The 57,671-nt window shown below is 53.3% G+C and carries 42 protein-coding genes and 3 pseudogenes (2 of these 45 cut by a window edge); 37 read left to right on the top strand and 8 right to left on the bottom strand.

The annotated features are described in order from the left end of the window. Together P3339_RS21900 and P3339_RS21895 are read left to right on the top strand one after the other, a co-directional pair. Window positions 1–5,968, top strand: the 3' portion of a protein-coding gene (locus P3339_RS21900) for a hybrid sensor histidine kinase/response regulator (protein WP_502867341.1). Its footprint begins 413 nt before the window's first position; the window shows 5,968 of its 6,381 coding nt (coding positions 414–6,381); the start codon falls outside the window, past its left edge; the stop codon is at window positions 5,966–5,968. A 34-nt stretch (window positions 5,969–6,002) separates the two neighbouring features. Next, complete coding sequence (locus tag P3339_RS21895) at window positions 6,003–6,485, top strand: chemotaxis protein CheW (RefSeq protein WP_020413646.1); 483 nt, start codon at window positions 6,003–6,005, stop codon at window positions 6,483–6,485. A gap of 104 nt (window positions 6,486–6,589) precedes the next feature. Here P3339_RS21895 and P3339_RS21890 read toward each other — a convergent pair whose 3' ends face one another. Further along, window positions 6,590–9,250, bottom strand: coding sequence for a penicillin-binding protein 1A (locus tag P3339_RS21890; RefSeq protein ID WP_282951892.1), 2,661 nt, complete (start codon window positions 9,248–9,250; stop codon window positions 6,590–6,592). Window positions 9,251–9,397: 147 nt separating this feature from the next. Between P3339_RS21890 and P3339_RS21885 the strand changes: the two genes are divergently transcribed. The 12 genes from P3339_RS21885 to P3339_RS21830 all read left to right on the top strand — a co-directional run bounded on the left by P3339_RS21885 (window position 9,398) and on the right by P3339_RS21830 (window position 25,101). Continuing rightward, the gene (locus P3339_RS21885; RefSeq protein ID WP_282951891.1) at window positions 9,398–10,474 is read left to right on the top strand and encodes a pilus assembly protein PilM; all 1,077 of its coding nucleotides are present in this window, start codon (window positions 9,398–9,400) and stop codon (window positions 10,472–10,474) included. Between the two features lies 1 nt (window position 10,475). After that, window positions 10,476–11,060: a PilN domain-containing protein gene (locus P3339_RS21880; protein WP_282951890.1), complete on the top strand. Its 585-nt coding sequence runs from the start codon at window positions 10,476–10,478 to the stop codon at window positions 11,058–11,060. A 2-nt stretch (window positions 11,061–11,062) separates the two neighbouring features. Continuing rightward, complete coding sequence (locus P3339_RS21875) at window positions 11,063–11,683, top strand: type IV pilus inner membrane component PilO (RefSeq protein WP_020413642.1); 621 nt, start codon at window positions 11,063–11,065, stop codon at window positions 11,681–11,683. Further along, window positions 11,680–12,210, top strand: coding sequence for a pilus assembly protein PilP (locus tag P3339_RS21870; protein WP_282951889.1), 531 nt, complete (start codon window positions 11,680–11,682; stop codon window positions 12,208–12,210). The genes P3339_RS21875 and P3339_RS21870 overlap by 4 nt, the downstream gene beginning before the upstream one ends. Next, window positions 12,210–14,417, top strand: coding sequence for a type IV pilus secretin PilQ (locus tag P3339_RS21865; RefSeq protein ID WP_282951888.1), 2,208 nt, complete (start codon window positions 12,210–12,212; stop codon window positions 14,415–14,417). The genes P3339_RS21870 and P3339_RS21865 overlap by 1 nt, the downstream gene beginning before the upstream one ends. Beyond that, window positions 14,414–14,938, top strand: coding sequence for a shikimate kinase AroK (gene aroK / locus P3339_RS21860; RefSeq protein ID WP_020413639.1), 525 nt, complete (start codon window positions 14,414–14,416; stop codon window positions 14,936–14,938). The genes P3339_RS21865 and aroK overlap by 4 nt, the downstream gene beginning before the upstream one ends. A 78-nt stretch (window positions 14,939–15,016) precedes the next feature. Beyond that, entirely contained in the window at window positions 15,017–16,102 is a 1,086-nt protein-coding gene (gene aroB / locus P3339_RS21855; protein ID WP_020413638.1) for a 3-dehydroquinate synthase, read from the top strand. Window positions 16,103–16,447: 345 nt separating this feature from the next. Further along, window positions 16,448–20,896, top strand: coding sequence for a glutamate synthase large subunit (gltB, locus tag P3339_RS21850; RefSeq protein WP_282951887.1), 4,449 nt, complete (start codon window positions 16,448–16,450; stop codon window positions 20,894–20,896). Window positions 20,897–20,916: 20 nt separating this feature from the next. After that, on the top strand, window positions 20,917–22,335 hold the full coding sequence (locus tag P3339_RS21845; RefSeq protein WP_282951886.1) for a glutamate synthase small subunit GltD family protein: 1,419 nt from the start codon (window positions 20,917–20,919) through the stop codon (window positions 22,333–22,335). 162 nt (window positions 22,336–22,497) lie between these two features. Next, window positions 22,498–23,577: a uroporphyrinogen decarboxylase gene (hemE, locus tag P3339_RS21840; protein WP_282951885.1), complete on the top strand. Its 1,080-nt coding sequence runs from the start codon at window positions 22,498–22,500 to the stop codon at window positions 23,575–23,577. Between the two features lie 221 nt (window positions 23,578–23,798). Continuing rightward, on the top strand, window positions 23,799–23,918 hold the full coding sequence (locus P3339_RS23685; RefSeq protein ID WP_353056946.1) for a hypothetical protein: 120 nt from the start codon (window positions 23,799–23,801) through the stop codon (window positions 23,916–23,918). A 115-nt stretch (window positions 23,919–24,033) separates the two neighbouring features. Continuing rightward, the gene (locus P3339_RS21830) at window positions 24,034–25,101 is read left to right on the top strand and encodes an HD-GYP domain-containing protein (protein ID WP_282951883.1); all 1,068 of its coding nucleotides are present in this window, start codon (window positions 24,034–24,036) and stop codon (window positions 25,099–25,101) included. A 60-nt stretch (window positions 25,102–25,161) separates the two neighbouring features. Here the strand turns inward: P3339_RS21830 and asd are convergent, their stop codons facing one another. The 3 genes from asd to rsgA are packed head-to-tail and all read right to left on the bottom strand — an operon-like array spanning window position 25,162 to window position 27,883. Further along, window positions 25,162–26,025: an archaetidylserine decarboxylase gene (gene asd, locus P3339_RS21825; RefSeq protein WP_020413633.1), complete on the bottom strand. Its 864-nt coding sequence runs from the start codon at window positions 26,023–26,025 to the stop codon at window positions 25,162–25,164. 26 nt (window positions 26,026–26,051) lie between these two features. Further along, window positions 26,052–26,846: a sulfurtransferase gene (locus P3339_RS21820; protein ID WP_020413632.1), complete on the bottom strand. Its 795-nt coding sequence runs from the start codon at window positions 26,844–26,846 to the stop codon at window positions 26,052–26,054. Beyond that, the gene (rsgA, locus tag P3339_RS21815) at window positions 26,843–27,883 is read right to left on the bottom strand and encodes a small ribosomal subunit biogenesis GTPase RsgA (RefSeq protein WP_282951882.1); all 1,041 of its coding nucleotides are present in this window, start codon (window positions 27,881–27,883) and stop codon (window positions 26,843–26,845) included. The genes P3339_RS21820 and rsgA overlap by 4 nt, the downstream gene beginning before the upstream one ends. Before the next feature lie 85 nt (window positions 27,884–27,968). Here rsgA and orn point away from each other — a divergent pair, with 85 nt between their 5' ends. Beyond that, the gene (gene orn / locus P3339_RS21810) at window positions 27,969–28,508 is read left to right on the top strand and encodes an oligoribonuclease (RefSeq protein ID WP_020413630.1); all 540 of its coding nucleotides are present in this window, start codon (window positions 27,969–27,971) and stop codon (window positions 28,506–28,508) included. Between the two features lie 35 nt (window positions 28,509–28,543). Here orn and queG read toward each other — a convergent pair whose 3' ends face one another. After that, complete coding sequence (gene queG / locus P3339_RS21805; protein ID WP_282951881.1) at window positions 28,544–29,650, bottom strand: tRNA epoxyqueuosine(34) reductase QueG; 1,107 nt, start codon at window positions 29,648–29,650, stop codon at window positions 28,544–28,546. A 135-nt stretch (window positions 29,651–29,785) separates the two neighbouring features. Between queG and P3339_RS21800 the strand changes: the two genes are divergently transcribed. The 15 genes and pseudogenes from P3339_RS21800 (at window position 29,786) to P3339_RS21735 (ending at window position 45,205) form a co-directional block, all read left to right on the top strand. Then, complete coding sequence (locus P3339_RS21800) at window positions 29,786–31,267, top strand: NAD(P)H-hydrate dehydratase (protein WP_282951880.1); 1,482 nt, start codon at window positions 29,786–29,788, stop codon at window positions 31,265–31,267. A 2-nt stretch (window positions 31,268–31,269) separates the two neighbouring features. Beyond that, window positions 31,270–31,755 carry a tRNA (adenosine(37)-N6)-threonylcarbamoyltransferase complex ATPase subunit type 1 TsaE gene (tsaE, locus tag P3339_RS21795; protein ID WP_282951879.1) on the top strand — a complete coding sequence of 162 codons (486 nt, stop codon included), beginning with the start codon at window positions 31,270–31,272 and terminating at the stop codon, window positions 31,753–31,755. Between the two features lie 84 nt (window positions 31,756–31,839). Further along, window positions 31,840–32,241 (top strand): AMIN domain-containing protein, encoded by a 402-nt coding sequence (locus P3339_RS23680; RefSeq protein WP_353056857.1) that lies wholly within the window; start codon window positions 31,840–31,842, stop codon window positions 32,239–32,241. A gap of 14 nt (window positions 32,242–32,255) precedes the next feature. Continuing rightward, on the top strand, window positions 32,256–33,125 hold the full coding sequence (locus P3339_RS21790; protein ID WP_353056945.1) for an N-acetylmuramoyl-L-alanine amidase: 870 nt from the start codon (window positions 32,256–32,258) through the stop codon (window positions 33,123–33,125). 55 nt (window positions 33,126–33,180) lie between these two features. Then, window positions 33,181–35,062, top strand: a pseudogene (gene mutL / locus P3339_RS21785) (DNA mismatch repair endonuclease MutL). A 70-nt stretch (window positions 35,063–35,132) separates the two neighbouring features. Beyond that, window positions 35,133–36,056: a tRNA (adenosine(37)-N6)-dimethylallyltransferase MiaA gene (gene miaA / locus P3339_RS21780; protein WP_040628948.1), complete on the top strand. Its 924-nt coding sequence runs from the start codon at window positions 35,133–35,135 to the stop codon at window positions 36,054–36,056. Window positions 36,057–36,245: 189 nt separating this feature from the next. Then, window positions 36,246–36,530: an RNA chaperone Hfq gene (gene hfq / locus P3339_RS21775; protein WP_020413623.1), complete on the top strand. Its 285-nt coding sequence runs from the start codon at window positions 36,246–36,248 to the stop codon at window positions 36,528–36,530. A gap of 131 nt (window positions 36,531–36,661) precedes the next feature. Beyond that, complete coding sequence (gene hflX, locus P3339_RS21770; RefSeq protein ID WP_020413622.1) at window positions 36,662–37,993, top strand: ribosome rescue GTPase HflX; 1,332 nt, start codon at window positions 36,662–36,664, stop codon at window positions 37,991–37,993. A 164-nt stretch (window positions 37,994–38,157) separates the two neighbouring features. Then, the gene (hflK, locus tag P3339_RS21765; protein ID WP_020413621.1) at window positions 38,158–39,300 is read left to right on the top strand and encodes an FtsH protease activity modulator HflK; all 1,143 of its coding nucleotides are present in this window, start codon (window positions 38,158–38,160) and stop codon (window positions 39,298–39,300) included. A gap of 11 nt (window positions 39,301–39,311) precedes the next feature. After that, window positions 39,312–40,184, top strand: a complete 873-nt coding sequence (gene hflC / locus P3339_RS21760) for a protease modulator HflC (protein WP_020413620.1) — start codon at window positions 39,312–39,314, stop codon at window positions 40,182–40,184. Between the two features lie 201 nt (window positions 40,185–40,385). Then, window positions 40,386–41,293, top strand: a pseudogene (locus P3339_RS21755) (ATP phosphoribosyltransferase regulatory subunit); the annotation flags it as partial. Between the two features lie 6 nt (window positions 41,294–41,299). Beyond that, window positions 41,300–41,584, top strand: coding sequence for a hypothetical protein (locus tag P3339_RS23845; RefSeq protein ID WP_502867340.1), 285 nt, complete (start codon window positions 41,300–41,302; stop codon window positions 41,582–41,584). A gap of 111 nt (window positions 41,585–41,695) precedes the next feature. Beyond that, a complete protein-coding gene (locus P3339_RS21745) occupies window positions 41,696–43,018 on the top strand; it encodes an adenylosuccinate synthase (protein WP_282951876.1) in 1,323 nt (440 codons plus the stop codon). A 114-nt stretch (window positions 43,019–43,132) separates the two neighbouring features. Next, window positions 43,133–43,813, top strand: coding sequence for a PAQR family membrane homeostasis protein TrhA (gene trhA / locus P3339_RS21740; protein WP_020413617.1), 681 nt, complete (start codon window positions 43,133–43,135; stop codon window positions 43,811–43,813). Window positions 43,814–43,984: 171 nt separating this feature from the next. After that, window positions 43,985–45,205, top strand: a complete 1,221-nt coding sequence (locus P3339_RS21735) for a lytic murein transglycosylase (RefSeq protein ID WP_282951875.1) — start codon at window positions 43,985–43,987, stop codon at window positions 45,203–45,205. 4 nt (window positions 45,206–45,209) lie between these two features. Here P3339_RS21735 and P3339_RS21730 read toward each other — a convergent pair. The 3 genes and pseudogenes from P3339_RS21730 to P3339_RS21720 all read right to left on the bottom strand — a co-directional run bounded on the left by P3339_RS21730 (window position 45,210) and on the right by P3339_RS21720 (window position 50,292). After that, window positions 45,210–46,231: pseudogene (locus tag P3339_RS21730) on the bottom strand (succinylglutamate desuccinylase/aspartoacylase family protein). A gap of 93 nt (window positions 46,232–46,324) precedes the next feature. Then, complete coding sequence (locus P3339_RS21725) at window positions 46,325–49,405, bottom strand: DUF6531 domain-containing protein (RefSeq protein ID WP_282951873.1); 3,081 nt, start codon at window positions 49,403–49,405, stop codon at window positions 46,325–46,327. Window positions 49,406–49,428: 23 nt separating this feature from the next. After that, the gene (locus P3339_RS21720; RefSeq protein ID WP_020413613.1) at window positions 49,429–50,292 is read right to left on the bottom strand and encodes a Stp1/IreP family PP2C-type Ser/Thr phosphatase; all 864 of its coding nucleotides are present in this window, start codon (window positions 50,290–50,292) and stop codon (window positions 49,429–49,431) included. 191 nt (window positions 50,293–50,483) lie between these two features. On the opposite strand from P3339_RS21720, the gene P3339_RS21715 reads away from it, so the two are divergent. The 7 genes from P3339_RS21715 to tssM all read left to right on the top strand — a co-directional run. Then, window positions 50,484–51,191 carry a transposase gene (locus tag P3339_RS21715; RefSeq protein ID WP_282951872.1) on the top strand — a complete coding sequence of 236 codons (708 nt, stop codon included), beginning with the start codon at window positions 50,484–50,486 and terminating at the stop codon, window positions 51,189–51,191. A 149-nt stretch (window positions 51,192–51,340) separates the two neighbouring features. Beyond that, window positions 51,341–52,774 carry a type VI secretion system contractile sheath domain-containing protein gene (locus tag P3339_RS21710; RefSeq protein WP_282951871.1) on the top strand — a complete coding sequence of 478 codons (1,434 nt, stop codon included), beginning with the start codon at window positions 51,341–51,343 and terminating at the stop codon, window positions 52,772–52,774. Between the two features lie 163 nt (window positions 52,775–52,937). After that, the gene (gene tagH, locus P3339_RS21705; RefSeq protein ID WP_282953637.1) at window positions 52,938–54,665 is read left to right on the top strand and encodes a type VI secretion system-associated FHA domain protein TagH; all 1,728 of its coding nucleotides are present in this window, start codon (window positions 52,938–52,940) and stop codon (window positions 54,663–54,665) included. Window positions 54,666–54,693: 28 nt separating this feature from the next. Further along, window positions 54,694–55,311, top strand: coding sequence for a type VI secretion system lipoprotein TssJ (tssJ, locus tag P3339_RS21700; protein WP_245556697.1), 618 nt, complete (start codon window positions 54,694–54,696; stop codon window positions 55,309–55,311). Between the two features lie 74 nt (window positions 55,312–55,385). Next, the gene (gene tssK, locus P3339_RS21695; protein ID WP_282951870.1) at window positions 55,386–56,723 is read left to right on the top strand and encodes a type VI secretion system baseplate subunit TssK; all 1,338 of its coding nucleotides are present in this window, start codon (window positions 55,386–55,388) and stop codon (window positions 56,721–56,723) included. Window position 56,724: 1 nt separating this feature from the next. Then, entirely contained in the window at window positions 56,725–57,594 is an 870-nt protein-coding gene (gene icmH / locus P3339_RS21690; RefSeq protein WP_282951869.1) for a type IVB secretion system protein IcmH/DotU, read from the top strand. Window positions 57,595–57,648: 54 nt separating this feature from the next. Further along, window positions 57,649–57,671, top strand: the start of a protein-coding gene (gene tssM, locus P3339_RS21685) for a type VI secretion system membrane subunit TssM (protein ID WP_282951868.1). It continues 3,517 nt past the right edge of the window; the window shows 23 of its 3,540 coding nt (coding positions 1–23); its start codon is at window positions 57,649–57,651; its stop codon lies beyond the right edge, outside the window.

The following is a 57,671-nucleotide window of genomic DNA, read 5'->3' as shown; positions in this document are numbered from 1 at the left end:
CTCCCTGGATCGTATAAGTGGCAAGCGCCAACCACTGACTGCTGATAGTGCACGTTTGCAGGAGCTTGTAACGAAGCTGCGCAAAATGTATCACGTAGCAGCTGCCGGCCTGATTCGGGATGTGAACAGTGGTGAGAGTCTGGCGTACCTGAATAAAATCATTGAGAAAATGCAGCTGCTTTATAGCGGCAGTCGGCGCCAATCTCAGTGGGAGATTTTACTGGGGCTCCTGGAGGCGCTCGGCGAGCACCGCATCAATGTCCAGCCGGCCCTTCGTCATCTGTTGCGTCGTGTAGATGTGGAATTCCGTTTATTGCAGGGGCGCGGTGCCAAGGTGTTGGATGCCCGCCTTGATGCGGATTTCCTGCGAAACCTTCTTTTTTATGTATACCTGGCGGGCCCAAATGGCCCGCGCTGTCAGGATTTATACCAGCGTTTTGCCTTGGATAAAGCGGTTCCGGGGACACCACGACCGGATACAGAGGACGTGCTGGCCATGGGCCCTGAGGCTCTGGGTACTGCGATCGCTGCACTGCGGGAAGAGTTGCAATTGGTTCGCGAGGCGCTGGAACCGAGCGGCGCCAGTGAGCAACCACCGTTAAGTGATACCGCTGCAGTTGCCAAGCGGATCGCAGATACCCTTGGCGTACTTGGCTTGGAGGCGCAGCGCGGCCGCGCCCGCGGCATCTATGAATATCTGCGTGATGCCTCCCGCGGCACCGATGTCGAGGAATACCTACTGCGTGCTGCCGGTGAGCTGGTACAGCTTGATTCGGCCCTTGCTGCCACTGTTGACCGCAATAAGCAGGTCGATGATGAACAGCCGATAATGGGAGATGCCACCGACTCAGTTTTGCGCGAGGCGCGCCTGGGCCTTGAGGCCGTGAAAGAGGCGGTAATGGAGTATGTCGCCAGCCATTGGGATATCAGCTATTTAAGCCGGGTACCGCAACGTCTGCAGGAAGTTTGTGGTGGTCTGGAAATGGTAGGCTACCAGCGTGCTGGTGAAATTATTGCCTGTTGTAACCATTACATTAATAAATCCCTAATCGAGCAAGCTGAACAGCCTGAATGGCGCATGCTCGATACCCTGGCTGATGCGATAACCAGTGTCGAGTACTATCTGGAGCGCCGCTCAGAGGGGCTGGAAGATACTGAAATGCTGTTGGCGCTGGCTGAGGATAGCGTGGCCAACTTGGGCTTTGCCCTCGAAAGTCCTCAGATTGAGGCTTCGGAAGTAATTGCTCCCCAGGACGAAGCACCGCAGGCCACTGTGGAGAGTCAGGAGGGGGATGATGGCTTTAATCTGCTTGACCCCGAATTTGCCATATCCGGGGAAACTGGAAGTGAGTTAACCGATCAGCATACTTTTGTGCCTGAATCGGTAGAATCGGAAGCAGTTAATGAGCTGCCGGGTGGCAGCGACACTGATGAAGAAGCAACATTACCATTAGAGAGTGTTGCCGGTGGAGACGATGTTACCAAAGCGGAATCCATTTCCGTTTCTGCTCCACGCGTTGCCAAAGAAGAGCTTTCCACTACGGCTGATCAGGACGATGACTGGCTCTCAAATAATGGGGTAAATGCACAGGCTGAAATAGCTACACAAGCGGTAGAGAATTCCGCTGTTGAGACTTCGGAAGTTGAGGTGCCCGTACCGGCAGGGGAGCAATCTAATGTTCAGCCCGTTGAGGGGCCGGCCCAAGAGTCTGCAGAACCCCAGGTATTTGTGGACGACAGCGAAAGCTTGATCGACGATGAGATCATTGAAATCTTCCTCGAAGAGGCCAGTGAAGTCCTTACCCATATAGGCAACTACTTCCCTGAGTGGGCGGCAAATTTTGCCAATACTGATGCTCTGGTGGAATTCCGACGTGGTTTCCACACCCTCAAAGGGTCCGGCCGTATGGTTGAGGCGCTGGACATCGGTGAGCTCGCCTGGTCAGTGGAGAATATGCTGAATCGGGTGATTGATGACAGCGTCACGCCTCAGCGGGCCCATGTACTCCTGATTGAGCAGGTCTTCCAAAAACTGCCCTCAATGGTTGAGGCTTTCCGCCTTGGCAAAGGGGACCCAGATCAGCCTCTTACCCTGCAATTGCAGGCTTGGGCTGAGCAGCTTAGTCAGGGGCAGATCCCTGAGGAGCTGTTGGCGTTAGATGTTGGTGAAGCCTCAACGAGCGATACTGTTGAAGATGATAACAGCGACGATCGCGCGCAGCTTTGGGAGATTTTCGCCCAGGAAGCTGAGACGCACCTCGCTGTTGTTGATGATTTCCTCATGGAAATGCGCGCAGTTGCCCCGGTATATGGAGTACCAAGCGATCCGCTCCATCGCGCGTTGCACACCCTCAAAGGCTCTGCCCACATGGCGGAAGTTAAGGTGGTTGCCGAGATGATGGCGCCGCTGGAGCGCTTTGCGAAAGAACTGCGCATTTATCAGGTGCCCATTGATGCGGATATCTTCGAGCTGATCGGTGATGGTGCCAGCTATGTTCGTCAGGTATTGGGGCAGATTCGCGCGGCCGAGCTCATTCAGGTAGAAAAGTCTGAGCAGTTTGTTGCTCGCGTAGCGGAATTGCAGGAGCGCTCTGTAGGCCATCTGATACGTGAGCGCGAGGCCAACGAACCGAAAGCGGTAGACCCACAGTTGCTTGCGGTGCTGATGGCCGATGGCATGCGGGTCCTGTTGGATGCCGACCAGATGCTCAACCAATGGCGAGCGAATCCCACGGATAAAACTCAAGTCAACGAAGTTGCTGAAGAGCTGGACGTCCTGCAAGAGGCTGCCAGTCGTGCGCAGTTGCCCATTCTGGCCGAACTAGCACAATTGCTATTAGCTGTTTATCGCAAGGTGCTGGCCGGCAAGCTTGAGGAGGAGCCTGCACTTTGGGCTTCTCTGGAACAAGGACACAATGAGCTGCTCGACCTTGTTGATGCCGTGGCTGCAGCCCAGGATCTGCCAGAAGTGAGTGAAGCCGTTGAAGAGGCGCTGCGCTATCTGGCGGAGGACGAGGCAACTGTCGAGGCTGCGGAGGAAGACTACGATCTGAGTGAATTGGGGATAGAGCCCCAAGAGCTGGACTCTGTCGCATCCGCAGAAGAGGAGTCAGAGCAGGTAGCTATCGCTGTAGAGATTGAAGCGGAGCAACCAGTACTCGAGCCGGATGATTATGAGTCGCGGCCAACAGCTGAAGTCATTGAGCCGGACAGTAATATTGAAGTGGCTGAGACCCAAGCAGAAGAGGCCCAGGAACCCACACTGGATGACCTGTATCAGGCACTCTCCGAGACTCCAGCTGATAGTCGTGCCGATAGAGCTATCACTGAGCACCCTGATCCGGAGCTTATCGATATCCCTCAGGAACTTACAATCGCGGAGGAACCTGTAACGGCGACCTCTTTGGTTGCTGAGCCAGCTGCTATCCACAGCGAAGACCGGGTTGCGGAACAACAGCGTCTGCTGGCTGACATTGATCCCGATGTGGTTGATGTCTTTATGGAGGAGGCCGGTGATCTTACCGACGAGCTGGAAGAGTTGATCCAGAGCTGGGAGGATGTGCCAGAAAGTCACGAACAAGCGGAAGCCTTGAAGCGGGTGTTGCATACCTTTAAAGGTGGTGCGCGTATGGCTGGCTTGATGGGGCTTGGTGAAGTTGCCCACCGTTTTGAAACTGTCATTGAGGGTATGCGTGATAATACGCGCCCCACGCCAGAATTTTTTGCCGATGCTCACCGTATCCATGATCGAATAGCTGACGGGGTTGAAACCATACGCGCCTGGATGGTGGGTGAGCAGCTGGAAGCTTTCGTTCAATTGCTCAGTACCGATTGGGCAGATCGACATGTTGCGTCAGCAGCTGCAGTGCAGGTTTCTGGCAGCGAAGCGCCTCTGCAGGAAATGCCCGTTGAAGCACCTCCAATCGAGGGAGAGGTAAACAACGCTGCCGAAGAGCCTATGCCGACAGTAGAGTTGCCGGGTCAGACCCCGGTCGACTCATCCGACATACCTTCCCTGCTGCCGGAGCCAGTGGAAAACCCGGAAGGCGGGAACGTATTGCCGTTTATTCGCAAGTCCAGCACTACCAATACAGAGGTTGCGACTCCTACTCGTAACCAACCCCAGGAAATGGTACGTGTTGCCGCTGAGCTTCTGGAAGAGCTGGTTAACCTTGCCGGTGAGACTGCTATTTCACGTGGTCGCCTCGAAGAGCAGATGAGTGAGTTCGGCCTGGCCTTGGACGAGATGGATGCAACTCTGTTGCGCCTCAATGAACAGCTGCGCCGTCTGGACCGGGAAACCGAAGCACAAATTCTCTTCCGCCAGGAGCAGTTGGCGGAACAAGATGGTGACTTTGACCCACTGGAAATGGACCGCTACTCATCTATTCAACAGCTGTCCCGCTCTCTATTGGAGTCTACCTCTGACTTGATGGAACTGCGCTCAACGCTTGATAACAAAGCGCGTGATACAGAGACTTTGTTGTTGCAACAGTCACGGGTGAATACCGAGCTGCAGGAAGGCCTGATGCGCAGCCGCATGGTGCCTTTCTCCCGTCTGGTACCGCGTTTGCGTCGTATTGTGCGTCAGGTGAGCGCCGAGCTTGGCAAGCAGGTTGAGCTCGTTTTCTCCAACGTGGAGGGTGAGCTGGATAGATCCATGCTCGAGCGTATGGTTGCGCCACTTGAACATATGTTACGCAACGCCGTGGACCACGGTATCGAGATGCCGGGAGAACGTCTTGCAGCTGGTAAAGCAGAGCGCGGTCGTATCGATGTAGCCCTGGCGCGAGAAGGTAGCGAAGTGGTTTTGACCATTCGCGATGATGGCGCCGGAGTTAACTTAATCAGGGTGCGGGAGAAGGCCGTCGAGAATGGCTTGATGCGCCCGGATGCTGAGCTGTCCAATAACGAGATACTGCAGTTTATCTTGCAGGCGGGGTTTACTACTGCAGAAAAGGTAACCCAGATTTCCGGTCGAGGTGTGGGTATGGACGTAGTTTCCGCCGAACTCAAGCAGATCGGTGGCAGTGTACATATCAACTCCGAAGCAGGTGCCGGAACTGAGTTTGTCGTGCGGTTGCCGTTTACGGTATCTGTTAACCGCGCCTTGATGGTAAAAATCGGTGAGGACTTATTCGCCCTACCGCTGAATACTATCGAGGGTATTGTGCGTCTCAGTCCTTTTGAGCTGGAGCATTACTACCGTTCCGAGGATGCGCGCTTTGAGTACGCCGGTGAACTTTATGAAGTGAACTACTTCGGTACCCTACTGAAGTCCGGTGCCCAACCCAAACTCAGTGTTGACGATATGCAGCTGCCAGTTTTGCTGGTGCGTTCAGAAGGGCACGCCATGGCTTTGCAGGTTGACGCTATCCGCGGCAGCCGGGAGATTGTGGTGAAGAGCCTGGGGCCACAATTTGCGGGGGTTCAGGGAGTTTCTGGAGCTACAGTAACCGGTGATGGCACCGTGGTTGTGATTCTCGATGCACATGCCCTGCTGCGCCGCCAGGCAACTCAGCTCGCCCGCCCGGAAATGCCACAGTTGCAGCTGCAGGCTGAGCCTAAGCCCGAACCGGAAGATCGCCAGCAAACAGTGATGGTGGTGGACGACTCCGTGACGGTACGTAAGGTAACCTCGCGTTTCCTTGAGCGCGAGGGTTATTTGGTAAGTACCGCCAAAGATGGCCAGGATGCGGTGATCCAGCTTCAAGACAAGATTCCCGATTTGATTCTGCTGGATATAGAAATGCCACGTATGGATGGTTTTGAGGTTGCGCGCCATATCCGCTCCAGCAGTCGCTTAAGGGATATCCCTATCGTGATGATTACCTCGCGTACCGGTAGCAAGCACCGGGATCATGCCATGTCGCTAGGGGTAAACCATTACCTGGGCAAACCATACCAGGAAGATGTTTTACTTGAGGCAATCCGTGAATACGCAGGTGCTTCAGCTGTTGGCAGCTGAAGCGGCCTCGAAGACTATAGACAAGAGATAGGCAATGAGTGAAGTTGAAGCACTGTCAGTAGATGTTCCGCAGGAAGTGAGCAGTTTGTTGTTGCCCCTGCAACAGGGACAGATGCTGGTGCCCGTAGAAAGCCTCTCTGAGGTCATTGCGATACAGACCCCTGTGGCTGTGTACGATGCCCCCGAGTGGTATCTCGGAGACTTAATCTGGCGTGAGCAGAGGTTGCCACTGCTGTCTTTTGATGTGATGCGCGGTGAATCTCTCAGTAGCACTTCTGAAAATGGACGTATTGCGGTGCTAAGCAGTGGTAACCCTGATGGCGACCTGCCGTATTTTGCGCTCATTCTGCAGGGTACTCCTCGACTGGTACGGGTGACTCCAGAAGAGCTGGCTCTGCGTGAGCATACATTGAATCCTGGTGAGTTGATGCACGTGGCACTTTCCGGTGAAGAAGCTGTGATCCCCGATCTACAGGGATTGGAGCGGGCCTGTCTTAAGTACTGTGAGATGGACTGAGGCTACTCCCAAATAGTGCGATATTTTTTAAAAAAGGGGCCATTAGGCCCCTTTTTATTTTTGTAATTGGCAAATGCCCCTTCATATTTGCCGAAGCAAATCTACTAGAATAGTTCCTCCGGCAGGGATTCTCTCGGTTGTTCCCGTCCGGGCATATCCCGATCTTCATCCGTATAGCGGTTGCGATAGGGGTTGTAGACCTCGCGACTGGGCACCCGATTGGTGCGGAAAATTTCGAACATGCCGCCATAGGAAGTACGCAGGCCGTTCTCCGGGTTGATGCGTACGGTCTCAATGTCGTCGGGCTGGGCCAAATGACGCTCCGGCAACCCCTCCAGCGCGGCCGTCATAAAGTCTATCCAGATAGGTAGAGCTGCAGAGCCACCGTATTCATTTTTGCCCAGTTCGCCATAGGAGTCGAAGCCGACCCAAGCGCTGGTGGCCAGGTAGGGGCTGTAGCCCGAGAACCAGGCATCGCGGGGTCCGTTGGTAGTTCCAGTTTTACCAGCGATATCCCCGCGTTTCATGGCGAGTGCACGGCGGCCGGTGCCTTTCTTGATCACATCCTTGAGGATGGAATCCATGATGTACGCTGTCTCTGGTGACATGGCACGCGGCGCCAGTGGCCTTGCCTGGGATTTTGTCGGGTCCATAGGGCCGACAGGAAGAACCTCTAGTTCTGGGGGCGTCTCGCCTTGATCTGGCCCTTCCCCTTCCTGTTGCAACACTGCCAGATCCACGGGTTCCCGATTAAAACCCTGGGGTTCGTTGCCGGGCTCTGGACAGTCGTTACAAACGGTGAGCGGTAAAGCTTGGTAGAGCATTTTGCCATTAACATCCAGCACTCGGTCCACCAGGTAGGGTTCCACCCGGTAACCGCCGTTGGCGAAGGCGGCATAGCCACGAACCATTTCCAATGGAGTCAGAGCCGAGCTGCCGAGCGCGATAGTCAGGTTGCGTGCCAGCTTGCTGCGCTCAAAGCCGAAGCCCTCCACAAAGCCCAAGGCATAGTCCAGTCCCAGAGCCTGCAGCAGGCGAATGGAGACCATATTGCGTGACTTGTAGAGTGCCATACGCAATCTGGTTGGGCCTAAGAATGTGCCGCCATCATTTTCGGGGCGCCATACATCTTGAAGGTTGGTTTCCTCAAAAATAATCGGGGCATCATTGATCATGCTGGCGGCAGTGTAGCCCCGCTCGATAGCCGATGCGTAGATAAAGGGTTTAAAGCTCGAACCCGGCTGACGTGCCGCCTGGGTTACCCGGTTGAAGTGACTTTGGCGGAAGTCATAACCGCCCACCAATGCGCGTATTGCGCCATCCTCAGGGGCGATGGAAACCAAGGCTCCCTGAGCGGCGGGTACCTGGGTCAGCTCCCACTCTTCGGTGACCTGGGGCTCCTGGGGATCGGGACCCTCTTCTTCAGGACTGGCGAAAGGATCGGGTTGAGGCACTTCTTCCGCCACGCTCACAGTTTGAACTGCAGCTTGGTCCTCATCAGTTTTATCAATTTCAATGCGGCGTAACCGAACGACGTCACCGGGGGCAAACATTTTGTCTGCGGACTGCAAAAGTGGTCCGCGAGCACTTTCGGAGATATAGGGGCGAATGGATTTAAGTCCATTCTCCCAGGGAACCTCTACAACCCGGCGATCCCGTAACTGAACCTGTAGGAGCTTGGGCTTTACTGCCGTTACTACCCCTGGCTCAAGCCCTCCCAGGACTGGTATTTCATTGAGAAGATCGATCAACTGGTCGCTATCGTGCAGCAGCTCAGGTGGTAGGCGTTGCTCGGGGCCACGATAGCCATGGCGTGAGTCATAGGTTTCCAGGCCATGCTGAAGGGCTTTGCGCGCTTCGTCCTGAAGGCGGCTATCGACAGTAGTGATGACTTGGTAGCCATCTGTATATGCGCTGTCACCAAATAGCTCCACAGCTTCCTTGCGTGCCATCTCGGCAATATAGGGGGCATCCAGGTCCAGGTCGCGGCTGTGGTAGCTGGCGGTCACAGGAGCGGTAATGGAGTGTTTGTATTCATCCTGGTCGATATAGTCGAGATCGAGCATGCGTTTCAAAATCCAATTACGCCGCACCAGGGCACGGGTCGGATTGGCAATTGGATTGAATGTGGAGGGCGCCTTGGGAAGGCCCGCCATCATGGCCCACTGGGCCAGGTTCAGGTCTTTGATATCGCGGCCGTAGTACACATGAGCGGCGGCCTGGAAGCCGTAGGCGCGGTTACCCAGGAAAATTTTGTTGATATATAAGGCGAGAATTTCATCTTTGCTGAGTTCGCGCTCAATCTGTAAAGATAGCAGAATCTCATTAAACTTACGTACGAAGCGCTGTTCCCGGCTCAGGAAGAAGTTGCGCGCCACCTGCATGGTCAGGGTACTACCGCCCGATTGAATTGAGCCGGTTCGAATTAGTTGTGAAGCCGCGCGGATCAAGCCTTTGATTGAAACACCATTGTGAGAGTAAAAACTCGCATCCTCGGCAGCTAAAACCGCTTTGATAAAAGGCTCTGGCGTCTGCTCAATGGTAATCGGGTTACGTCGTTTCTCCCCGAACTCCCCAATAAGCTTCATATCCTGTGAATAGACTCGCAGGGGAGTCTGCAGGCGAATGTCGCGCAGACTCTCAACGGAGGGCAGCCCGGGCTTTAAGTAAAGATAAATGCTGGCGAGAGTCATGGCTGCGCCGGCCGTCCCGGCGAGACAGAGCCAGAGCAGTGCTAGTAGACGATTTCGGGCTTTTACGGTCATGAAACTGCTTCTGTGTACTTCATTTGTAAGATTCGGTGAATAATTATACGAATATTGTGCGCTATTACCTATGCAAATGCTGGTTGAAGCGGTAATTTAAAGTGCTATAACATCAAACTTTCATAACCCACGGAAAAGATAAGAAAAATGGGGATTTTCCCTTTTCTGGATAAAGGCCCGAAGGCCATGCTGGGACTCGATATTAGCTCGACTGCAGTGAAGTTGCTGGAGCTAAGTCGCAATGGTGATAAATATCGTGTCGAAAGTTACGCCGTGGAACCTCTTCCACCCAATGCGGTGGTAGATAAGAACATCAATGATGTTGGAGCCACAGCCGAAGCTATTCGCAAGGTGGTGCGCCGGTCCAAGACTCGTCTGCGTCGTGCCGCAGTAGCCGTTTCCGGCTCGGCAGTAATCACAAAGACTCTCGAAATGCCCGCAGATCTCTCCGATGAAGATCTGGAGGCGCGTATAGCTCTCGAAGCTGATCAGTACATCCCCTACCCACTTGAAGAGGTGAGTCTGGATTTTGAGGTGCAGGGGCCATCTGAAAAGGGTGAGGATCAGGTGGAAGTTCTGCTCGCGGCTTGTCGCAGTGAAAATATTGAACAGCGAATTTCTGCTCTCAGCGAAGCGGAGTTGGAAGCGGGTGTTGTCGATGTGGAGGCTTATGCCATCGAGCGAACTTATACCCTGTTGGAAGATCAATTTCCGCCTCAGGAGCAAATGGTTGTCGCTGTAGTGGACATTGGTGCCACCATGAGTGCTTTGTCAGTTCTTGTTGACGGCAAGACTGTTTACACACGTGAACAGCTTTTCGGTGGCCGCCAGCTTACTGATGAAATCCAGCGCCGTTATGGTCTGTCTGCCGAGGAAGCCTCATTGGCCAAGCACCAGGGAGGCAGCGGATTGCCGGATGATTATTACGCTGAGGTACTGGAACCTTTCCGCGATGCTGTCATTCAGCAGGTTACTCGCTCACTGCAATTCTTTTACTCCTCCACCTCATATAGTGATGTGGATTACATCCTGCTCAGCGGTGGCGTCGCAGCAATGGAGGGGTTATCCGAGTTAGTTGGTGAGAAATTGGGTAAACCCACACTAGTCGCTGATCCTTTCCATGGGATGAGCCTCTCCTCGCGAATAAATCGCCAGTCTCTGGCCAATGAGGCACCTGCGTTGATGATTGCCGCAGGGTTAGCGATGCGGGAGAAGGAGTACTGATATGGCCAAAATAAACCTGCTACCCTGGCGCCAGGAGTATCGAGCTAAGAAGCAAAAGGACTTTCAACAAGTAGCTTTGCTAGTGGTAATTGCTGCAGCGCTATTAGTGTTTGCATGGATAGAGACTGTGGACGAGCAAGTTTCAAACCAAAACGCGCGTAACCAGCTTCTTCAGGAGAAAATCAGTGCGCTAAATAAACAGGTGCGTGAAATTAAAGATTTGAAGAAACGGCGCCAGGAGCTAATTGACCGCATGCGGGTGATCCAGGAGCTGCAGGGGAATAGACCTCTAGCTGTGCGCTATTTTGATGAATTGGTCCAAGCGACCCCAGAGGGGCTCTGGTTAAATTCTCTCCAGCGGAAGGGAAATAGCCTGGAAATATCTGGAATCGCTGAATCCAATAACCGGGTTTCTTCTTTTATGCGAAACCTGGATCAGTCTGATTGGTATGACTCCCCAAATCTTACTGGCGTCACTGCGAGCCCAGCTTTTGGCGAGCAAGCCAGCGCTTTTCAATTGGCGGTAAATCTCAGTGGACGAAAAAAGAGAATGAACACGTCGATGAAGCAAATTAAAGGATCCTGATCATGGCATTGGGGGATACGTTAAAACAGCTTGAAAATCTGGATATCAATGATATCGATTTTAGCCGTGTTGGAGTTTGGCCCTTACCTGGGCGTGTTGCTCTACTAGTGATCATTACGGCAATTATAATTGGTCTCGGTTATTATTTTTGGGTTGGTGATTTATATAGCAGGCTGGATATTGCCGCTAAAAAAGAGCAGGACCTTTTTACTCAGTTTGAAAAGAAACAATTTGAAGCTGCGAACTTGGATGCTTATAGGGAACAGCTGGTAGAAATGGAGGAGACTTTCGGTGCTCTTCTTAAGCAGCTACCGAAAGATACTGAGGTCCCAGGTCTGTTAGAGGATATAGATGAGTATGGTCGTGGCAGTGGTTTAACTATTGAAAAAGTTGCTCTGCAAGACGAATTGGTAGGCGAATTTTATGTGGAGCTGCCAATTAGAATCCAGGTTCATGGTGGCTATCATGAATTTGGCTCTTTTATTAGTGGTATTGCGGGCATGCCGCGAATCGTGACTCTACATGACTTTAATATTTCAGCGAGCCGTGACAGTGGTGGTTTGCTCAATATGGTGATTAATGCCAAAACATATCGTTATAAAGATCAAGGGGATGAGGAATGATAAGACTTTCCATCCTTGTTATCGCGTTCTTTACAGTGTCAGGCTGTAGTTTGAATGCAGACCATTCAGATTTAACAGAAAGAATGGCTGAGGTTGAAAGAAGACCCCAGGGGCAGATAGAGCCAATTCCGACGTTTACTCCTTACAGCCCATATGTATACAGCGCTGCGGCACTGAGAAGCCCGTTTACAAGACCCATATTGGAGTCAGAGCAACGCTTAGTGGGACGAAAACTGGATATTGCCCCCGATATGAGCCGTCGTCGCGAGTTGCTTGAAGGTTTCAACTTTGACGCTCTTTCTATGGTGGGTACTTTGTCACGGGATGGCCAACTATGGGGGCTGATAGATGATGGTGCCGGAGGTATTCATCGAGTGACGATAGGAAACTATCTTGGGAAAAATCACGGCCGAGTGGTCAATGCTAATGCCGATCAGCTCGATGTATTGGAAATTGTACCTGATGGCACTGGTGGCTGGATTGAGAGGCCGCGGGCACTGACGTTGGAAGAAAAGGACAACGGATAATGATTAAAAAGCAACTTGCCAAGTTTTTAGCTCCGTTTCAACTATTATTGCTCGCTTTATCGGTACTTCCAGCTGCCTTACAGGCTCAAATAAATCAGCTTAGTGATATCCAGTTTTCTGAGCTGCCTGGTAGCAGGGTGCAATTACGTTTAACGTTTACCGATGTACCCCCTGAGCCAACTGGATATACGATTGAGCAGCCAGCACGAATTGTGATGGATCTTGCTGGTGTAGAGAGTTCTCTGCCACAAAAGAAGTATTCTCTCGGAATAGGCGGGGCTCGAAGCGCAGTAATTGTCTCGAGTGAAGATCGAACCCGCTTGATAGTTAACCTGGACCAGCTTCCGGCTTATACCAGTGAGGTTAAAGGTAATCAGCTAGTCTTGGAGATTGGTGCCGGTTCGGTTGAGCAGGCAACGGCAGTCGCTCCCTCTGACACAATGACTCATGATAGTGGCCTTAGTATTGGAGGTGAAAAGCAGTTTCGCACTTCAGGCTCTATAGCGATTAACAATGTTGATTTTCGCCGCGGAGAAGAAGGGGAGGGCAAAGTAATAGTCAGCCTTTCTGACCCAGCAGTAAATATTGATGTAGAGCGTACCAAAGGAAAGATTTATCTAACTTTTCTGGGGGCGAAATTACCTGAGTCATTGCGTCAACGCCTTGACGTCACTGATTTTGCTACAGTGGTAAATTCAATCGTTGTTGACTACGATGGACAAAATACAGTTATAGCTGTTGACCCTACCGACGTTGATTATGATTATCTCGCCTACCAGGCAGATACGGAATATGTGCTCAGTGTTAAGCCTCTCACTGCTGAGGAGATAAAGGAGAAGGAAAAAGAGTTTCAGTTTAGTGGTAAAAAGTTATCGCTGAACTTCCAGGATATTGAAGTGCGATCTGTCCTTCAGATAATTGCCGATTTCACGGGACTGAATCTTGTAGCAAGCGATACAGTTGAGGGAAGAATTACCCTGCGACTTGATGGAGTACCTTGGGATCAAGCATTGGCTTTGATTTTGAAAGCAAAAGGTCTGGATAAGCGTCAGGAGGGCAGCGTGATCATGGTTGCGCCTGCCGCTGAGATTGCTGAGCGGGAGCGCCAAGAGCTTGAAACCCGCAAACAGCTTCAAGAACTGGCTCCATTATTAACTGAATATATCCGTGTCCGCTATGCTGATGCTGGAGAAATATTCACTTTATTTTCAGGGAAAGATAGCGATAGCTCCGGACAAGGTGGATTTGCTGGTGGAAATAGCCGGGATGTCAATAAAGCGAGTATTTTGTCACCTCGCGGTAGCGCAATTGTAGACGAGAGAACAAACACAATTATTCTGACGGATACGGAAGATAAAATTGCACAGTTTCGGGAGTTGATAGAGGTTATTGATATCCCAATCCGCCAGGTGATGATTGAAGCGCGCCTTGTTACAGCTAATAGTGACTTTGCCAGTGAATTGGGCGTTCAATGGAATTATGTTGGCGCTGATGAAATTAATGATAGTACTTCGGGAGTTGGCGCTGGGGGGCATTTGCCTCTTGATGAGGATGATGACGTAGGAATTGTCAATGGAGTTTTGACTGGCTCACCAAATGTATTGGACCCCTTAATGGTGGACCTTGGTGCGCCAAATGCGGTGGGAAGTTTGGCCTATGCTATCTTGAAGGACAATTTTTACCTGGGGCTCGAGCTGTCAGCTATGGAAGATGTGGGTAAGGCTGAAATAGTTTCCCAGCCTAAAGTTGTTACAGGGGATAAGCAGGAAGCAACGATTCAATCTGGTGTGGAAATCCCTTACCAGGAAAGAACCTCATCAGGTGCCGCATCTATAACTTTTAGAGAAGCCGTATTGGAGCTTACGGTACTTCCGCAAATTACCCCAGATAACAACATTATTATGGCACTAAATATCAAACAGAATAGTGTTGGTGAATTGATTGAAGTAACTGATTTTGCATCAATACCCTCAATTAATGTTAATAACCTGTCAACTAAAGTATTAGTGCGAAATGGTGAGACTATTGTCTTAGGTGGGATATTCGAAAGTAATATCCTTGAAAGTGAAACTAAAGTGCCTTTATTGGGGGATATTCCTTATTTAGGTAACCTATTCAAGAGAAGCGTTCGAACTGATGATAAGAGAGAGCTTCTCATGTTTATCACTCCTCGAATTATGGAAGATGAGAATTTTTACTCTAAGTGATTAACCGTTCCATATTTTTGGTCGGCCCCATGGGGGCCGGCAAATCTACCATCGGCAAATTGCTTGCTGCACAATTACAGCTGCCGTTTGCCGATACCGATAAGGTGCTGGAAGAGCGTACCGGTGCCGACATTCCCTGGATTTTTGATGTAGAAGGGGAGGCGGGTTTTCGACGCCGTGAAAGTGAAGTACTCGAAGAACTATGCCATGGAGAGTGTCAGATTATCGGTACTGGTGGCGGAATAGTGCTGTTGGAAGAGAACCGCCGGCAGTTGCAAAAGTACGGCCTTGTTGTCTATCTGCAGGCCAGTGTGGATCAGTTATTCGAACGTACCTCAAAAAACAGCAACCGACCGCTTCTACGGGTTCCGGACCCACGTGCGCGTATTGAGGAAATATTGCACGAGCGCGAACCTCTCTATCGTGAAGTGGCAGATGTTATTTGCGATACTGATAACCTGACACCCAAGCAGGCTGTAGCGCTGGTGGTTGAACGATTGCAGAACACCCTCTCCCAATAACCTCCCTGGACTCTGTGCTAAAGTGCCTCTCATTTACTCAGTTCGCTGAATCTCAGCGGTGGCGGGAAGGAGAGCACAATGCATTGCCTGAATGTAGAGTTGGGGGAGCGTAGCTACCCAATTATTATTGGTTCACAACTCCTGGGTGATTCACAGTATCTGCTGCCCTATATACGTGGACAGCAGATTTGTATTGTTACCAATGAAACTGTTGCCCCCTTATATCTAGAGCAATTACTCAAGGGCTTGTCCAGCTTCGACAAGGTCGATGTTGTCGAGTTACCTGATGGCGAGTCCTTTAAGACCCTCGATACACTAAATCGCATTTTCGATACTTTACTGGAGCAGCGTCATAACCGCACAACAACCCTGATTGCATTGGGTGGTGGTGTTGTTGGAGATATGTGTGGTTTTGCTGCAGCTTGCTACCAGCGCGGCGTTGATTTCATTCAAGTGCCTACGACACTCCTCGCACAGGTCGACTCTTCTGTCGGCGGTAAAACAGGTGTAAATCACCCACTTGGTAAAAATATGATTGGGGCTTTTTACCAGCCGCGCCTGGTCTTGGCGGATATGGATACTTTAGTGACCTTACCTGATCGGGAGTTCTCTGCTGGCATAGCCGAGGTCATTAAGTATGGCCTGATTTGTGATGAACCATTTTTCTCTTGGATCGAGCAAAATATTGACGCCCTGTTGAGCCGTGATCCGCAGGCGCTGGCTTACGCCGTTGACCGGTGTTGCCGGGATAAGGCTGAAGTTGTGGCCAGTGACGAGCGTGAGGCTGGACGTCGTGCCATATTGAATTTTGGCCACACATTTGGTCATGCCATTGAAGCCGTCCAAGGCTATGGACGTTGGTTACACGGAGAGGCGGTTGCCGCAGGGATGGTGATGGCACTGGAGTTATCACGATTGCAAGGCGATGTAGATGATGATTTATTAAAGCGGGTTCGAAGCCTACTAGCTAAAGCCCAACTACCGCAGCAATCCCCTGCGGATATGACCGTTGATCATTTCCTGCAAGCTATGCAGGTGGACAAAAAGGTGGTGGATGGAAAACTGCGATTGGTGCTCTTAAGGGCGTTGGGCAATGCAAAAGTCGTCGATGACACACCGAGGGAAAAGGTTATAGAAGCGCTAAAGAACTGTGGTGCTAAGTGATGACCGCCTCGAAAGATCCTAAAATCGGAGTACTGGATAACTAGAATTCGCCAATACAGGAAATATATCTGCTTAATTGGTGTTTGGCAGATAAAAAAACTACAAAATATTGAAAAGCTAGTGTTGGGCAAGTAATATTGCGCGCCCCCGAAAATAATGGCGGGGCGTGACGACCGCCAACAAGAACAATAAAGAAAGCCCCACCAGAGGGCTTTTTTTATCTCGGGATCTTTTAGCCAGGGACCGCAGGAGAGCGTAGCGCAAAGCTTTGAGCATTTTTTGCCCATAACAGGTAGAGCTTTGGAACTACCTGTGGTCCCCCAATCGATAGTGACGAGGAATTCTATGGGTAGCAGTCTGTATCAGTTGGATGAGTTCAAAGACAACTGTGGTTTTGGTCTGATCGCTCATTTGCATGGTGTGGCGAGCCACAAATTAGTGCAGACAGCCATAGAGTCCCTTACCTGCATGACCCACCGCGGTGGTATCGCTGCCGATGGAAAAACCGGTGATGGCTGTGGCCTCCTGTTACAGAAGCCTGATGCATTTCTGCGCGGCGAAGCCCGCGACCTACTTAATGCTGAACTGACGGACGTCTATGCGGTAGGTTCGGTAATGTTGCCCCTCGATGAAGGCGAAGCCCAAAACGCCCGCCGAACAATAGAGAAAGAGCTGGAAGCCCAGACCTTGCAAGTCGTCGGCTGGCGCACCGTGCCAACCAACCCAGAGTGTCTAGGGCCTATTGCCCATGACTGCCAGCCTCGCTTCGAGCAACTGCTGATCAATGATGCCGAGGCGCCTCTGGGAGAGGCCCGTTTCAATGCGCGTTTATATGTTGCACGGCGCAAGGCCGAGCAGCAGCTGAGTAGTGATGTATATATTGCCAGCCTCTCAACCAGTGTCCTCTCCTACAAGGGCTTGATGATCCCGGCAGACCTGCCAAAGTTTTTTCCAGAGTTAGCCGATCCGCGCCTGGAAACTGCAATTTGTGTGTTTCACCAGCGCTTTTCTACTAATACCATGCCGCGCTGGCCATTGGCGCAGCCTTTTAGGATGTTGGCGCACAATGGCGAGATCAATACCATTACCGGCAACCGCAACTGGTCGGTAGCGCGTACCAACAAGTTTGTTACTGAGTTGATCCCGGAGCTGAATGAGCTGACCCCTCTGGTAAATCGTGAGGGCTCCGACTCTTCCAGTCTGGATAACATGCTGGAAATGCTGCTTGCTGGCGGGATGGAGTTACACCGTGCACTGCGCATGCTGGTACCCCCTGCGTGGCAAAATGTTGAGGGCATGGACGCAGATCTGCGCGCCTTCTACGAATATATTTCCATGCATATGGAGCCCTGGGATGGACCTGCCGGCCTGGTAATGACGGATGGCCGCTATGCCGTATGTACACTCGACCGCAATGGTCTGCGCCCATCCAGGTGGGTGATTACCAAAGACGATATTATTACCGTGGCCTCAGAGATTGGGGTTTACGATTACGCGCCTGAAGATGTGGTGGCCAAGGGGCGCCTGGGGCCAGGTCAGATGCTTTCTGTGGATACTCTGGAGGGCAAGCTGTTCCACACTGCTGATATCGACAATATGCTCAAGCGCGCCCAGCCCTATAAGCGCTGGTTGAAAGAGAAGGCGCGACGCATTCGCTCAAAACTGGTTACCGCCCCTGTAGACAACAATTTCTCCCATCAGCAGTTCAAGGTTTACCAAAAACTGTTCAGCTCTTCTCTGGAGGAGCGCGATAAGGTAGTGCGCCCGATGGCGGAAGCCGGCCAGGAAGCGGTTGGTTCCATGGGGGACGATACGCCGATGGCGGTTTTATCCCGCTACAACCGCTCCCTTTACGATTACTTTCGCCAGCAGTTTGCCCAGGTTACAAATCCGCCGATAGATCCGCTGCGCGAAACTGTGGTGATGTCCCTGGAGACCTGCCTGGGGCGTGAGAAATCTGTATTTGAAGAGACACCAGCACATGCAGACCGGGTGATACTGTCTTCCCCGGTTCTGTCCCACATGAAATACACCGCATTGCTATCCCTGGATCGCCCTGGCTTTGATGCGGAAATATTCGACCTGAATTACGACCCGGCGGAGCTGGGCCTGAAGGTTGCAATTGAGAGACTGTGCGCACGGGTTGAGGCCTCTGTCCGAGCCGGTACAGTTATTGTTGTGCTCTCTGACCGCGATATTCGCGAAGGTCAGCTGCCTATTGATGCGTTGCTCGCCACCGGTGCAGTACACCACCACTTGGTGCATGCGGGCCTACGTTGTGATTCCAATGTGGTGGTGGACACTGCCAGTGCTAGAGATCCACACCAGCTGGCTTGTCTGGTAGGTGTTGGCGCCACAGCTGTGCACCCCTATTTCTCTTACAGCATTATCAATCATCTGATCGATACCGGTGAATTGCTGCTGGATGCCGCAGAAGCGCAGAAGAATTATCGCAATGGCATTATCAAGGGTTTGCTGAAAATCCTATCGAAAATGGGAATTTCCACGGTGGCCTCGTATCGCGGCGCCCTTCTGTTCGAACTGGTGGGGCTCTCCAGAGAAGTCGTGGATCTGTGTTTCCCCGGTGCGCCAACCCGTATCGAAGGTGCCGGTTTTGCTGAACTGGAGTCGGATATGGCATCGCGTGCCAGTATTGCCTGGAAGGCGCGCAAGCCGGTCTCTCCCGGAGGGCTGCACAAATACGTGCACGGTCAGGAGTACCACACTTTTAATCCGGATGTTGTGACCGCGCTGCGCCGCGCTGCCAGTACTGGGGACTATTCCGCTTGGCGTGATTATGCGGAATTGGTAAATCAGCGTCCGGTGGCAACCCTGCGGGATATGCTCGGATTCAAAGAAAATATTGAGTCAGTACCTCTGGAAGAGGTGGAGCCAGTTGCGGCAATTGTGCGCCGCTTTGATTCTGCCGCTATGTCTCTGGGGGCCCTGTCGCCCGAGGCTCATGAATCACTGGCCCAGGCAATGAACCGGCTGGGTGGGCGTTCCAATAGTGGTGAGGGTGGTGAAGACCCGGCACGCTTTGGCACTGATAAAGTCTCCAAGATCAAACAGATCGCCTCCGGTCGCTTCGGGGTGACACCGCACTATCTGGTGAATGCCGAAGTATTGCAGATCAAGGTGGCCCAGGGTGCCAAGCCCGGTGAAGGAGGTCAGTTGCCCGGCGGTAAGGTGAATGGTCTGATCGCACGCCTGCGTTATTCTGTGCCCGGTGTGACGCTAATTTCTCCGCCACCTCACCACGATATCTATTCCATCGAGGATCTTGCCCAGCTGATTTTCGATCTAAAGCAGGTCAATCCGGACGCGTTAGTGTCGGTGAAACTGGTTTCGCGCCCGGGCGTTGGCACCATCGCTGCAGGTGTGGCCAAGGCTTATGCGGATCTGATTACCATCTCTGGCTACGACGGCGGCACTGCGGCTAGCCCTATAACTTCTATCCGTTACGCGGGATCTCCATGGGAGCTGGGCTTAGCTGAAACCCATCAGACCCTTCGCGCGAATGATTTGCGCGACAAAGTGCGGGTGCAAACTGACGGTGGTTTAAAGAGCGGTCTCGATGTGATCAAAGCAGCCATCCTGGGAGCCGAGAGCTTTGGCTTTGGTACCGCACCTATGGTGGCCATTGGCTGTAAGTACCTGCGTATTTGTCACCTGAATAACTGTGCTACCGGCATTGCTACCCAGCGTAAGAATCTGCGTGATGAGCACTATATCGGCACTGCTGAGATGGCGATGAACTTCTTCCGCTTCGTTGCCGAAGAGACCCGGGAATGGATGGCGCGGTTGGGAGTGCGCAGCCTGGAAGAACTGGTTGGCCGCGTGGATCTGTTGCGTGTGTTGGAAGGAGAGACCGACAAACAGAAGAAGCTCGATCTTTCTCCACTGTTACATACCGATGAACTGCTCGATAGCAAACCGCAAACCTGCCAGTCTGCCAGGAATGAGCCCTGGGACAAGGGCGAACTGGCCGAGCGAATGGTGGAAGAGATTTTGCCTTCCATTGAGAAACTTGCTGGTGGCGAGTTCAGCTATGACATAACCAACTGCGACCGCTCCCTGGGGGCAAGGCTGTCCGGTGAGATCGCCAAGCGTCATGGTAATCAGGGCATGGTAGAAGCACCGATCAAGCTACAGCTTAAAGGGGTGGCAGGGCAGTCGTTCGGTGTTTGGAATGCAGGTGGCCTGGAGATGTATCTGGAAGGGGATGCTAATGATTACGTCGGCAAAGGTATGGCCGGTGGCAAGCTGGTGATACGACCACCTGAAAACAGTACCTTCGCCTCCGAGGAGACCAGTATCGTCGGCAATACCTGTCTGTATGGCGCTACCGGGGGCAAGCTATTTGCTGCAGGCCGCGCTGGGGAGCGTTTTGCCGTGCGTAACTCTGGTGCTTTTGCCGTGGTAGAGGGAGCTGGCGATCATTGCTGTGAATATATGACCGGTGGCATGGTTGCCGTACTGGGTCGCACCGGCTTTAACTTTGGTGCCGGTATGACCGGTGGCTTTGCCTATGTGCTCGACCTGGAACGGGATTTCTTCGACCGTTGCAACCATGAGTTGATTGAGTTACGCCGTATTAGCAGTGAAATTCTTGAGCCGCATCAGAGCCACCTGCGCGAGGTGATAGAAGAATATGCCGCCGAAACCGGTAGCGCCTGGGGCGCGGAGCTACTGGATAACTTTGATGACTACCTGAGTCGTTTCTGGCTGGTAAAACCCAAGGCGGCGAGCCTTGCGGATCTTCTTTCTGACGTGCGCAAGCGCGGCGAATAAGGCTGGGGTGGAGAAACAATATGAAAGACAGACTGAATAACGATTTCCAGTTTATCGACGTATCCCGCATCGATCCGCCAAAGAAGGACGTCATTACTCGCACTAATGAGTTTGTAGAAATCTACCAGCCCTTCAGTGAGAATCAGGTAGCTAGCCAAGCTCACCGTTGCCTGGACTGTGGCAATCCCTACTGTGAATGGAAGTGTCCGGTGCACAACTATATTCCCAACTGGCTGAAGCTAATCAGCGAGGGGAATGTGATTGAGGCGGCAGAGCTTTGCCATGAAACTAATACGTTGCCAGAAGTCTGTGGCCGCGTTTGCCCACAAGATCGCCTGTGTGAAGGTGCCTGCACCCTTAATGATGGTTTTGGTGCCGTAACTATCGGGAATGCGGAAAAGTATATTACCGATACAGCTTTTGCGCTGGGCTGGCGGCCGGATCTGAGTCATGTGGAAAAAACGGGCAAGAAGGTTGCGATTGTTGGTGCCGGCCCCGCGGGCCTGGGCTGCGCCGATATTCTCGTGCGCAATGGTGTGCAGCCGGTAGTATTCGACAAGCACCCGGAGATCGGCGGCTTAATTACTTTCGGTATCCCAGAGTTCAAGCTGGAAAAGTCAGTGATGCAGAAGCGTCGCGAGGTTTTTGTGGAGATGGGGGTGGAGTTTTGCCTCAATACCGAAGTGGGCAAGGACATCACCTTCGAGCAACTGCTCAGCGATTACGATGCGGTATTCCTTGGAATGGGTACCTACAACTATATGAAGGGCGGCTTCCCTGGTGAAGACCTCCCTGGGGTTCACGATGCCCTGCCATTTCTGGTGGCCAATGTGAACCGCAATATGGGGTGGGAGAAAGACCCCTCGGAATTTGTTCCTGTGGAGGGTAAGCGTGTGGTGGTACTCGGTGGTGGTGATACCGCTATGGACTGTAATCGCAGCTCCATTCGCCTAGGTGCCAAGAGCGTCACCTGCGCCTACCGCCGCGACGAACAAAATATGCCCGGCTCCCGCAGAGAAGTGGCCAATGCCAAAGAGGAGGGGGTGCAATTCCTATTTAACCGCCAGCCGGTGGAAATTGTCGGTGACGGCCAGGTCTCTGGAGTTAAGGTGGTGACAACGAAATTGGGTGAGCCAGATGAGAATGGCCGCCGTCGCCCACAAGTTGTGCCTGAATCGGAGGAAGTGATCCCCGCCGATATTGTATTGGTTGCCTTCGGCTTCCGCCCGAGCCCCGCGGAGTGGTTTACTGAACACAATATTGCAGTCGCCGATTGGGGTGGCGTTGTCGCTCCGGAAAAGCAGAAGTACAAGTTTCAGACTTCAAATGAGAAGGTCTTCGCCGGCGGTGATATGGTGCGCGGCTCCGATTTGGTGGTTACCGCTATTTGGGAGGGGCGTCAGGCCGGTGAGGGTATCCTCGACTACCTGGATATCTGATGGACCTCGCAGGATAGGAGAGGGTGACACCCCTCTCCATACTTTTCTTTGTTGATCTTCCCTATCAGCTCAAGGCTGCGCACCGCTATATTTTTGCCACTCTATTTATAGTGGCCCCGCCCCCTGTACAATGGCCGCTTTTTTAGCCCGCTCGGTGTGCTTATGTCTGATATTAAATCGCCCGAATTGAAAAACGATCGTTTCCTTCGCGCCCTGCTACGCCAGCCTGTGGATCGAACACCAGTGTGGATGATGCGCCAGGCGGGTCGCTATCTGCCAGAGTATCGTGCCAGCCGTGCCGAAGCTGGTAGTTTTATGGACCTGTGCCGCAACACCGAGCTGGCTTGCGAGGTGACACTGCAACCTTTGGAGCGCTACCCTCTGGATGCGGCAATCCTATTTTCCGATATCCTTACTATCCCCGATGCCATGGGGCTGGGCCTCTATTTTTCTGAGGGCGAAGGCCCGAAATTCCACAAGCCTCTGCGCACTGCGGCAGATATTGAGTCACTGGAAGTGGTTAACAGCGAGCGGGACCTGGATTATGTGATGAATGCCGTGTCCACCATTCGCCGAGAGCTGAATGGGCGTGTACCACTGATCGGTTTTTCCGGTAGTCCTTGGACTCTGGCCACCTATATGATTGAGGGTGGCTCCAGCAAAGATTTCGCTCGCTGCAAAGAAATGCTCTATAACCGTCCTGAGTTGATGCACCAGCTGCTATCAGTATTGGCCGATTCTGTAACCGACTACCTGAATGCGCAGATACGTGCCGGTGCCCAAGCTGTACAGATCTTTGATACCTGGGGTGGAGCGCTGAGCCACAGTGCCTACCGCGAGTTCTCCCTGCAGTATATGGCGCGTATCCTGGGCGGCTTGATTAAGGAGGTCGACGGCCATCGTGTGCCCGCCATCCTGTTCACCAAAGGCGGTGGGCAGTGGTTGGAGGCGATGGCGGAAACTGGTGCCGATGCATTGGGCCTGGATTGGACTACAGATATTGGCAGTGCCCGTGCCCGTGTCGGTGAACGAGTTGCCCTACAGGGTAACCTTGATCCCTCAGTCCTCTATGCCAGCCCCGAGCGTATCCGCCAGGAAGTGGAAACTATCCTGCAGGCATTCGGTCATGGTAGTGGCCATGTATTTAACCTCGGTCACGGAATTACTCCAAAGGTCGATCCCGCCCATGCCGGTGCCATGATTGAGGCGGTAGTAGAGCTTTCTGCGAAGTATCACGCTTAATGGTGGTAACTAGTGTCTGAGTCTGTGAATGCAGTCTCACTTTGGGCGGGTGCTCGCCAATATCTCTCCGTGATATAAATGTGCGCCTGCCCAGAGGGTTCCGAGTTAGGCACCCTGCTCCTTGGCATTGGGCGGCTTTCAGAAAATTATCTCAGTGGTCGGCACCTCTCCAAGTGGCAATCGAACAGGCAAAAATCTCCGTCGGTGACCTACAGCGCGGCATGTTTGTTTCCAGGCTGGACAGGCCCTGGACACGAACACCTTTGCGCTGCAGGGCTTTTATATCCGCGACCTGGAGGAAATACGGCAGCTGCAAAAATGCTGCCGCTTTGTCTATGTAGATGTTCACAAGACCGTTGGTAGTGCTGGTGCGACCCTACGCCGCCTGGTCGGTGGCAGCGGTGCTGGTATAGTTGGTGAAGGTCGCACCCCCGCGTTACTGTCCCCTGTCGTCCAGTGGCAATTTCTCACAAAGCATACCCTCCGCCACAGCCTGCCCGGCGCGAAGCCAGTAATGCACGCAAACTGCATGGGCAGATATTGCAGGGCATGGGGCAGGTGATGGGGTTAGTGGCGAGCAACCGGCCGCTACCGGTACAACAGGTCAACCGGGTGGTGGAAGACCTTGTGGATAGTGTGTTGCGCAGCCCCGATGCTTTCGCCTGGCTGGCTCGGGTGCGGGATAAAGATGAGCATACCTATAGCCACTCGGTGAGGGCGAGTATCTGGGCAGTACTGTTTGGCCGCCATATCGGTTTAGGGCGACGTGAACTATTACAGCTGGGGGTGGCGACTCTTCTAAAGGATGTCGGTAAATTGGCTATCCCTGCGGAAGTGTTGCAGATGAAGCAACGAGATCCACGCAGTGAGCTGGAGTATCGAAAGTTTGTGCTGCACAGTGCGAATATGCTTGCTGCCGATGTACAGATGGACCCACAAGTAATTAATATTGTTCGCTGCCACCGCGAACGTCACGATGGAAGTGGTTATCCGAAAGGCCTGCGGGGTGACAAGATTCCCGTGTTAGCGCGTATGTGCGGGATTGTGACCTTTTACGATGAAGCAACTAACCCCCGTGGTGTTAGCGAACCTATAGCTCCATCTCGTGCCGTGGCGGGCCTGTATGACTTGCGAGGTATCGCCTACCAGGAGCAGCTGGTAGTGGAGTTTATTCAGGCGATAGGCCTTTACCCAACGGGTACCCAGGTGGAGCTTTCCAATGGTGAAGTGGGCGTGGTAGTGGAGCAAACTTACGATCGTCGCCTTAGGCCGAAGGTGATGATTGTACTGGATGAGAACAAGCGCCAATTGAATAAACCTCGCCTTCTCGACCTGGCTGAGACTGAGGATCGTGCGAAGAAGCTGATTGAGCGAGGAAAGATGAGAGCTCAGGCGCAAGTGAGTATTTTGCGTGATATCGAGCCCGGCGCTTACCCCCAGGTGGATACTGCTGCGGTGCGGGATACTTATTTATTTAAAGGTAATGGGCAGCTATCCCGTTTGATTTCCCGCCTGGCGAAATAACTGCTGCTACTCACTACCCAGACTATCCACGATGGGCGGTTTATGCCGCCCCTCTCAAGTTCAGTCATTCTCAGCGATAAGGTTTCCGAAGTGCTCACCCATTCGTACGGTGGTTTCCGCATCCAATGAGTCCAGCCAGCGCACTTGCTCCTTGCCGAACAACATAATAACGGTGGATCCCAGTTTAAAGCGGCCCATCTCTTCGCCCTTTTTCAGGTGGATTGGTGCGGTGTCTAGATAATTGGTGCTACGCACATCGCGCTTGTGTGGGGTTACCTGGCCTGCCCATACGGTTTCGATACCGGCAACGATCATAGCGCCGACAAGAATCATAGCCATGGGGCCTGCCGCAGTATCGAATACACACACCAGCCGCTCATTGCGGGCGAACAGGCGAGGAACATTTTCCGCTGTCACTGTGTTGACTGAAAAGAGTTGGCCCGGCACATAGATCATGCTGCGCAAGGTGCCGGCCATAGGCATATGCACACGGTGGTAATCCTTGGGCGACAGATAAACTGTGGCGAAATGGCCGTCGTTAAACTGTGCTGCCAGCTCCGGATCACCGCCCACAAGTTCGAGCAGGCTGTAATCGTGTCCCTTGGCCTGGAATATGCGGCCGTTGTGAATGCCTCCCAGCTGACTGATGGCACCATCCGCCGGGCAAGCAAGGCTGTGCTCACCGCTGACGATTGGGCGTACGCCTTCTTTTAGTTCGCGGGTGAAAAAATCGTTAAAGGTGCGATAGGCGGTACAGTCGGTCTCCTTTGCCTCCTGCATATTGACACCGTACTTATCCACAAACCAGCGGGTGAAGGGATCTTTGATCGATTTGATCTGTGTGTTCGCCAGCCAGCCGGCAGCACGTGAAAAGGCATGCTGTGGGGTCAGGTACTGCAGTGTGGCAAAGAGTTTTGGATTCATAGAATTACAACGTTTCTTGATGATTCTTACTGTTCTACCGGTGTATCGGGCAGGTTACCCCACTCGCTCCAGGAACCGGGATAGGCGTGTATATCAAAGCCCAGGGATTTACCCACCAGCCAGGTGAAGCCAGAGCGGTGATGGCTTTGGCAATGGGTAACGATTTTGTGCTTGTCGTCAATTCCCAGCTTGGCAAGAAATTCCCGTGCATCGGTGCGGATACGCAAGTCGCGCTGAGGATCCATTAGCTGGGTCCACTCGCAGTTGATAGCTCCGGGAATATGGCCACCTTTCATGGCTAATACCCGTTCACCAGAATATTCCTGCGGTGAGCGCGCATCCCAAATAATGAAATCCGGGTTGCCTAGTTGTGCCTGGATTTGTTCGGCGTCAATGGACGGGGTTGAATCGATGGATATTTCGATATCGCTGGGGTTGGCTTGTGATTCGTCAGTGGAGAGAGGCAGGCCAGCACTGCGCCAGGCGTGCATACCACCATTCAGATAGCTGTAGTTATGGTGGCCTATCATCTCCAGGGTCCACAGAAAGCGTCCAGCCCAGCCGCCTCCTTCATCGTCGCAGGCGACGACATGGGTTTCTGGGCGCAAGCCAATTGCGCGGAATATTCGGGTCAATTGTTCCAGGTCTGGCAATTTACCGGGCGCTGGAGGGGTACCGGCCATCAAAGCCTGGAAAGGCAGGTGCAAGGCGCCGGGAATATGGCCGCTCAAATAGTTTTGGTTGGAGCTGAGGTCGACAATTAGCAGCTCCTCACGCTCTAGTTCGGCAGCGAGATCTTCCGCTTCGATAATCAGGTTCAAAATTTATTCTCCGATTCCAGGCTGTTGCGCAGGTGTAAGAAACTGTTCATGCGGCGTTCGGTGATGTCGCCACTGGACAGTGCTTTGTGGATGGCGCAACCGGGTTCACCCTGGTGACGGCAGTCCCTAAAGCGACAGTGGCCGATAAAGGGGCGGAACTCTACAAAACCTTCCAGCAGCGCAGTTTCCTCCATATGCCAGAGGCCAAATTCACGGATGCCAGGGGAGTCTATCAAATCGCCGCCACTTGGCAGGTGAAACAGTTCCGCCGCAGTAGTGGTGTGCGTGCCTTTCAAGGTGGCTTGTGAAAGCGCACCAGTACGTGCGCCGGCACTTGGGAGCAGTGCGTTCACCAATGATGATTTTCCCACGCCGGATTGTCCTACAAAAACACTGCTGCCCAGGGCCAGGGTTTCCAGTAATTGGGGTAAGCCCTCACCGGTTTTCGTGGAGAGTTTTAGTACCGGATAACCCAGGTCTGGGTAAGGGGCCAGCAACTCATCCAGTGCTTCGCGGTTACTGTCGTTGATCAGGTCGATTTTGTTGAGCAATAAAATAGGTGGAATGCCGGTGGTTTCTGCCGCTACCAGGTAGCGATCGATAGCATTGGCGAAGGGCTCGGGATAGGGTGCTATAACGATGACAATACGATCGATATTGGCGGCGACGGTTTTTAAATCGCCGTAGCGATCTGGTCGCTGTAATTCCGATGTACGGGGTAGGCGTGCACCGACCACACCATACCCACCATCGCTGTCACTCGTGGCCGGGCGCCAGGCAACATGATCGCCGGTAACCAATGTCTCAATATTGGCGCGCAGGTGGCAGCGCTGGCGCAGGGAGGAATCACTTTCACTCTCTACCAATATCTGGGTGCCATAATTGGCGATCACCAGGCCGGTCTGTTCCTGGGCCAGCTGACCTTCATCCATCGCTTGTTCCGCCGACTGCTCGCGCTTGCGCGCGCGGGCCTCGCGTTCCTGCTGGATTTTGGCGATACGCCATTGCTGGCGCCGGTTCAATTTGCGTTTACTCATGCATTGGTACCTGGGGATCAGCGGCGGATTATAGCTATTGCCGGGTAGTTACGGTAACTTGCGCGGAAAGTTTGAGGAGACCCCTGTGGATCAGAACAACCTGATCTGGATCGATCTGGAGATGACCGGCCTCGATCCAGAGAAAGAGCGCATTATCGAGATTGCTACCATTGTGACCGATTCGCGCCTAAATGTTCTCGCTGAAGGCCCTGCAATGGTAATTCATCAGAGTGATGCTCTGTTGAATGCAATGGATGATTGGAACACTGAACAACACGGTGGTTCTGGTCTGGTAGCACGGGTGAAGGAGTCGACCATATCCGAGCGAGAAGCGGAGCGTGAAACTATTGAATTCTTGCGCCACTGGGTACCGGAGGGTGCGTCCCCTATGTGTGGTAACTCTATTGGCCAAGACCGCCGCTTTTTAGTCAAATATATGCCGCAGTTGGAATCCTACTTCCACTATCGCAACCTGGATGTGAGTTCGGTGAAGGAGCTGGCCAGGCGCTGGCGCCCGGAAGTGCTGGAAGGGGTAAAGAAGCACAGTAACCACCTGGCTCTTGATGATATCCGCGATTCGATCGGAGAGCTGCGCCATTACCGCGAGACTTTTTTTCGTCTCTAACTCTTGCCCCTTAGCTTTGCGTGTCGCTGCGCGGTCTAGGTGGGAGCGCGCTTGATCTTGCGCTTGCGCTTTCGGCCACCACGCAGGCGTGCCAGGGCCCAGTCAATATGTTCAAGCACTAATGGCGTGGCGGTTTGCCGCGCTTGTTCCAGGGTGTCCAGGACTCTATCGACGGGTTCGCCATTGCCGAGGGCAACCGCCAGATTGCGTTGCCAGCGTTCGTAACCAATACGGCGAATGGGGGAGCCTTCAGTTTTGCGCAGAAACTCCTCTTCGCTCCAGTTGAATAGTGCCAACAGCTCGCCGTTATCCAGTCCGTGGCGTGGGTGGAAATCCTGTTCGGCGGTGGGTTTGGCGAATTTGTTCCAGGGGCAGATCGTCTGGCAGTCATCGCAGCCAAATACACGGTTTCCGATGGGCTCGCGAAATTCTTCGGGTATCGGCCCTTTATTTTCGATGGTCAGGTAGGAGATACAGCGGCCCGCATCCAGGGTTCGAGGACCGATAAAGGCATCGGTTGGGCATACCCGGAGACAGGCCACGCAGTCGCCGCACTCATCGACGAAGTCACCTTCGTCGATAGGTAGCGGTAGGTTGGTATAGATTTCTCCGAGGAAAAAGAACGAGCCGGCTTTAGAGTTAATCAGTAGGCAGTTCTTGCCCACCCAGCCGAGTCCGGCTTTGCGAGCTAATGCCCTTTCCAATACCGGGGCGCTATCGGTAAATGCACGCCCTTTGGATTCGATCCCGTGCTCGGCACAAAAAGCATCAATTTTCTTGGCCAGGTTAGCCAGGCGTTTGCGAATCAGCTTGTGGTAATCGCGCCCGTTGGCATAACGTGAGACATAGGCTTTACTGGAGTCTTTCAGTATTTTGATGGGTTGGGTATCCGGTGGAAGGTAGTCGAGACGCACACTGATGGCGCGGATAGTACCTTCCTCCAGGAGTGCTGGGCGCCAGCGCTTTTCCCCATGAGCACCCATCCATTCCATATCTGCGCTGTAACCGGCATCAATCCATGCGCGTAGGCGCTCGCCATCCTCCTCCAGCTGGCAATCAGTAATGCCAACTTGCTGGAAGCCCAGCTCCCGCCCCCAGGTTTTAATCAGGTTGGCTAATTCTGCGAGCAGTGAATCGGTCATAGGTAAAAGCGGCTCGATATCCCAGGCAAGCACATTGACTGGCCGGGGCGGTATACTCTGCTGACAGAGCAACTGACAGCGATGCAATCGCCTATTTTGCCACAGATGAATTCTTGACCACATTGCGGGAGCCGCATGGACACGCCTCAATCTCTGTACAGTGCCGAATCGGTACGGGAACTCGACCGACAAACCATAGCTGCGCTGGAAATTCCCTCTATTCAATTAATGAAACGCGCCGGCCGCGCGGCCTTCAAGCATTTGCAGGCACAGTGGCCCGATATTGGCCGAATACAGGTCTTTTGTGGCGGTGGTAATAACGGTGGGGATGGCTATGTGATTGCGGCCCTGGCTGCGCAGAAAAAGATCCCGGTTACGGTTTATGCCTGTACTGAGCCGGGCAAGCTGAAAGGTGATGCGCGAGAAGCCTGTGAATATGCCCTTCGAGAAGGCGTACAGGTGCTGACTTCCTTAGCAGAGTTGGACAATGCCGATGGCAATACCCTGATCGTGGATGCCCTGCTTGGTACTGGGTTTAGTGGGGCTTTGCGCGAGGATGTCGCCCATGCGGTGGAGAGAATTAAGAAGAGTCCTGGGCCGATATTGGCTGTGGATATCCCGTCCGGTCTAAGCGCCGATACGGGAACCGCTGACCTCGCTGTACATGCGGATATGACAGTGACTTTTATCGGGCGCAAACTCGGCCTCTATTGTGGTCGAGGCCCGGCGCTATGCGGTGAGGTCCAGTTCGAGGATCTGGGCGCGCCAGCGCAGGCCTACTGTGATGTTGATGTCTCAGTGCACCGCTACACGGCGGAGGGTATTAAACGCTTGCCAGTGCGTGCTGCGGACAGCTTTAAAAACCAGTTTGGCCATATTCTGATCGTTGGAGGCGATAGCGGCTTTGGCGGTGCTGCACTTATGGCTGCTCAGTCCAGCGCGCGGGCTGGAGCCGGTCTGATTTCTCTGGCGACTCGCCCTGAGCACCTCTCTGCAGCTTTGACTCGTTGCCCTGAAGTTATGGCTTATCCGGTAATTTCCGGCCAGGAGCTGGAGCCACTGCTGGACGGCCCCAGTGTTATAGCTGTTGGTCCCGGCCTCGGGCGCTCGCCCTGGAGCGAACAGCTGTTAGCCCGCGCGGGGCGAGCAGAGGTGCCATTAGTGGTGGATGCGGATGGGTTAAATATCCTGTCCGAAGGGCGGGTATTGGCCGGCGTGAAACGGAATGATTGGGTACTGACGCCCCATGTGGGAGAGGCGGCACGCCTGCTCGGTTGTGACACTGCCGATGTACTGGTCGATCCCCGTGAAGCAGCTGCCGCAGTTCAGGAGAAGTTCAGTGGTGTGGTGATACTTAAGGGCGCAGGTACCCTGATTGCCCACGATGGTGGTGTAGATCTGATAAATAGCGGTAATCCGGGTATGGCCTCTGGTGGTATGGGCGATCTGCTTACCGGTATCGTCGCTGCACTGATCGGACAGCACCTGCCCCTGGTTGAAGCGGCCCGTCTGGCAGTTTGGCTGCATGGAGAAGCCGGTAATCGCGCTGCTGAGGATGGCCAGCGAGGTTTGTTGGCCACCGATTTATTGCCTTGGATTCGACGGTTGGTAGATTGATAGTGAGTGAACTCAAATTACATTTGGCGGACGAAGAAGCAACAGTCGCCAGTGGAGAGACGCTGGGGCGCGCATGCCTGGCCAGTGGCCTGCAGCATGGACTGACCCTGTATCTGAATGGCCAGTTGGGTGCTGGGAAAACCACTTTTTGCCGTGGCGTGTTAAGGGCTTTTGGTCATGACGGCGCAGTAAAGAGTCCCACCTATACGTTGGTGGAGCCCTATGAGCTGGGTACGCAACGGGTTTATCACTTTGATCTATACCGGCTGGGTGACGCCGAGGAGCTGGAGTTTATGGGGGTGCGGGATTATTTCGCTGCCCACAGTCTGAGTCTGGTGGAGTGGCCGGAGCGCGGTGCTGGTGTTTTACCGGAGCCGGATTTGCAATTGGACCTGGAGGTGCCAGATAGCGGAAGACAGTTATTGCTGATTGCTCACTCCAAACAGGGCACAGCAGTGCTCGATACGCTGGAAAAATTGCTGCAATAGTATCGGCAGACCTTAATTCGAGGGTGTGTGAATAACAATAAGCGAAAGGACTGAGATGTAATGAGTTTGATGTGGCGGTCACTTTTGGCCCTGATTTTTGGGCTGGTGATAGTAGTGCCGTTAAAGGCGGCAGAAGTGGAAGGTGTACGCCTGTGGCGTGCGCCGGATCACACACGCCTGGTTTTTGATTTGAGTGGGCCGGCGGAGCACAAGCTCTTTACCCTGAGTGGACCACACCGGGTAGTGGTGGATATTACTGATACCAAATTGAAAGCTCAGTTGGATGCACTGGATTTAAAAGACACCCCTATTGCTCAGGTACGTCACGCGCGCCACAACAAGAAAGATCTGCGTGTGGTGCTCGATCTCAAACAGCAGATCAATCCACGTAGTTTTGCCCTGCGTCGCCACGAGAAATTACCAGATCGACTGGTAATCGATCTTTACGACAAAGTTGAAAACCAAGAAAAACTCTACTACAAGTAAGTAGTGAACGAGATATCGTTATTGCTGTAAATGCTGGTCACGGGGGCGAGGATCCGGGGGCTCTAGGTCCTGGAGGTCTGCGGGAGAAGGATGTAGTGCTGGCGATCGCGCGCAAACTTCAGCGGGAACTCGATCGAGAGCGGGGGTTTAGCGCAAAATTGGTAAGAACAGGTGATTATTTTATCCCCCTGAGACAGCGAGTGAAAAAAGGGCGCAAAATGCGCGCTGATTTATATGTCTCGATTCACGCCGATGCCTTTACCCGTAAAGAGGCTCGTGGTGCTGGTGTCTACGCAGTTTCCTCTCGAGGAGCGACCAGTGAGACGGCTCGCTTCTTGGCCCAGCGAGAAAATGAGTCTGATTTAATTGGGGGAGCGGGAGACCTGAGTCTGGATGACAAGGATGATACTCTTGCCGGGGTGTTATTGGACCTGTCGATGACTGCGACTATGAATGCGAGTCTTGACGTTGGTGCCAGCGTACTGAGCTCCCTGGGTAGTTTTACCCATTTGCACAAAAAGAAAGTGGAGCAGGCAAATTTCTCAGAGCTACGTAATCCCGATGTACCTTCAATCCTCGTAGAAACAGGTTTTATCACTAATCCCTATGAGTCTCGACGCTTGAGTGACCCTAAATTCCAGCAGCGCATGGCAGAAAAACTCAGCGAAGGTATAGTGGGCTACTTCAGCCGTCGTCCACCGGCAGGCACTTGGCTAGCAGCTAACCAGGGCACCAAGTCGCGGCGTCATATAATTGCCCGAGGTGAGACACTATCCGGGATAGCTGCGCGGTATAATGTCTCTGTTACAGCCCTAATGAGGGCTAACGGCATTAAAAACTCAGTGATTCGCGTGGGTCAAACCCTGAGTATTCCCTCGGGGTAAGATCGAATTCCATAGCCTTTCAGGCCGGTCAAATAAGCGTTAACAGGCCAGTGTCATGCACGAACGTATCCAGCAATTATCGCCCCGCCTTGCCAACCAAATCGCCGCTGGCGAGGTAGTAGAGCGCCCGGCTTCAGTTATCAAGGAGCTGCTGGAAAACAGTCTCGATGCAGGTGCCACGCGTTTGGAGGTGGATGTCGATAGCGGCGGTATCAAACGTATGAAAGTGCGCGATAACGGTAAAGGTATCGAACGCGAAGACCTGCCTATGGCTCTGGCCCGCCACGCTACTTCAAAGATTCATGTGTTGGAAGACCTCGAGGCTGTAGCGACCCTTGGTTTTCGCGGTGAGGCTCTCGCCAGTATTTCCTCAGTAGCGCGCTTGGCGCTGACCAGCAGCCGTGATGAGAGTGGCAAGGGTTGGCAGGTGAGTGCAGAAGGGCGTGATATGCAGGCGCAGCTATCCCCGGCTGCCCACCCTCGCGGTACCACCGTGGATGTGCGTGATCTATTTTTTAATACCCCTGCGAGACGCAAATTCCTGCGTACCGAGAAGACTGAATTTAACCGCATTGATGACACCATTAAGCGCTTGGCCCTGTCCCGTTTTGATGTCTCCATCAGTTTGCGCCATAACGGCAAAGGAGTGCATAACCTGCGAGCAGGCAGTGGCCGTGTTGAAATGGAACGCCGTGTTGCCCAGGTTTGCGGCCCGGCTTTTATGCAAAATGCCCTGCATATTGATGTGGAACGAAATGGTCTGCGTCTCTGGGGTTGGGTGGCTGAGCCTGCATTCTCACGCTCCCAGGCCGACTTGCAGTTTTTCTATGTCAATGGCCGTGCAATTCGCGACAAGGTAGTGAGCCATGCGGTGCGCCGTGCTTTTGCCGATGTGCTCTATCACGGTCGCCATCCTGCATTTGTACTCTACTTGGAACTGGACCCCGCATCAGTGGATGTTAACGTGCACCCAACCAAGCACGAGGTGCGCTTTCGCGATGGCCGTTTGGTGCATGATTTCCTGTTTGGCAGTTTGCACCGGGCCCTGGCTGATGTGCGACCAGGACAGCGTGAAGAGGCCGTAGAGGAGGCGGCTGAGGATACAGAAGTTGCGAGTGCAGACAGAGTTACTGGTATCCAGGCCGGGGAGTTTGCCGGACAGCAGAAGATGCCGCTGAGCAATAAACCTTCTCCTGGAAACCTGCAGCAGCAGATGAAGGCCTACGGTACTTTGCACCAACCCTATCAAGGGAGTGGAGCGGTGGCTGAGCTTGTAACTAGGGGGGCTGAATCTGGCAGTATGGCAGCGGTGGCACCGGCACCTCTGGGGGGAAGTAAGTTCTGGAGAAGAGGCGCCACCTCTGGGTTTTGCTATTGCCCAGTTGCACGGGATTTACATTCTCGCGCAGAACGAGCAGGGCATGGTTGTGGTGGATATGCATGCCGCCCATGAGCGTATTGTTTACGAGCAGATGAAGGTCGCTCACGCTGCCGGGGGTATCCAGGCCCAGCCGTTACTGGTGCCGGTGAGTCTTGCAGTAAGCCAGCGCGAAGCGGATTGCTTCGAGGAGCGCAGTGAAGTCTTTACGTCTCTTGGCTTTGTATTACAGCGCGCCGGTCCTGAGACCCTGCTGGTGCGCCAAGTGCCTACCATGTTGCATGGCGCGGAGGTGGAGCAGTTGGTGCGTGATGTCCTTTCCGATTTATTGGGGCAGGGTGATAGTGAACGTATCGGTGAGCGCATTAACGAAGTGCTTGGCACCATGGCCTGCCACGGTTCAGTGCGTGCCAATCGCCGTCTGACGGTGCCTGAAATGAATGCCCTGTTACGGGATATGGAGCGCACCGAGCGTAGCGGCCAGTGCAATCACGGCCGCCCCACCTGGACCCAGGTTAAACTGGCAGATATGGATAAGTGGTTTATGCGCGGTCAGTAGCCGTGAACTGGAAGTAGGTGGTGATTTGAACAAGCGCATTTTGGGTGACAAACCCCGCGCAATTTTCCTGATGGGCCCCACGGCATCGGGCAAGACGGATCTGGCAATGGCGCTGGCGGACAATCTGCCGGTGGAGTTGATCAGTGTGGATTCTGCTTTGGTGTATCGAGGTCTGGATCTAGGTTCCGCAAAACCATCCCAGGAAGAGTTAGTGCGCTATCCTCATCGCCTAATCGATATTTGTGATACCAGTGAATCCTATTCCGCAGGTCGATTTCGAAAAGATGCCCTGGAAGCTATGGACGAAATCAGTGCAGCAGGTAAGATCCCTCTTCTGGTAGGCGGAACTATGTTGTATTTCCGTGCTCTCCTGGAAGGTATGGCAAAACTACCTGAAGCCGATGCACAATTGCGTGCAGAAATTGAGGCTCGTGCTGAACAAGAGGGTTGGCCAGCCCTGCACGCAGAGTTGGCTGAAGTGGATCCGGATTTGGCGGCGGAGTTACATCCGAATCACTCGGTACGAATCGAGAGAGGGCTGGAGGTTTACCGTCTCACCGGAGTGCCCATGTCCCAGTTGCGTCGCGAGCAGGCCGGTAGTGGGGTACAGAAACGCTACCAGCTGAGCCAGTTGGCGATTATGCCGAGGGATAGGTTGCTGCTGCACCAGCGTATTGAATTGCGCTTTAAGAGGATGCTTGAAGCCGGGTTTGTCGATGAGGTGCGTGGGCTACGTGCTCGGGATGATTTGCACGAGGACCTCCCGGCGATTCGCGCTGTGGGTTATCGTCAAGTTTGGCATTACCTGGATGGCCGCTGTGATTATGATGAAATGGTTGCGGCGGGTGTTGCGGCTACACGTCAGCTGGCCAAGCGACAGCTGACTTGGTTGCGACGCTGGCCAGACCTGCAAACTTTGTATACTCAGGATGCCGATGGCAGGGTGCGTGAGAATGACGAAATATTGGCGGAAGCCTTGAAATTTCTCGCCTGAGCATCCATAACGTGGTTGGGCTAATAAACGACAAGCTCATTCAGTCAGTTTTCAAAGGGCCGGCCTTTTCCGGCTTACTACTACACTACTTACACGCGTATTCAACCTCAGTCGTTCTTTGATCCGCGCTCTTCGCGGATGCGATTGCGGCCTGCATACCGCATTCAGCTTTTTGACAAGGAGAAAAAGATGTCAAAAGGGCATAGCTTACAAGACCCTTACCTCAACGTACTGCGCAAAGAGCGTATCCCGGTTTCTATCTATCTGGTAAACGGCATCAAGCTCCAAGGGCAAATTGAATCTTTCGACCAGTTTGTGGTGTTACTAAAAAACACCGTTAGCCAAATGGTCTATAAGCACGCTATTTCCACTGTTGTTCCGTCCCGAGCTGTGCGTGTGCCCTTGCTGAATCCGGCGGCACAACACGGTGGTGAAGGTAACGGTGAGGGCGGAGAGCGCGAATCCTTTAGCTGATAAGCCACCTATTTTGACCAGCGCCTCTTTACGAGGGGTGCCTGCAGCGGGTGAGCCCTGAATGACTTGCCCACTGCCACTTCAGTCTGGAAGGTGGATTGCTGTCCACTTCCGCATATAGAGATTTCCCATTGTTTTTCGATCGACCGGAATCCGGTGAGCTGGCGGTGCTGGTTCACCTAGAACTCTCCGCAATCGACAGTCCCGAAGACCCTCGTGAATTTGAGGAGTTGGCCCTCTCTGCCGGAGCAGATCCGGTCAGTTTTATTTTTGGCCAGCGCGCAACGCCGGACCCGAAAACTTTTGTCGGGCGCGGTAAGCTGGAAGAAATTCGCCAGGTGGTAAAAGAGCAGGGCGCGGAGCTTGTGATCTTTGATCACATTCTTTCTCCTAGTCAGGAGCGCAATATTGAGCGTGAGTTGAAATGTCGGGTGCTAGACCGTACAGGACTGATCCTGGACATTTTTGCCCAGCGCGCACGTACTCATGAGGGTAAGTTACAGGTAGAGTTGGCACAGCTACGCCATATGGCTACCCGGCTTGTGCGCGGTTGGACTCACTTGGAGCGCCAGAAGGGTGGTATTGGCCTGCGTGGACCAGGTGAAACGCAGCTGGAAACTGACCGCCGCTTGTTGCGTGCGAGGATTGATTCTATCGAAAAGCGCCTGGAGAAAGTCAGGCGACAGCGGGAGCAGGGCCGGCGCGCGCGCTCCCGTGCGGATGTGGCCACGGTATCCTTGGTGGGTTATACCAATGCCGGCAAGTCCACTCTGTTTAATCGCCTCACCGATGCAGAAGTTTATGTGCGTGACCAGCTGTTCGCTACGCTGGACCCGACCATGCGCCGGGTTGAATTACCCAATGTTGGCGCCATGGTATTGGCTGACACGGTTGGTTTTGTCTCCCATTTGCCTCATAAACTGGTCGAGGCATTTCGTGCCACGCTAGAGGAGGCTGCTCAGGCAACCCTGTTACTGCATGTGGTAGATGCCTCGGCAGAAGACCGTCTGCATCTGATAGAGGAGGTGCAGAATGTTCTCGAAGAAATTGGCGCAGCGGACCTGCCACAGCTGTTGGTGTATAACAAAATTGACCTCCTGGCCGATTGTGAGCCCCGTATCGATCGTGATGAGGATGGTATACCGCGCGCGGTATGGCTATCCGCAGCTACTGGAGCAGGATGTGAGCTTCTGATAGAGGCTATTGCTGAACGCTTGGGAGAACAGATGGTGCGTGGTCTGTTGGTGGTAAAACCTCAACAGTCCCGACTGCGAGCACAGCTTTACCAGGTTAACGCAATCCAAAGTGAGGTGTATCGCGATAATGGCGACTGTGAATTAGAGCTGCTGTTGCCGCGTAGCGACTTCCAGCGCCTGCTGGCCCAGTTTACCGTCGATGGTGAGGGCCCCGAGTGGTTACCACAAGAATGTGAGGGGGAGGACAATGGAGAGGCAGAATATTAGCGCTCCTGGTGTCATAGTGTTGGTGCTATAGAGAAAGGTTTCTGCGCAACTACGGTTGCGACAAACTTGCCACCAGTTGAGTCCTGGCGGCAATATTTTGCCGGCGGGGGATGCTAGAATCCGCCGGAGACAAAGCTTAAATGATCAGAGTTGGAGTAAGTTAGATGGCCTGGAATGAGCCGGGTGGTAAAGATAAAGACCCGTGGGGTGGTGGCGGTGGCAATCGCAATAATGATGGACCGCCGGACCTTGATGAACTATTTCGTAAAGTCCAGCAAAAGTTAGGTGGTCTGTTTGGAGGCGGTAGCCCCAGTACTGGTACAGGCAACTTTCCTTGGATGCTGGTGATTGGTGTCGCCGTATTAATCTATGCGGGCCTGGGAATCTATCAGGTGAACGCCAATGAACAGGCAGTAGTATTACGCCTGGGTAAGTACCACTCTACAGAATCTGCGGGATTGCACTGGAATCCGCCCCTGATTGATAGTGTCACTAAGGTCAATATGACCGAGGTGCGTACTGAGCGTACGACAGGTCAGATGCTGACGGAAGACGCCAATATCGTTGAAGTCGTATTGACCGTGCAATGGCAGGTTGGTGATGCGGAATCCTTTGTTCTGCGTGTGCGCGATCCTGTGAAGAGCCTGCAAGAGGCCACGGACAGTGCCCTGCGCCATGTGGTCGGCTCCTTGACCTTAAACGGCGTTATCTCTCAAAACCGTACCCAGGTATCCACAGATACCCAACAGCGTCTTCAGGAGTACCTCGATCTTTACCAGACGGGAATTCGTGTCGATGTGGTTAACCTGACTGATGCCAAGGCGCCGCGCGAAGTTCAGGATGCGTTTGACGATGTTACCAAGGCTCGTGAAGACGAGGTACGTTTGCAGAATGAAGCCCAGGCCTATGCAAACCAGGTGATTCCGGTGGCCCGTGGTCAGGCCCAGCGGATTATTGAAGAGGCAGAAGGCTATAAGGCCCGCGTAGTGGAGAGTGCCCGCGGTGAGGCGGTTCGCTTCGAGAAATTGCTGGCTGAATATGAGCGTGCCCCGGAAGTGACCCGCGAGCGTCTCTACCTGGATGCGGTCCAGGAGGTGATGTCCAGCACCTCGAAAGTGATGGTGGATGTCGAAGGTGGCAATAACATGATGTATTTGCCATTGGACAAGTTGGCCCAGGAAAGCACCAGCAAGGCGGTACAGCGCAAAGACACCTCACCGATCGTGATTGAGGAAGTCTACCAGCGCATTGTCGAGCGTTTGCGCCAGGATGCTGCCAATGGCCGTCGCAGCCAGTCTGTCCGCTAGGAGGTGATGGAATGAACAACAAGACTTTGGGAATCATTGCCATACTGCTGGTTGGCATACTGGTGGTATCTTCCAGCGCTTTTGTGGTGAAGGAAACTGAAAAGGGCGTACTGCTGCGATTTGGTGAACTGATACGCACCTATAACGAACCGGGACTTTATTTCAAAATCCCGTTTGCAGAGAAACTGCGCAAATTTGATGCGCGTATCCAGACTGTGGACTCCAGCCCGGTGCGTATGCTTAATAGCGAAAACAAGTTCATGATGGTGGACTCGTATGCTAAGTACCGTATCTCCGATGTGAGCAAGTTTTACATCGCAACCCGTGGTGATGAGCGCAACGCTGTTCGCCTGCTGTCCGAGCAGATCAATGACCGATTACGTAACCAGTTTGGTGTGCGAGACCTGCACGAAGTGGTCAGTGGTGAGCGCGATGAGCTGATGGCAGAGATCACAAAAAACCTGAATCAGGTAGCGCAGAAAAACCTCGGTGTGGAAGTGATTGATGTGCGTGTTAAGCGTATTGACCTGCCACCGGAAGTGTCCGAATCAGTGTTCCAGCGTATGCGCGCCGGACGTGAGCTGGAAGCACGGGATCACCGCGCTAAAGGCCAGGAAGCCAGTGAGCGCATCCGCGCTAATGCCGACCGCCAAAAAGTGGTTATTGAGTCTGAGGCCTATCGCCAGTCTGAGGAGTTGCGTGGTGCCGGCGATGCAGAAGCTGCGGCTATTTATGCCTCGGCTTACAACAAGAACCCCGAGTTCTATCGCTTTACCCGCAGCTTGCAGGCGTACAAAGAGTCTTTCCAGAGTAAATCGGACATGCTATTGGTGGACCCGGACAGTGAATTTTTCCGCTATCTGAAGGATCCTAAAGGGCAATAAACCTTATTAGGGGTTAAACGGCAGCTGATTACTCATTTCAGCTCGCCGTTTTCGGCGAATCCAATCTGTCGTCATCAATACCCCCAATAGCCCTACCTTCCCAGCAGCACTTGATGCTAAAATCACGCAAACCGGGCCTAGCCCGGTTTTTTTGTGGAAGCTGCTGGCTCGCCTTATTAACCCTGATAAACCCGTTTCACCATGACTCAAGCTGATCGCTGGATGTTGCCGGATGGCATCGCGGAAATTTTGCCTGCGGATGCCATTCAGGTTGAGACCCTGCGCCGCCAACTGCTGGACCTCTACTCCTGCTGGGGGTACGAGTTGGTAATACCGCCAATGCTGGAATTCACCGAATCCCTGTTGATCGGGATGGGGCGTGATGTGGATCTGAGTACCTTCAAGGTTACTGATCAGATCTCCGGCCGCACTCTCGGTATTCGCGCTGATATCACTCCGCAAACCGCGCGTATTGATGCGCACAGTTTTCCCCGCGTAGGCGCTAACCGCCTGTGCTATGCGGGTCATGTTCTCTATACCCGACCGCGTACTGCTATGGGCTCGAGGGCTCCAATTCAGGTTGGTGCGGAGCTGTTTGGTGTGGATAGCCTCAGTGGTGATATAGAGGTGATCTCCCTGATGCTGGAGAGCCTGCAGGTCGCTGGGATTGAACAGATTTACCTGGACCTGGGCCATGTTGCCATTTACCGCAGTCTTGCCGAGGCGGCAGGATTGGGTGAGGTTCAGCAGGATGAGTTGTCGGCGCTGCTACAGAACAAGGCGAGTGCCGATGTGCATAGTTGGGTCGCTGCAAACGTTGCAGATGCGCAGGTAGCGAACTGGTTGCAAGCGCTACCTGGCCTTGCCGGGGTTCGGACTGCTTGGAGAGAGCCCGCGAGTTGCTTAGCGGCGCTCCAGAGCCGCTCCTGGCAGCGCTATCCGACTTGTACCAAGTCGCCGAGGCGCTGGGAGAGCGCTACCCGATGGTAGAGCTGTTTTTTGATTTGAGCGAAGTGCGTGGTTACGACTATGAAACCGGATTGGTTTTTGCTGCCTATAGTCCGGGCCATGGCCAAGCCCTTGCTAATGGTGGGCGTTACAACGGTATAGGTGCTGTGTTCGGACGGGATCGTCCGGCTACTGGCTTTAGTAGTGATTTAGTGGCCCTGAATACCTTGGGTAATAGAGCTGAGCCCAAGGGTGGCGCCATTCTCGCGCCGGAAGTCAGTGGCCCGGACGGTGTTGGACTTTGGCATGCAGTTGATGAGTTGCGCAGGCAGGGAGAGGTAGTAATCGCTACCTTGTCCGACGGCGCGGACAGTGATCTCCACTCGCGTTGCGACCGCGAGCTGGTGCTCGAAAGTGGTTCCTGGATAGTAAAAAGCCGCGGGACTGATTGAGGGCGGGCGCAGTGGAAGTGCCAGTATAGGTGCGGTGTTCACCGCAAGATCCATTGATGTCGGGGGCTCCAAGCACCCGCCGAGAGAAACCTGAGTTAGAGATTTATACAGATGGGCAAGAACGTAGTAGTGCTGGGAACCCAGTGGGGTGATGAAGGCAAGGGCAAAATTGTCGATTTGCTGACAGAGCAGGTCTCCCTGGTAGTGCGCTTTCAGGGCGGACACAACGCCGGCCACACGCTAGTGATCGATGGTGAAAAAACCGTACTGCACCTGATTCCCTCCGGTATCCTGCGCCCCAGCGTAACCTGCCTCATTGGCAACGGCGTGGTGCTATCCCCTGAAGCGTTGCTCAAGGAAATGAAGGCGCTGGAAGAGCGCGGTGTACCTGTGCGTGAACGCCTGCGTCTGTCGCCGGCTTGTCCACTGATCCTCCCAGTGCATGTGGCACTGGACCAGGCTCGTGAAAAAGCCCGCGGCGACAAGGCAATTGGCACCACCGGCCGGGGTATTGGTCCTGCCTATGAGGACAAGGTGGCTCGCCGTGGCTTGCGACTCGGCGACCTGTGTAATTGGGAAAGTTTCTGCAGCCAGCTCAAAGAGCTGATCGATTACCACAACTTTGCTCTGACCCAGTATTACCAAGTGGCGCCGGTGAGTTACGAAGAGACTTTGGAGGAGGCGAAGATCTGGCGTGAACAGCTGATGCCGATGATTACCGACGTTGCGGATCACCTGCATAAGACCCGTGAACAAGGTGAACATATTCTGTTTGAAGGCGCTCAGGGTTCGCTGTTAGATATCGATCACGGCACTTACCCCTATGTAACCTCCTCCAATACCACTGCAGGTGGAACCGCTACAGGTTCTGGCTTTGGTCCACTTTATCTCGATTACGTTCTGGGTATTACCAAGGCTTACACCACCCGTGTTGGTAGCGGCCCGTTCCCAACTGAACTGGCCTGCGAAGTGGGCCGTCATCTGGGCGAGAAAGGCCACGAGTTTGGTGCCACTACCGGCCGCCAGCGCCGTACAGGTTGGTTTGATGCGGTGGCGGTACGCCATGCAATTCGTATCAACAGTATCTCGGGCCTGTGTTTGACCAAGTTGGATGTGCTCGATGGTCTTGAGGAAGTGAAAATCTGCATTGGTTACCGCAATAGTGCCGGTGAAGAAGTTCCGGTGCCCTTCGATGCCGCCGGCTGGGAGGGAGTTGAGCCAGTTTATGAAAGCATGCCCGGCTGGGAAGAGACCACAGAAGGTGCACGCCGTGAGTCAGATCTGCCGGCCAATGCCAAGGCCTATATAGCCCGCATTGAAGAGCTGGTTGGTGCGCCTGTAGATATTGTTTCTACCGGACCTGACAGAAATGAGACCATTGTTCGCGCTTCTTCCGCTCTGTGTGAAATGGGAATCCATAACGCCAGCGAATAAGTGGTTATGGTCCGGTTGTGAACCCCTGGTCTGATCCTGGCCTTGCTATTTTAGGTGAGGCCTCTGATCATTAGACCTGATTCAAGTTATTGGTCGAGTGCCGTTGATGTGCTTATGACCAGAATTCAGCCGGGCCAATTTATGACTTCGACCGTTTCCGTTGCCAGCCGCTATAGCTTCGCAGAAGAGATTGCCAATAGCGTTACTCACGGTGTCGGGGCCCTACTGGCTATCGCCGGCCTGGGTGTTCTCACAGGTTTCGCCGCATTGCGCGGTGATGCTTGGCATATCGTCAGCTCTAGCGTTTACGCCTCTACACTGATTCTCTGCTTCCTTGCCTCGACTCTGTACCATGCTGTCAGTCATATCGGTGCCAAGGCGATCTTGCGTACCCTGGATCACTCTTCAATTTTCCTTTTAATAGCGGGGACTTATACGCCGTTCACCCTGGTGACTCTCCGCGGTCCATGGGGTTGGTGGTTATTTGGGATTATCTGGGGACTGGCACTGCTCGGGTTGATAATTCAGTTCACCCCGCTGAAAAAAATTCGCGCCCTGTCTATCACTTTAAGCGCCTTAATGGGCTGGGTAGTTATCGCTGCAATCAAGCCACTGGCGAATAGTCTTGAGACTGGTGGTTTGTGGCTGCTGGTTTTGGGTGGGCTCTGTTATACAGGTGGTATCGCTTTCTACCTGTGGCGCAGTCTGCGTTTCCATCATGCGATCTGGCACTTGTTTGTACTGGCAGGAGGGATCTTGCACTTCTTTGCAGTTCTTTTCTATGTAATCCCATAGTTTTGTGGCCCTGACAACAGGGCTGTGACACAAGCAGAACTTTCCCGCAGGTTTATCTGTCAACATTGATGACTGGTCGGGCGGATGACACCATTTGATAAATCCGCCTTTCGGAAAAGAGAGGCTCGTCCTAACCTTGAGCGAGCAAAAAGTTGTGTCAAAGGTACTCTCATGCCCAGATTGTCCAGGTTCCCCATGCTTTCCTATTTTCTCGCCCTATACCTGGCGCTGATATCGCTAGGTGTTCAGTCAGCAGATAAGCCGGACCCGGCCTTTGAGAAATGGGTTCGGGACTTTCGCCAGACGGCGATAAAGAGTGGTATTTCCCCCCAGGTTTATGATCAGGCATTTAAGGGCATAACCTCTCCTGACCAGTGGGTATTGGATCGTGCCAGCTACCAGCCCGAATTCAAGGCACCAGTATGGCAGTATTTCGACAACAGGGTACAGAAACGAGCTATAGAGCGGGGTAAGCAGGAAAAAGAGAAGATGAAGCCCTGGCTCGACAAGATCCAAAAGCGCTTTGGAGTTGACCCAGATATCCTTTTGGCGATCTGGTCGGTGGAGTCGAGTTTTGGTGGCATCCTCGGTAATGACAAAGTCATGCGTAGTGTGATCCGGTCCCTGGCTACCCTTGCCTACGCAGACCCTCAGCGCAAGAAGTTTGGTCGCCAGCAGTTACTCGCGGCTTTGAAGATATTACAGGCCGGGGATGTCGAGGGGCAGCACCTGTTGGGGTCCTGGGCCGGGGCCATGGGGCACACCCAGTTTATCCCCACCAGTTATCAAGCCTATGCGGTAGATATTGATGGCGATGGCAAACGTGATATCTGGAATTCGGTGCCAGATGCACTGGCTACAGCGGCGAACCTGCTGTCGAGCAATGGGTGGCAAAAGGGCAAGCCCTGGGGCTATGAGGTCACTATACCCTCGCGCAAGATGCCGGGAGGTAAGTTGACTGTAGCAGAGTGGGAAAAGCTCGGGGTCAAACGCGCCAATGGTGAATCATTCCCAAATAAGAAAGCTGTGGCAGAGCTGAAGCTGCCGGATGGACGTAACGGCCCCGCCTTTCTGGTTTTCAAAAACTTCTTTGTACTGAAGCGCTACAACAACTCCGATCGTTATGCGACCGCTATTGGCCTTTTGGCGGATCGCATCGGTGGCGCACCACCTCTGGTAAAGGACTGGAATCGACCCTTTACCCCACTCGATGGCAGCCAGGTGGAAGAGTTACAGAAGTTGCTGAAACAGAAGGGGTTTTATACAGGTGAAGTCGATGGTAAGGCCGGCCCTGGCACGCGCAAGGCTATTCGGGAGTTTGAAAAACGCGCTGGTGTCGAAGTGAAAGGGTTTCCCAGTAAGGAAGTACTGGAGTTATTACAGCAGCAATAGCGCCCTAGAAATTTTCGTCTGGCAGCAGGCTGTCCTGAAGCAATTCGAGGTTTTCAACTACTTCCTGAGGCTTGCGGAAATAGGCGATGTGATACATCGCCTCGCCCTCGAGCACCAGGGGAATGTTCTGCTTGCCAATAATGATCCCCTCCCCGTTAGATCGCACCTGGTCGAGCTCCTTGCCGTAAGGGTCAGTAATAGTGGCTAGTAATTCGCCCTCGTATATGTGATCCCCCAGAGCCTTGATATGTTTTGCGATACCACTATCTCCAGCACGCAGCCAACCGCTGCTACGGGCAATAAACGGTTCTATCGAATTGCCACTGCGGCCTTTTGGCAGCATTTCCAGGTGCCGCATTACGTTGATTACGCCCTTGACCCCTGCGCGAATACACAATTCATCAAAACGCAGCGCTTCGCCCGCTTCATAAAGCAGGATTCTTACTCCAAGATCGGCGGCGGCCTGGCGCAGGGAACCATCGCGGATGGAGGCGTTGAGCAGTACCGGTACACCAAAAGCTCTGGCCATGGCACGAGTGTCGGTATCGTCCAGGTTGGCGCGGACCTGAGGTAAGTTGCTGCGGTGCGCAGCGCCGGTGTGAAGGTCGATGCCGTAATCACATTTGGCCACTATCTCCCGCAGGAATACATAGGCCATACGAGCGGCCAGGGAGCCCTTGGCTGAGCCGGGGAAAGATCGATTCAGGTCGCGCCGATCGGGTAAGTAGCGAGTGTGTTGAAGCACGCCGTAGACATTGACCATGGGAACAGCAATCAGAGTGCCACGCAGGGACTTGAGGCCGCGGCTCTGAATCAGGCGGCTGATTATCTCGATGCCATTAAGTTCATCTCCGTGTACCGCCGCACAGACAAAAATTGTAGGGCCGGTCCGCTTGCCGCGCTGTACATAGACAGGGATTGCCATATCCGTATTGGTATACAGGCTAACCACTGGCAGGTTTATACGACGGGACTCCCCCTGGCCACTTCAATACCGCCGATTTCAAAGTCCGGGGAATCTCGCATATCTCAGCCACTCTATTGGACTTAATTGATTGTAGAGGGCGGAAGGGGAAGCCCTGTGGAGTCTTCCCGATAGGTTGTATCAGGCCACTGACCTTAAAGTTTGGCCAGAGAAGAGTCGGGTGTCGAGCGGGCAAAAACCTGGGTGCCATTCAACCAAATATTCAGCGCCGGGTTCCAATATCCTGAGGTATGGTACCAGAGGCCGGTTTCGATATCGGCAATGAGGTTGGCACCACGCCAGGGGCTGGGTTCCTGGCCAAAGCCGCGGTTGGCAGTAACTCCGGCCTCGCTGCCGCGGGACCATTGTATCGAGCCCTGCGACTCAAAAATGGCCAGGGGCTTGCCCTCCGGATCGGTCAAATAGTGCTCGCTGGTACCTGAACTCCAGTGGCAGAGAAGTGAGCCGCTCAAGGGGTGTTGTATCCAGTGTCCGATACCGCGTGATTTTCCATCAATCTGGTGTGCTTCCGCCCAGATGCCAAGTCCGCTCCAGCTGGTAGTCACACGGCGTTGGCGTGTCGACTTGCGATGGGTACAGGTTTTACTCAGACGGCGCCCAAACGGGTCATAGCGGAAATAGGTTTTGAACTCACCACACTCTGCGGTACTCATCAGACCCCAGCCATCGTACTGGTATTGGTAGTCCTTGCGCCCGGGAATCTCCCGCTCAATGGTGATATTGCCGCGTTTATCTCGCTCGATATGTGCCTGGGCGAATCCAGCCTGGCGAATAGGCGTCGTGAGTTGCAGCGGCGCTTGTCGATCAAATTGCCAGGTTAAGGCGAGGCCACTGTCCAGGGCTGCTAGCCGGCCTGCGTCAAATTTATAGGTGCTGCGAATATCCCCCTGGACATGTATATGGTTTTGTCCGTCTATTTCAGTGCGGAGGATTGGCTCACCATTGGCGTCAATACCGTACAGGGAACCACAAGGTGTCAGGGTAAAGGCTAGATCGAGATTATCGGAGCTGGCACTTTTCAGCCATCCGCGTGAGTCGTACTGATATCTCAGGCTGAAATCGCGAACGTCACTACTGTCGTGGTTCTCGGCGATCACCCGGTTGCGCTGGTCGTATTTAAAACGCACGGAAGAGTGTAAATTGTTGGCCTGGATCAGGCGCTGGTGCGCATCGTAATGAAATTCACTGCTCTGGCCGTTGTTGTTTCGGATTCCGGCAATGGAGCCATTTTCATTGTAATTAAAATACCAGCGGCAGTCGTTGTCGCAGTATTCGCTGATGCTGCCATCAGTATTGTAGTGCCAGCGCAATTGGCGTTTATCCGGTGTGTGAAATGAGACTAACTGGCCGATGGGGTCGTAGTGCCAGCGGTAGCTCCCTTTAGCAGTATCCAACTGGGTTAACTGGCCGTGGGCATTGCAGTGCAGTTCCCAGCTGTTGCCATCGGCAAATTGGATCTGGCATATATTGCCGGCACTATCGTATTCGCAGTGCAGGCTCTGGCTGTTGCCGGCGTGAATTGCGTAGGGTAGTCCCCGCTCTGAGTAATCCAGGCCATATTGGTGCATGCCAATTCGGGACTCACGCAATTCACCTTCCGGACCATAGCGCCATTCGCACCAAGTGTCCTCATTGACAACCAGTGCACTCATTCGCTGCCAGTGATCGTACTCAAACCCCCAAACTTTATCCCCGTAGCGTACGGTTTGCAGCTGACCCTGCCCATCCCAGGTGAAGTCCACCCGGCCGCCCTCAGGGTCGACGATCTGCGTCAACTGCCCGCGATCGCTGTAGAGGAATTTCCACTCCTGTTTTCCTGGGTCGACGATTGTCAGCGGCCGGCCTTTATCACTAAAGCGATACAGCCATGGCTGGTCCCCATTGAGTAGTATGCCTTCGGGGAAGCCGTTCTCATCGTATTGATAACGATTGCTGGTGCCTGCGCAAGTGCTGCGTCGGATTCGTCCCAATTCATCGTAGCGGAGGAAGGTGTTCAGCCCATCTGCTCCGATATGTTGGCAGAGATTGCCGTAGGTGTCATAGAGCCAACTGCACTGGCGCTGGCCCTGGACTTCATGAATCAGTTGGCCGAAGCGATCAAAGCGAAGCTGCTGTGATTCCCTGTCGATGGTTTCTACAAGGCAGGTATTGTGCGTGTGCTGCCAGCTGAGGAGGGTCTCTGTCTCCTCTCTTCTCAACTTATGGCAGCGGCCCTGGTGGTCGTACTCAAACTGGGTACTGCCATTTCGGCTGCTGTGCGCCTCAACCAGAGAGAGATCATGGTAACTGTAGTGTTCCCTCTCGCGACCCCGGGAAACACCAGTGAGCAGCCCACCGTGAAAATCGTAAGCACACAAAGTTTGTTGCTCTTCAGGGGCGTGGCTGTTGAGCAGCCTGCTAATGCGACCACCGTGGCTGTGGAATTCCAGTACCCGTCCCCAGGAGCTTACAATTTTCCTGGGCAGTCCCTCGCTGTAGTCGATGGTCAGGGCATTGCCAAACTGATCCCGGATTTCGGTAAGAGGCAGGGCGCTGTTGACCCCGTCGGCTCGAAAAATTTTGTGAGGCTCGCTAAATGCCGTGAGGCGATAGCTATGCAGGCTCTGGCGAAACAGCAGCAGGCGCTCAAAACGGTTGTAACAACCGTGGCCAATCGCGGGCAGTTGAAAGTGGACCCTACGCCCCTCCGCAGTGTGTAATTCGACGGTATTGCCCTGTACTGACAGTTTTTCGCTAAGGGAGTGGCGCCAGCCGGTGCCGATGCCACAGTCGTCGCTAATTGAGGAGCGATAGTAGCGTTTCCATTGGAAGGGCAGTGGGCCCGGTAGTGCTAAGTCAATGCTTTCGAAAGCCAGCTCGCCACTTGCCCCGTTAACCCAGCCCTCAATGCGCAGGCTGCGCTGCATTGGCGGGACACAGGTGTCGAGGGGATTGACTCCGGGAATATTGATCAGGCTTGTCGGGCCATCGCCGATACCGGGAAGTAATTGCCCCGCAGGTGCTGAGGCGAGGGTGTAGGTATTAACTGATACGTCAGGAGCCTGTGGCCACAACGGGTGGATATGATCGGTAGTATCGGTTGGTGAAAGTAAGTTCTGAATTTCAGCCAGCCAAAGGCAAGCCGCGGCCGGGTCCCCCTGTGAGAAAGTAACAGGGGGAGGGCTAAGGGTTTTGAACAGGTTGGGTACTAGCTGGGTGAGACGTTCCGGTGTCATGCTTCAGCTTCCGGCAAACAGGTTTAGCGTTGTGATTTACGGATAGTCACATCAGGTGACTGCGGTCTTTGAGTCACACTCTGCTCTTGTGCGAGCATCTGTGGCATAGATTGGGAGGAGTATTCGAGGATGCCTGCACTGATATTGTCTCGTCCCCCCAGTCTGTTGGCATCGTCGATAAAGCGGTATACGCATTCCAGAGCGGGGCGATGAGTGGCAAGGACCCGCTCGATTGCATGGTCGTCCAGATATTCAGTTAGGCCATCACTACATACAAGCAGCAGCGCGTTTTCAGTTAGTTTCCAACTGTTAATTTCTGCTTCCACACTGCTGGAGATACCCAGGGCGCGGGTAATATGATTGCGCACATTGGACTGCTTGGCCTGTTCCGGGGTCATTTGACCGCTATCGACCATTTCCTGTACCACGCTGTGATCTCGTGTAAGGCGCTGTAACCCGTAGTTGTTCCATAAATACGCCCTTGAATCCCCTATATGGGCAACGATCAGGAAGTCGCGCCACATAACTGCAACAACAATAGTTGTTCCCATTTTGGAAAATTGGGGGTTCATATTTTTGGTATTCAGAAGCGCACTATTGGCATTGTTGATGGCATCAATCAGGGTCGCGCGTAAAATCAGTTGTTGCTGTTCAGGTGTGCAGGAAATAAAGGTGTGTTCAAGCAGATTGTCCAGGTGGGATTGAATGGTCTCAGCCGCGATTTTGCTTGCTGTGGCACCGCCCGTATAGCCTCCCATACCGTCGGCTACGACCATGTAGGCGAAGGGTTTATCCGCGCTAGCATGCCAGCGGATGCTATCTTCATTTTCCTCGCGAACTTGACCGATGTCAGTGCGCCCGTTGACCGCCAGACTTATCTGATCCATGTCTGGTGCAACTCCCCTTTATTAAATAGCAATAAAATGCGGCGTAACATTATTACAACCGAATAACCAGTTCTTATGTTAACTTGGCCGCAGACTAAGTTTGAAATTTTTTTCCTTGGTTTGCGATAATAAAACCTTTAATCATCACTAGAAAAGGCACTGCGCCTGTTTAATAAGGATTCGCTGGCAAAATGCCCCGTTTGCCTAGGCTCAATCTGATAAATATTCCCCAGCACATAGTGCAGGTTGGTCACAATAACCTGCCTTGTTTCTTTGATGAGGAAGATTATCAATATTATTTGATTAGTTTGCGTAATGCCGCTGACCAGTACAGCGTAGATGTTCACGCATACGTTTTGTTACCCAATATGATCCAGATTATTGCGTCGCCACGGATTCCCGATGGAATATCCTCAATGATGCAGTCCCTGGGGCGTCGCTACGTCCAGTTTGTAAATCACCGTTACAAACGCTCCGGTACCCTCTGGAGAGGGCGCTATAAATCAAGCCTGATTGACTCCGATGCCTACCTGCTGACCTGTTACAGGTATGTCGAGTTGCGCCCTCTCTATCTGGGATTGGCGGACTCCCTTGGGAACTACCAATGGTCGAGTTTTAATCATCATGTGAACGATAAACATGACCATTTGATTAAGGATCACCATTTATACACCGCCCTGGGAGAAAGTGCTCAGGAGCGTGCTCAGGCATACAGAAAACTTTTCCGTTACAGCTTTGATAGACGTCTGCTCGATTACATTGCAGAAACCATTAAATTAGGGCATGTATTGGGTGGCGATGCGTTTAAAGAGAAAATTGAACAAATTGCGAATCAGCGAGTACGGCCATTAAAGCGAGGCCGTCCCAGAAAGACAAAAAAATCGAAAAAGAAGCTATAGAAACCGAATAAATAAAAACGCATGATGGGTACAGGGAAGTAGCGCTAATCGCTGCGTAGTTTTTGCCGCCATTGGAATCTTAAAAAGTGAGTAGAGCCACCATAGCGACGGGATTTGAAATTCCCGGCGACAATAAAAAAGGAAGAAATATGGATTTGGGCACTGATAATCTGAAGGTCGCAATTATCGGCGATTTTAGTGGGCGAGCCAGCCGTCGCCAGTGTGAGCCGGATACTATTGCCGAGCGCCGTGTTTACTTGTTAAACCGTGACACTTTTGAAGGCGTATTCGCCGACCTGGGGGTGAGCCTACAGCTGCCGGTTATGGAGAAACCACTGTTTCTTCCCTGTTTTGATGACTTGCACCCGGACTACCTGTACAGCCGCCTGCCGCTATTCAAAAAATTTATTGAGCTGGAGCAGCGCCTGCGCGACCCAGTGCAATTCCAGCAGGCCGCAGAGGAAATTCAGCAGTGGAAGCCCGAATTACGTGAGCCTTCTACTGAGGCTACCTCCTACTCTGCTGATCAATCCTTTCTTGATGAAATTCTTGCAGCGGGTCGCGAGCGCCATGCCAGAGAGAATGGCAACAGCCTCGAAGTGGACCAGTTGATAAAGGATATCGTTGCGCCCTATGTGCAGAAGAGTGCCGACCCTCGCCAGGGTGAATACCTTGATGCACTTACTGAAGCTACTTCGGATGTGATGCGCAAGTTGATGCATCACAGTGATTTTCGCCAGCTGGAGGCAAGCTGGCTCAGCCTGCAGTTTTTACTCAGGCGTTTAGAAGAACATCCCAATTTACAACTGTACCTAATCGACATTAGTAAAGAGGAGTTGCTTGCCGACTTTGCCAGTGCGGAGAGTGACCTGGAAAATTCACAGGTCTTCAAATTGCTGGTCGAAAGGGAGACCGTATCAGGTAGTCGCCCATACAATTTGGTTCTAGGTGATTTTTATATCACTGATGAGGAGCGGGACCTGCATCTGCTGATCGACCTTTCAACGATCGCTGAAGCGGCTGGCAGTGCTTTGTTGTTAGGTGGTGATACCAAATTGGCGGGCTGTCCCAATCTGGCAGGGTCCGTTGACCCCGATGATTGGTATTACCCCTTGAGTGAACGTTTTGCAGAGAGCTGGCAAGCCGTGCGGGAGTACTCCGGGAGTGAGTATGTGGCGTTGGCGGCCCCCCGGTTTATGTTGCGTCTGCCTTTTGGCAGCGAAACATCTACTACTGAGCACTTTGATTTCGAGGAGTTGACTCCCGAGCAAGGGCACCAGTATTACCTGTGGGGTAACAGCGTTTATCTGCTGGCTTTGGCTATATGCCAAGGGTTCTCCGCAAGTGGCAGACTTCGTGCGCCGTCATCGGCCACTTATGAAAGCCTGCCGTTGCATTTGCGCAAACTCCCCCAGGGACAGTGGATTACGCCCTGTGCCGAGGCTTTGCTTACCGATCGCGGAGCAACAAGATTTATGCAAGCGGGGCTCAGTACCATGCGCTCTGTACAGGGACGGGACCAGATTATTCTGCCCCGATTAAGTTCCCTTGCCGGTGGGGCCCTGAAAGGCCCCTGGGACTAAAAGAAATGAACTGGATTGTCTTTGGCAGCCCGGATTAATTGACATGACTGGCAGATTTTTCCCGATCATTTTGCGTGACTTGGCGGCTTCCGGAAGCCGCCTGTGTTATTGCAAAGTCTATTAACAGCGTGAGTCAGGAAGACATGGATCTAATTCTCTCGGTATTGGCGGATCCCGCAGGGGCCAATATGCTCAAGCATACAAAACTGTTCACGAAAGAGGGGGCAGTTTAGGTCGCTCTGCAGATAACTACTGGGTGTTACCTGATCCCGATCGCGTCGTCTCTTCCAAGCACGCACAGATCTCTTTCAGTGAGAATCAGTTTTTCCTGATAGATACCAGTACTAATGGCACCTATCACAATGATGGTGACAGCCCCTTGGGCAAGGGCAATAAAATAGCGCTTAAAGAGGGGGATATTGTTAATGTGGGAGAGTATCGACTCAAAGTGACGCTGCGAAAACCGCAGGCGCAAAGTGACTTGCCCAAGGGGCTGGACAGCGCAGATTTTCTCGATACTTCGGATCGCACAACTTTTAATGCCAGTGCCATGGCAAAGATGCAGAGCCAGGCAGAGGCTAAGCAGTTGGATAACTGGCTGGAACCTGGTGCTGGCAGCAATAGTGATATCTCTCAGACCGGTGAGTGGGGTTATGTTACTTCAGGCAGCCAGAGTGCGCCTTCAGGAGATAGCCTTCTCGGTGCGGATTCTGGGCCCCTGGATCCACTTTCTACTTTTGACAAGCCACAGGCTTTTGCTGGCACAGAGGCTCCCGGCCTGGGATCACTGCCCGGATCCACCGGCCAGAATGATTCGAGCCAGTGGTCGGACGATGAATGGTGGAAAGATGGTAGTGATCAGGACCATGTACCAGCGGATCGTCATGCAGTACATATCGCTCCAGAGCCACAGCCTGTGGAGCCAATGCCTCCCGTACAGCCGCAGGTAACACCACCACAACAGTTCCAGGCTCCCCCTGTGCAGCCTCAGTTGGCGCAACCGCAAGCGCCAATGGCTCAACCGCAGACACCTGTCACGCCTCCTCAACCCCAGGCGCCTCCGGCCCAGGTCCAACCGCAGGTAGCTCCTCAAACTCCACAAGATAACCCGTTCGCCGATTCCTTTGCGGCGATACAGGGGCAGCAGGTTGAAGGTGCTCCAGGTTTTGATACGTCTCAGGGGCTGGCGAGCGGCCCGGCCAATTTTGCCGCGCAGGGGCAGAGTTTTTCCCAGCTACAGCAGCCGCAAGCTCAACCACAGGTGCCCGAACCGCAGCCCGAACCACAACCACAAGCGGTGGCACCACCATCCGTCCCTAGTGCTGGTGTGTTGGCCTCGACCCTGGGCCTGAATATAAACCCAGCCCAACATCAGTTGGCCGATCAGCAGGCGGCGGAGATTGTACGCGAGACCGTTGCGCGCCTGATTGACCTGCTGCGTGCGCGTACCAGCATTAAAAATGAGTTGCGTGTACAGCGCACCATGATACAGACCGAGGCCAATAACCCGCTTAAATTCAGTGCTACAGAGCGCGATGCCCTCGAAGCGATGTTTGCCGGCAATGGGGCCTTTATGCAACCTAAAGAGGCTGTGCGCGATAGCTTCGATGATTTGTCGGATCATCAGGTGGCAGTGCTCGCCGGAATGCGTGCAGGTTACAGTGCGATGCTGAAATATTTCAGCCCTGACAATATCGAGCGTCGCCTGGGAAACACCTCGGGGATGTTTGGCAATAAAAATGCAAAAAAGTGGGAAGGTTTCAGTGCGATGTATCGCGACCTGGTTGGCGATCCCGATGCCTGTTATCGCAAGTTATTTGGCGATGAATTTGCAGTGACTTATGAAAATCAACTGTCTGAGCTGAAAAATGCCAGACAATTGAAAAATTAATTAATTGATCGAAAAGAGGGAGTTGGTCGTGTCGATAAGAAAATTATTGCATTTTACTTTGCTGGGAATATTAGTGATTACCCTGACGGCTTGCCAGACCACCAGGCGTACCCTGAATCTGGAGACCAGTGTGGAGTTGTCGGTAAATATCCGCGAGGACGTCAATCCCGATGATGATGGGCGGGCTTCGCCAGTTGTGGTGCGGGTATTTATGCTGGCGGATGACCGTCAGTTTGCCCGCGAGGATTTTCTGAACCTATATGAAAATGCACAGTCGCGGCTGGGCAAGGATTTGTTGGATACCGTAATCCTGAAAGAGTTTGCACCCGGAGAGCAGCGTATAGAAGAATTGCAGCTGACTCCAGATGTAAAATATATCGGCCTTCTTGCTGAATTTGTGCAGTATCAAAAGGCCGACGCTCTGCTGGTCTTGCCGATTACGGATCACAAGAAAAATGAGTACCGCGTAGCCCTGGCCGATACCCGTATCGGTACGCCAGATGATATTAATAAGCGCCGTCGCGGAATTGTTTCTCCTTTGTCTCGTCAGGATTCCGGAAAGCGCCAGAGCGATACTGTGACTATTTCCAGCGAAGATTATGAGGCGATGCAAAAACGCCTGCAGGAAATGGAAAAATCTAAATAGATCGGTAAACCTTTCTGATCAGCCCCTTTTATTGAGCCCCTCCTGAAGCGAGATGGGCCCTGCAAGGAAGACTTATGTCGGCAAACAACAAGGTGATCTGGAGCGAGGGTATGTTTTTACGCCCTCAGCATTTTCAACAGCAGGATCGCTATCTTGAACAGTTGGTTGAGGCGCGCACGGCCTCGCTGGGGCCCTATACCTGGGGTGTGATTGAGCTGGGCATCGACAGTGAGCCGCTGTCTATGGGTAAAATTTCCGTGTCCCGCGTACGCGCTATCTTTCCTGATGGTACCCCGATATTGGCACCGGAAAACGAGCACCTGCCTGACGTTTTGGATGTACCGATCAATACGCGCGATGAAGTGGTTTACCTCTGTGTGCCGATGAAACGGCCGGGTAGCCAGGAATCCATACGGGATCAGGAAGATTTTCCCCAGGCGCGCTATCAAACGGCCAATTTCGACGCGCGTAACAGCGCCGCTGCTTCTGGTGAGTCTGCCCGCATCCAGGTGGGTAAGTTGCGTGTGTGTCTCAAGCTGGAAAGTGATGACCTGAGCGGCTATGCCGCGATCGGTATTGCGCGTATACGTGAGCGCCAGCCAGAGAAGCCGGTGGAATTGGATGCGGACTATATTCCACCGCTTTTAAATACAGAAACCTCGGCGGTAATTAAAGCCTATATCGAGGAGGTTAAGGGGCTACTCGACCATCGTGGTTCGGCTCTCGGGCACCGCCTCAGTGATAGTGGCAGAAGCGGCTCTGCGGAGATCGCCGATTACCTTTTACTGCAAGTGATTAACCGTTTCGAGCCACTACTGAAACAGATTACTGCCCAGCCGCGCTTGCATCCGCACTGTCTGTTTGTGGAACTTCTCCAGCTGGCTGGTGAGCTATCGACTTTCACTTCATCGACCAAACGCCCGCCGGATATTCCCAGTTATGCGCATGAAAACCTGCAACTTAGCTTTGCCGGGCTGTTTTCGGCTCTTCGCCAGTCGCTCTCTACCGTGCTGGAGCAGACAGCCATTCCCATGGAGCTGGTGCAGAGAAAATTTGGTATTTATGTCGCGCCAGTTACCGATCCCTCACTACTAAAGGGCGCCAGCTTTGTGATGGCCGCGAAAGCGGATATGCCTGGTGACCTGCTGCGCAGCCGTTTCCCCACCCAGTCCAAAGTGGCACCGGTAGAAGCTATTCGCGAATTGATTTCTGCGCAGTTACCCGGCTTGAAATTGCGCCCACTGCCTGTGGCGCCACGGCAAATTCCCTATCATGCCGGGTTTACTTATTTTGAGTTGGAGCGCAGCGGTGAGCTGTGGCAGGCGATGTTACGGTCTGGCGGTTTTGCCGTGCATCTCGGAGCGGAGTTCCCCGGGCTGACCATGGAGCTCTGGGCGATAAGGAATAACTGATATGAGCAATGAAAGCTTTACTCCACCGCCGACACCCAATGCGGGTGACAGAACCGTAATGATTCCAACTCCGGGTGCGGCAGCCCCGGCGCAGCCGGCAGCGCCGTCCCAGCAGCCATTTTTTGCCAGCCCTGGTGGCAGTGTGGATATGCAGATCCGCAACAGCTTAAACCCGCTGGTTTCTGCCGCCTCCAAATTGCTCGGTGTGATCATCAAGCTGCGCACAACCATGAATCATTCCAATGTGCCGGATTTACACAAGCGCTTGACCAAGGAAATCCAGGCGTTTGAACGAGAGGCCAAACAGTTGGCTCTGGCTCCGGAGTCGGTTCTCACTGCGCGCTACCTGCTGTGTACCGTAGTAGATGAAGTGGTGCTTACTACTCCCTGGGGAACCGCCAGTGGCTGGAGCCAGCACTCGTTGTTAAGTCTGTTCCATAAAGAGACTTTTGGTGGAGAAAAATGCTTTGCTATTTTGCAGCGCATGCTCGAAACGCCGGCCTCCCATCTGGAACTGCTGGAGCTTTTCTACTTGTGCCTAAGCCTCGGCTTCCAGGGCAAGTACCGATTGGTGCAGCGCGGCCACGAACAGATCGAACAGATACGCGATGAACTGTACCGAACGATTGAGCAACACAAGCCGGCTATGGACCGGGACCTGTCCCCCCGCTGGCAGGGCTGTGTCGAGCGCAAATCAGGCCTGATTCACTACGTGCCCTTATGGGTCGTTATGAGTGTTGCCTTGGGCCTGTTGGTCGCCACTTATAGCGGCTATCGCTGGTGGCTATACGAAACGACGACGCCAGTGGCTGATCGCGTTGTAGATCTCACAGGCAGTGACAGCGAAGCCCCGCAAGGGGAAGAAGGGTAACACTCGGACTGAACCGATCCGGCGCGGCAAAGCCCCGGGGAGATGGAGCTATTCATGAAACGCTTGCGCGACTTTTT

Origin of the sequence: Microbulbifer sp. MLAF003 (assembly GCF_030012965.1) — a bacterium.
Lineage (GTDB): Bacteria > Pseudomonadota > Gammaproteobacteria > Pseudomonadales > Cellvibrionaceae > Microbulbifer > Microbulbifer variabilis.
Note: the sequence above shows the minus strand (reverse complement) of the source record. Positions and strands in the feature narration are given on the sequence as shown.

What these genes read in the sequence shown, in the direction of transcription:
- P3339_RS21895 (WP_020413646.1), top strand. Translation starts at nt 6,003, where the DNA reads ATGAGTGAAGTTGAAGCACTGTCAGTAGATGTTCCGCAGGAAGTGAGC.
- P3339_RS21890 (WP_282951892.1), bottom strand. Translation starts at nt 9,250, where the DNA reads ATGACCGTAAAAGCCCGAAATCGTCTACTAGCACTGCTCTGGCTCTGT.
- P3339_RS21885 (WP_282951891.1), top strand. Translation starts at nt 9,398, where the DNA reads ATGGGGATTTTCCCTTTTCTGGATAAAGGCCCGAAGGCCATGCTGGGA.
- P3339_RS21880 (WP_282951890.1), top strand. Translation starts at nt 10,476, where the DNA reads ATGGCCAAAATAAACCTGCTACCCTGGCGCCAGGAGTATCGAGCTAAG.
- P3339_RS21875 (WP_020413642.1), top strand. Translation starts at nt 11,063, where the DNA reads ATGGCATTGGGGGATACGTTAAAACAGCTTGAAAATCTGGATATCAAT.
- P3339_RS21870 (WP_282951889.1), top strand. Translation starts at nt 11,680, where the DNA reads ATGATAAGACTTTCCATCCTTGTTATCGCGTTCTTTACAGTGTCAGGC.
- P3339_RS21865 (WP_282951888.1), top strand. Translation starts at nt 12,210, where the DNA reads ATGATTAAAAAGCAACTTGCCAAGTTTTTAGCTCCGTTTCAACTATTA.
- aroB (WP_020413638.1), top strand. Translation starts at nt 15,017, where the DNA reads ATGCATTGCCTGAATGTAGAGTTGGGGGAGCGTAGCTACCCAATTATT.
- gltB (WP_282951887.1), top strand. Translation starts at nt 16,448, where the DNA reads ATGGGTAGCAGTCTGTATCAGTTGGATGAGTTCAAAGACAACTGTGGT.
- P3339_RS21845 (WP_282951886.1), top strand. Translation starts at nt 20,917, where the DNA reads ATGAAAGACAGACTGAATAACGATTTCCAGTTTATCGACGTATCCCGC.
- hemE (WP_282951885.1), top strand. Translation starts at nt 22,498, where the DNA reads ATGTCTGATATTAAATCGCCCGAATTGAAAAACGATCGTTTCCTTCGC.
- P3339_RS23685 (WP_353056946.1), top strand. Translation starts at nt 23,799, where the DNA reads ATGTTTGTTTCCAGGCTGGACAGGCCCTGGACACGAACACCTTTGCGC.
- asd (WP_020413633.1), bottom strand. Translation starts at nt 26,025, where the DNA reads ATGAATCCAAAACTCTTTGCCACACTGCAGTACCTGACCCCACAGCAT.
- rsgA (WP_282951882.1), bottom strand. Translation starts at nt 27,883, where the DNA reads ATGAGTAAACGCAAATTGAACCGGCGCCAGCAATGGCGTATCGCCAAA.
- queG (WP_282951881.1), bottom strand. Translation starts at nt 29,650, where the DNA reads ATGACCGATTCACTGCTCGCAGAATTAGCCAACCTGATTAAAACCTGG.
- P3339_RS21800 (WP_282951880.1), top strand. Translation starts at nt 29,786, where the DNA reads ATGGACACGCCTCAATCTCTGTACAGTGCCGAATCGGTACGGGAACTC.
- miaA (WP_040628948.1), top strand. Translation starts at nt 35,133, where the DNA reads ATGGGCCCCACGGCATCGGGCAAGACGGATCTGGCAATGGCGCTGGCG.
- hfq (WP_020413623.1), top strand. Translation starts at nt 36,246, where the DNA reads ATGTCAAAAGGGCATAGCTTACAAGACCCTTACCTCAACGTACTGCGC.
- hflK (WP_020413621.1), top strand. Translation starts at nt 38,158, where the DNA reads ATGGCCTGGAATGAGCCGGGTGGTAAAGATAAAGACCCGTGGGGTGGT.
- hflC (WP_020413620.1), top strand. Translation starts at nt 39,312, where the DNA reads ATGAACAACAAGACTTTGGGAATCATTGCCATACTGCTGGTTGGCATA.
- P3339_RS21745 (WP_282951876.1), top strand. Translation starts at nt 41,696, where the DNA reads ATGGGCAAGAACGTAGTAGTGCTGGGAACCCAGTGGGGTGATGAAGGC.
- trhA (WP_020413617.1), top strand. Translation starts at nt 43,133, where the DNA reads ATGACCAGAATTCAGCCGGGCCAATTTATGACTTCGACCGTTTCCGTT.
- P3339_RS21735 (WP_282951875.1), top strand. Translation starts at nt 43,985, where the DNA reads ATGCCCAGATTGTCCAGGTTCCCCATGCTTTCCTATTTTCTCGCCCTA.
- P3339_RS21725 (WP_282951873.1), bottom strand. Translation starts at nt 49,405, where the DNA reads ATGACACCGGAACGTCTCACCCAGCTAGTACCCAACCTGTTCAAAACC.
- P3339_RS21720 (WP_020413613.1), bottom strand. Translation starts at nt 50,292, where the DNA reads ATGGATCAGATAAGTCTGGCGGTCAACGGGCGCACTGACATCGGTCAA.
- P3339_RS21715 (WP_282951872.1), top strand. Translation starts at nt 50,484, where the DNA reads ATGCCCCGTTTGCCTAGGCTCAATCTGATAAATATTCCCCAGCACATA.
- P3339_RS21710 (WP_282951871.1), top strand. Translation starts at nt 51,341, where the DNA reads ATGGATTTGGGCACTGATAATCTGAAGGTCGCAATTATCGGCGATTTT.
- tssK (WP_282951870.1), top strand. Translation starts at nt 55,386, where the DNA reads ATGTCGGCAAACAACAAGGTGATCTGGAGCGAGGGTATGTTTTTACGC.
- icmH (WP_282951869.1), top strand. Translation starts at nt 56,725, where the DNA reads ATGAGCAATGAAAGCTTTACTCCACCGCCGACACCCAATGCGGGTGAC.